The sequence below is a fragment of the Allobosea psychrotolerans genome, from assembly GCF_002917105.1.
Classification (GTDB): domain Bacteria; phylum Pseudomonadota; class Alphaproteobacteria; order Rhizobiales; family Beijerinckiaceae; genus Allobosea; species Allobosea psychrotolerans.
On the sequence record NZ_PQFZ01000029.1, the window covers coordinates 1 to 52,594 of the forward strand.

Consider the following 52,594-nt stretch of genomic DNA (forward strand, 5'->3'; position numbering starts at 1 on the left):
AAGCGGTCCAGAACGCCCATGGCTGCCTCCAAAAGACAGCCTTGAATCACGCCAAATCACTCTTGGGAATCCCAAGAGTCCACGCCACCTAGAGCATGTCCGCGTTTCTCCGAAACGCGAAAGATGCTCTACCTCCTTATTTTATCGCATTTTCTTCACAAGAACCGGGACCACTTCGCTCGAGAATGCTCTGGGCCCGGACCGGCGGGAGAGAGGCTGGAACGCCACCTCTCCCGCCGGTCCGTGGTCCTCATTCAGCGTAGGATTGCGTCGCCCAGGCCGCCCGCAGCCTCGGCCCGACCTTGACGCCGAACGGCCCGAACCATTTGTCGAACAGGGCCTCGGCCTCACCGGATTTGAACATCTTCGCCATGGCGTGATTGGCGATCCACAGGATCGTCGGATTGAGCTTGGGCACCATGAAGCCTTGCGGCGCGTAGCCGTATTCCTCGCCGACAATAGTCAAGGCGTCAGGGTTCTTCGACTGCCGGATCAGGCTGTAGAATGCCCCGTTGTCGCTGAAATAGGCGTCCGCGCGCCGGGTCTCGACCGAGATCAGCGCAGCGGCATGATCATCGACGTTCTGGATGCGGATATTGAGCTTCTTATCGGCGATGAGCTTCTTGAGGTCCGGTTCGCTGCTGCCGCCGGTAGCGACGGCCACGACCTTGCCGTTCAGATCCTCGTATTTGGTGATGCCCGAGGCCTTGAGAACCAGAAGCTGGCTCGTCGAGACATAGGAGACGGAGGAGAAATCGACCTGCTTGTTGCGGCCGAAGGTATTGACCGTGCCGCCGCATTCGAGATCGACCGTGCCGTTGGCGACCAGCGCCTGACGGTTCTGGATGTTGACCGGCACATATTTGACCTGGATTTCCGGCAGCTTCAGCTCGGCCTTGATCTCTTCGATGATGCGCTGGCAGAACTCGACCGCGTAGCCGGCCGGCTTCTTGTCATTGTCGAGATAGCCGTAAGGGTAGAGCGTCTCGCGGATGCCCATGGTGATCGTCTTGGTGTCGCGCAGCTTCTTGACGATCGCATCGACTTCCTGCGCCTGGGCGGAGGCCGCCATGCCGAACGCCAGCAGGGCGCTTGTGATGGTGACAAAGTTCAGTCTCATGGTTCTCTCCCGTTTGCCGTGATCGTTCAGTTCGTCACCCCGCCCGGTCGGACGGAAGGCCTTCAAAACCCGAGGCGCGCCCGTTCCTGCAGTTCCTCGCGCGTCATCTGCGCGAAGTCGAGAGACGGCAGCAGGTCGTTGTCATCGGCGAAATCACGGCCATAGGCGCCCGAAAGCATGGTCAACCCAGCCTCGTGCAGCACCGCCGGGCGGCCCACGAGCCGGCCGAGCAGAACCGTCGGCAACAGGCCGAAGGGCGCATCCTCCAGCACATAGCGGCTCTCCAGCGTCGTCGGGCCGAAGCCGCCGCGCCCCTGGCCATGCAGATTGGCGTTCATCTCCGCGATGCTGGCGAGCGGCAATTGATAGGAGAAGGCATAGTGCTCCTTGATCGTGCGCACCGAAAGCCCGAAGGCTTCGGCGATCGCCAGCCGCTCGGCGTCGAGCGCCTCCATCACGCGGCCGACAGCCGGGGTGACGTTCTCGGCCTGGCCCCAACGCTCACCGCGCTCCATCCGCGTCAGGTTGAACAGCGCAATCGCAAGATGGTTCTGCGGATTGAGGTTGCTGAGCGCGATCGCCAGGAGCCCGTCGCGCTCGACGAAACGCTCGCCGAACAGGGCCGTGCAAAGCGCATGGCCCTCGTCGAGCCCAGCTTCGGGCACGGCTGCGATATCGATCTTGGAGCGCAGCGAGTTGACGCCGACCTCGGTCGGGCTGGTCTTGCGGCCGGTCGTCAGCGTCGTGCCCCAGGCGATGATCGGCGCGCGAACGCCGCGAGCAGCGAGCAGCTTCGAGAGATAGAGCGCACCGAACGAGGCGTGCGAGCTGATGATGACCGGCTGCCCCTCGCGCAAATGCGCGGCCGTGGCTTCCAGCGCCATCTTATGGGCGTTGCCGGGCATCACCAGCATCACCACGTCGGACTCGGTCACCGCCTCCTTGGCGCTGGAGGCGATCCGGGGCTGAAAGCTTGTCTCGATCGCAGTCGTCGCCCGCAACGGAGCGCCGGCCGCCAGTTCGCGGGTGCTCTGGCCTGACGGCGACCACAGCATCGGGTCGTGACCGCCGACAAAGAGCTGGGCGGCGGCGCCATAGGCCGCGCCGCCAGCGCCGAGAATGCTTACGCGCATGGGAAAGATGCCTTTGCTCGATCCTGAGAGGAAGAACGGTCGCAACGAAGCTGCGCCGCGAATGCCTTGGGCAGTGCGCACATCTCGGCGAGCAGAGATGATCCGATATAGCGGAAATGAGTCAAGCTGGCTTGCCCTGCCCGGTTTTGCCGTAGAGCAGCACCATCAGGCCGCGGGCCGGCCGGTGCGAGGCATTGCTGATGGAATGGGGAACGTCGACGGGATAGCGCGCCGTCTCACCCGCCTTGACCGGATAGGTCGATGCGCCGCTGGTGATCAGGAACTGCCCCGACAGCGCCGTGAAGTGCTCGCAGGCGCCCGCTGCATGCGGCGCGCTGTCGAGCCTGCCGCCGCCGGCGATCTCGACATCGTACCATTCGGTCGTGCCCGCCAGGCTCGGGGGGCTCAGAATGCGCAGGCGGCAGGAGCCGTCGCTGCTGCGGATCTCCGGCGTGTGCTCGGACGGGACGATCTCGATCGTCGTCTCGCTTGGCACCGCCTGCCCGCCTTGCAGCAGCGCCGCGAAGTCGATCTTCAGCCCCTGCGTCAGCCCCCACAGCACGGCGAAGGTCGGGTTGGCCTGCCCGCGCTCGATCTGCGACAGCATCGATTTCGAGACGCCCGAGAGCGCTGAAAGCTGCTGCAGCGTCAGTCCGCGCGCCTTGCGCTGGCGCTGGATGATCGGGCCGATCTGCGGTGCGCTGAGCTCGGTCATGGCGATGATCTAATGCGTCAGGACCTTGGTCAGGAACTGCTTGGCGCGCTCCGTCGCAGGGTCGGTGAAGAACTGCGCCTTGGGCGTGTCCTCGAGGATCTCGCCGCCATCCATGAACAGCACGCGGTCCGCCACGCGCTGGGCGAAGCCCATCTCATGCGTCACCACCATCATGGTCATGCCTTCCAGAGCCAGCGCCTGCATCACCTCCAGCACCTCGTTGATCATCTCGGGGTCGAGCGCGGAGGTCGGCTCGTCGAACAGCATCGCCTTGGGGTCCATCGCCAGAGCGCGCGCGATCGAGACGCGCTGCTGCTGGCCGCCCGAGAGCTGGCTCGGGCGGCTCGCCAGCTTGCCGCCGAGCCCGACCCGGGCCAGCAGCTTCTCGGAGCCGGCGTCGGCTTCGGCGCGCGAGCGTTTCAGCACATGGATCTGCGCCAGGCTGACATTCTCGAGCGCGGTCATATGCGGATAGAGCTCGAAATTCTGGAAGACCATGCCGATCCGCGCGCGCAGCATCGGCAGATCGGTCTTCTTGTCCGAGACCGAGACGCCATCGACCGTGATCGAGCCCTGCTCGAACGGCACGAGACCGTTGACGCATTTGATCAGCGTGCTCTTGCCTGAGCCCGACGGGCCGCAGACCACCACGACCTCGCCGAGCTTCACCGAAGCCGAGCAGCCGCGCAGGATCTTCAGCTTGCCATAGGATTTGTGCACGTCCTCGAGAACGATCATCCCGTGCGGCCTTTCCGGTAGAATTCCAGCGCCTTGGTCGATGACAGGCAGATGATCAGATAGACCACGGCGACCAGCGTATACATTTCCGTCGGCCGCCCATCGCGTGCGGCCACGATGCTCGCCGTCGTCAGGAAGTCGTGCAGCGCCACGACATAGACGAGCGAGGTGTCCTGGAAGACGATGATGATCTGGTTCAGCACCAGCGGAGTCATCGCCTTCAGCGCCTGCGGCATGACGATATGGCGCATCACCTGCGAGCGCCGCAGGCCCGTCGCCAGCCCAGCCTCGGTCTGGCCCTGGCGGACATTGTTGATGCCGGCGCGGATGATCTCGCAGTAGAACGCCGCCTCGAACATCACGAAGGCGATCAGCGCCGAAGCGAGCGAGCCGATCGGCCGGCCGATCGCCAGCGGCACCAGGAAATAGAACCAGAACAGCACCAGCACGAGCGGCAGCGAGCGCATCACCGTGACGCAAGCCGCAGCCGGCGACGCGATCAGCCGGTTCGATGACAACCGCATCAGGGCAAGGCCAAAGCCGATGACCAATCCGCCGATGGTCGCGACCGCGACCAGCAAGGCGCTGAGCGCCATGCCTTCGGCCAGGAAGCTCCATGATCTGGCGATGACGCCCCAGTCGAAATCGCTCATGAGCCGGCCCTGCGCAGGGCTGCACCGCCGACCCTGTCGTCGATCAGGCGCATCAGGCCCGTGACGCAGAGCCCGATGACGAGGTAGCCGATGGTGGCCACGGTGAAGGCTTCCAGGCCCTGGAAGGTGTAGTTCTCGATATGGCGGCTCTGCGCCGTCAGTTCGAGCACGCCGATCGTCAGGCTCAGGGACGAGAGTTTGACCGTAACCAGGAACTCCGAGGTCAGCGGGCCGACGATGGCGCGCAGGCCCAGCGGCACCACGACCAGCCGGAACGCCTGCAGCGGACGCAAGCCCGTCGCCAGCGCCGCGGGCATCAGATGATTGCCGACGGCCTCGATGCCGGCACGGACCTGCTCGGCGACACGCGAGCCCGCAAACAGCCCGATCGCGACCACTGCAGTGACGAATTCAGGATAGGGCAGATCCCGCTTGATCCAGAGGCCGATGGTCTCCGGCACGATCTCGGGCAGGACGAAGTACCACAGGAAGAGCTGGACCAGCGGCGGGATGTTGCGGAAGACGTCGATATAGACGCCCGCGATCACCCGAAGAATGCCGCTCGGCAGGCTGCGGACCACGCCGACGACGAGGCCGACCGAGAGCGCAATGGCCCAGCTGACGAGGCTGATCGCAACGGTCCATTGCAAGCCGCTCCAGAGCCACTCCGTATAGGGCTCCTGCAGCAGGATGGACCAGTTCCAGCGGTAGTTCATGCCGTCGCAGCGGCGTGGCGTGGAACCCGGGGCCGGTCTCGGATGTCCATCAAGGGTCCCCACAATTCCGCTATAGTGGAATAGTTCGATTATGGGGATTGTTTGTCAACTGGCTTTCCTGTTTCGGTCGCGCCCGCCGGCGCGGCCATGCAGGCAGCCCCTTCCTGATGGCGGAGCATCGGGCTTATCGCGCCGGATGCTCCGTCATCTTCGGCAGGAACCAGGCCAGCAGGCCGATCGCCGGCAGGAATGCGCAGATCCGGTAGACGGTCTCGATGCCGACACAGTCGGCAAGTTCGCCCAGCATGGCGGCAGCGACGCCGCCAAGACCGAAGGACAGCCCGTAGAACAGTCCGCCGATCAACCCGACGCGGCCAGGCAGGAGCTCCATCGCGTAGATCAGGATCGCAGCGAAGGCGCTCGACATGATCAGGTTGATCACAACCGTCAGCACGCCGGTCCAGAACAGGTTGGCGAAAGGCAGCATCAGCGTGAAGGGCAGCGCCCCCAGGATCGAGAACCAGATGATCTTGTTGCGGCCGATCTTGTCGCCCAGCATGCCGCCGCCGACCGCCCCTGCCGCCGAGGCCACCAGAAAGAGGAACAGCATCATCTGGGAGGTCTGCACGGAAACGCCGAACTTCCCGATCAGGTAGAAGGTGTAGAACGAGCTGAAGCTCTGCGAATAGGCGTTCTTGGAAAACAGCAGGATGACCAGGATCGCGATCGGCAGGACGACGCTCGCGACGCCGCGGATCGGCGGCCCAGCCACCGACGCCAGCTTGACCGCGACCGGAGCGGCTGCCTGCTGGCTCCGCCATTGAGCATGGCGCCTGACGGTCCAGGTCATCAGGATCATCGCGAGGAGCGCCGCGGCCGAGAACCAGGCAAGGCTGGTCTGGCCACGCGGCACGATCACGAACGCCGCCAGCAGCGGCCCGAGCGCGCCGCCCGTCTGCCCGCCGAGCTGGAAGATGCCCTGAGCCAATCCATGCTGCCCGCCGGAGGCGCTGCGTGCCATCCGCGTCGCCTCGGGATGGAAGATCGAGGAGCCGATGCCGACACAGGCCGCCGCCAGCAAGAGCAGCGGATAGCTGCCGGCATAGGCGAGCCCGATCAGCCCGGCGAGCGTGAAGCCCATGCCGACGACCATCGAATAGGGCATCGGGTGGCGGTCGGTATAGGATCCGACGAGCGGCTGCAGCAGCGACGCCGCAATCTGGAAGGTCAGGGTGATCATCCCGATCTGCCCGAAATCCAGCGCATAGGCGCTCTTGATGATCGGGTAGATCGCCGGGATCAGCGACTGCATCATGTCGTTGAGCAGATGGGTCGTGCTGAGCGCGATCAGCACGGGCATGGCGGCGCGCTGTGAGACGCTGACCGGACTATTGAGGTTCATCGCTGTGTTCTCATGTCGTTGCCGAGGCGTTTTGTCGCAACAGCCCGGACCTGTTCGTCATGGTGGATGTCACGACATGAAACAAGCCGGCAAAATCACGGCACCGACCTGCACGGAGCGCGCGGCGCCGAAGCTGTCACGGGAGGCTCCTGCGAGGGCAGTGGAATACCTGACGGCGGTCGATCCAGGGTCACGCCAGTCTCAGCCCTGGACGAAACGCGGCGGCCGTCTCTCGACGAAGGCGGCCTTGCCTTCGATGGCGTCGTCGGAGAGGCCGAGCGGCACGGTGATCTCCTCCTCCATCAGAAGCCCGGCCTGATAGCCGTTGCGCAGGCCGGCCGAGACGCTGCGCCTGGAGGCCGCGACCGCCTTGGGGGACTGGCTGGCGATCAGCCCCGCAACCGCGAGCGCCCGGGCTTCGAGCTCATCATCCCCAACGAGTTCCTCCACCAGCCCGATCCGATATGCCTCTTCCGCCCCGATCGTCTGCCCCGTCAGCATCAGGCGCAGCGCCTGGCCGCGCCCGACCAGCATCGGCAGACGCTGCGTCCCCGTCGCGGTCGCCATCGCGCCGAGCTTGACCTCTGGTACGCCGAAGCTCGCGCTGCGACCGGCGATGCGGAAATCGCAGGCCAGCGCCAGGACCATGCCGCCGCCCAGCGTATGACCGTTGCAGGCGGCGATTACCGGCACCGGGCCGCGCTCGATGGTCTCGTTCAGCCTGGTTTCCACCAGCCGCGCCTCCTCGATCCAAGCGGCCGAGGCTTCGAACTCGCGGATATTGGAGCCGACGGAGAACGCCTGCCCGCTGCCGATCAGCACGACGCAGCGGGCGCCATGATCGCGCTGCACGCTTTCCAGAAAGGCGGTCAACGCCCGCCGCGCCGCGATGGTGAACACGCCGAGCGGCTTGGAGATGATGCGGACCAGGACGACGCCGGGCGAGGCCAGGACCGCCTCGAAAACCTCGTTCTTCAGGAGGCTGTCAGTCATTGTTCCGCTCTCACGCTGCCTGCAGGCCAGTCCGAATGACTGGGGCGGGTTTGCGGGCCAGGCTGAGGCCGATCGGCTCTGGCCGGAACAAGCGCGCCTCCATCAGCTTGAGATCGCTCGCCACCTGCAGCGGCGTGCCTGCCCGGGCGAACACATCGCGCTCCAGATCGACACCCGGCGCGATCTCGACCACGGTCAAACCTTCGCGGCGCAGCTCGAGGACGCAGCGCTCGGTGACATAGGTGATGTCCTGCCCCCGTTCGACGGCGCTGCGGCCGCTGAAGGTGACATGGCCGACCTCAGGCACGAATTTGGAGATCTTGCCGTCCTGGCGGATGCGCAAACCGCCATCCTCGGCCGCCACCTGCAAGCCGCCCGCCGTGAAATAGCCGCTGAAGACGATCTTGCGCGCCCGTGTCGTGATATCGACGAAGCCGCCGCAACCGGCGGTGAGATAGGGCCGTGACGGCAATCGCGACACGTTCACGCTGCCGAAGGCGTCGACCTCCAGGAAGGAGAGCAGCGAGCAGTCGAAGCCGCCGCCTTGGAAATAGGTGAATTGCTGCGGCGTCGGAAAGATCGCCTGCGCATTGGCGGCGCAGCCGAAAGCGAAGCCGGTCAAGGGAATACCGCCGACGGCGCCCTGCTCGATCACCCAGGTCACCGCCTCGGCCTGGCCTTCCTCGATCAGGATCTGCGGCACCAGCGCCGAGATCCCGAAGCCGAGATTGACCGCGCCGTCATCCATCAGCTCCATCGCGGCGCGGCGCGCGATCACCTTGTCGACGCTGAAGGGCTCAGGCCTGAAGCTGCTGATCGGGCGGCGGACTTCGCCGCTGATCGCGGGATCGTAGAGGATCTCCGTCGCCTGGGCCTGGTCGGGGTCGACGACGACGTAATCGACCAGCGTCGACGGGATATGGACCTTGTGGGCGGGAATCGTCCCAGCAGCCGTCGTTCGCTTCACCTGGCAGATGACGATCCCGCCCGAATTGCGGGCGGCAAGCGCGAGATCGACCATGCCGAGCACGGCCCCCTCCTGCTCCATCGAGATGTTGCCGCGCTCATCGGCGGTCGTCCCGCGAATGATCGCGACCTGCGGAAAATGATTGGGAAAATGCAGCCAGGTTTCGCCGGCGAATTCGACGACCTGCACCACCTCGCCACGCTTGCCCGCGGCCGCGTTCATCTTGCCGCCATTGAGACGCGGATCGACGAAGGTGTCGAGGCCGACCTTGGTCAACACGCCCGGGCGCTTGGCCGCGGCGTCGCGAGCCATGTCATACATCACGCCCGAGGGCAGATTATAGGCCGCAACCTCGTCGCGCTCGATCATCTCCCAGATCGCCGGCGAAGGCAGCGAGGACGGCCCGCTCGGAAAGGAGCCGGCGAGGATAACCTCGAGCAGGCCCTTGCGCGCGAGATGGTCGATGCCCTTCACGCCATACATGTCGCCGGCCGCGATCGGCGAGAACACCGTCAGGTTCCGCGGATGCCCTTCCGTGGCGAAGCGTTCGCCGACCGCCTTCAGCATGTGGTCGGGGCAGTTGAGTCCCGCCGACGAGCCGATCGCCAGAACTGCGCCATCGGGAATGAACCGCGCCGCCTCGGCTGCGGAAATGATCTTCTTCATCATGGCGTTCTCATCGGATCGGAACCGGATTTGTCCGCATTTCGCTGCTGCGCGCCGCCGATGAGGGGCACGCGAAGCCAGGGCGGCATCAAGCCGTCCCCGCCGCCGAAGGCGTGGCGCTTCAGCTCGAACCTCATCGTTCCACTCCCGTGGGCGCAGCTTGAAAACCGACTTGATCGTTCTAGTAGATCGATTTACTACCGAGCTCGACAAGGCCGTGCAACTGAAAAATTGAAGCCGGGAAACGCTGGGATGGATCGACCACTGCTCGGAAACGCCCTGGTCACGGGCGCCGGTCGCGGCATCGGCCGCGCCATCGCGCTTGCCCTGTCTGACGCCGGATTCAACATCATCGCCAATGACTTGACCGCATCCGATGATCTGCCCGCCACCATCGCGGCGATCGCGGCGCGCGGCGGCAAGGCCGTGGCGTTGCCAGGCGACATCAGCGACCTCTCCGGCCAGCAAGCCCTGGTCGATGAGGCCTGGGGCGCCTTTGGCGGCCTGCATTGCCTCGTCAACAATGCCGGCATCTCCGTCGCCAGGCGCGATGACATCCTGAAGGTCACCCCCGAAAGCTATGACCGCCTGATGGAGGTCAATCTGCGTGGCCCGTTCTTCCTGACGCAGGCGGTGGCGCGGAAGATGGTGCAAGCGCCTTCCGAGCATTTCCGCAGCATCGTCACGATCTCCTCGATCAATGTCGAGTTCGCCTCGGCCGATCGGGCCGAGTACTGCATTTCCAAGACGGGGCTCGCGATGATGTCGCAGCTCTTCGCGGCGCGCCTGGCCGGGGACGGCATCAATGCCTACGAGATCCGCCCCGGTATCATCCGCACCAACATGACTGCCGTGGCAAAGGAGCGTTACGACGCGCTCTTCGCAGCTGGCCTCACCCCGCTCGCCCGCTGGGGCGAGCCCGAGGATATCGGCAAGGCGGCCGCGATGCTGGCCTGCGGCTCCCTGCCCTATTCGACCGGCGAGGTGGTGCGGGTCGATGGCGGCCTCGCGGTTCGCAGGCTGTGACGTTCATGAGCGGCAGAGAGCTTCCCCCGGGCGAATACTGGTTCGAGGACCTCGAGGAGGGCGATCGCTACCAGACCGGCTTCCTGGTCGTGACCGAAGCTCATATCGTCTCCTTCGCCGGCCTCTCCGGCGACTTCTTCGACATCCATATGGATGACGACTTCGCCCGCTCGCAGGGCTTTCCGGCTCGGGTCGCCCATGGCCTGCTCGGCCTGGCGCTGACGGACGGCCTGAAGAACCGGGCCTCGGTGCGCATCATGGCGATCGCCTCGCTCGGCTGGAACTGGCGCTTCAGGGCCCCGATCTTCGCGGGCGACCGCATCGGCGCGCAGATCCGCGTCGCCGGTAAGCGCCTGTCCGGCAAGGGGCAAGGCATCGTCACGCTGGCTTTCGAAGTCATGAAACGCGGCGGCGAGATCGCCCAGGAGGGCGAAACCACGCTCCTTACCCGCTTGCGCCCTCAAGCCCCGGAACGGACGCCCGCATGATCACGCTCGCTCTTCCCCGCGCAGACCGCTCGCTGGAACGCTTCGCCCTGCCCGATCCCGTCCATTGGGACACCGCCCGCCCCGGCGAAACGCTGGCGCGCGCCGTCTTGTCGGCCGCTCATGTCGTCGCCGATCCGCTGGCCGATATCGCGCCGATGCGCGAGATCGCGATCGATTTCGACGCGACCCAGCGCTTCCGCGAGCATCTCTGGGATCTCGGCCTCGGCGTCGCCGAGGCGATGGATACCGCCCAGCGCGGCATGGGGCTGGATTGGCCTTCCGCGAAGATCCTGATCCGCAACACCCTCGCCAGCGCCCGCCAGCGGCCCGGCGCTGTGGTCTTCTCAGGCGTCGGCACCGAGCAGCTCGCCCCTGAGGACGCGACGATCGAAAGCGTCATCGCCGCCTATCTCGAGCAGTTGTCTTATGTCCAGGGCCTCGGCGGGCGCGTCATCCTGATGGCGAGCCGGGCGCTGGCGCGGGCAGCACGATCCCCCGCCGATTATGCCCGCGTCTATGCCCGCGTCCTCTCCGAGGCCGACCAGCCGGTGATCCTGCACTGGCTCGGCGAGATGTTCGATCCGGCGCTTGCCGGCTATTGGGGCGGGCGCGACATCGACGCCGCGATGGATTCCTGCCTCGGCATGATCGCCGACAATGCCGGCAGGATCGCCGGCATCAAGATCTCGCTCCTCGACAAGGAGCTCGAAATCGCGATGCGCCGCCGCCTTCCCGAGGGCGTCGCGATGTATACCGGCGACGATTTCAACTATCCCGAACTGATCGCCGGCGATGCCGAGGGCTTCAGCCACGCCTTGCTCGGCATCTTCGATCCGATCGCGCCCATCGCCTCGGCCGCCCTCAAGGCCTTGGCGCAAGACGGCGCCGCGCCCTTCCGGGACATCCTCGACCCGACCGTGGAACTCTCGCGCGAATTGTTCCAGGCGCCGACGCAGTACTACAAGACCGGCGTCGTCCTGCTCGCCTATCTCGGCGGCCATCAGGAGCATTTCACCATGCTGGGCGCCCAGCAGGGCGCCCGCTCGGTGCTGCATCTCGCTCGCGTCTTCCGTCACGCCGCGACGCTTGGCCTGTTTCAGGACCCCGACCGCGCGGCTCGGCGGATGGGGCATATCCTCGCCCTCCATGGCGTCACCTGATGCCGCCGGCTTGACGGGTCGGTCCACCGCGATCAGATCATCCACCCAGAGGCAGAAACAGACGAATCCGTGGCAGATTTCGAGCATCGCAAGGCGCAATCGCAAGTGAACCCGCGGCCCACTCTGGTGGATATCGCGAATGCGACCGGCGTCTCGAAGGCCACCGTCTCGCTCGTGCTGCGCAACAGCCCGACCATCCCCAAGCGCACTCATGAGCGCGTGCTCGAAGCGGCGAAAAACCTCGGCTATGTCTATAATCGCGGCGCTGCGGGCCTGCGCTCGACAGAGTCCCGCCTGATCGCCATGGCGGTCAATGATCTGATCAACCCTTATTTCGCCGAAATCGTTGCGGCGATGGAAGACGCGCTGACGGAGCAGAACCGCATCGTCTTGATGTCGAACACCGCCGAATCCGTCGCGCGCCAGAGCGCCTTCGTCGCGGCCGTGCGCGAATACAATGTGGCGGGCCTGCTTGTCGTGCCCGCCATGGGCACGGATGCGGCCTTCGTCGACCTGCTCAGATCCTGGCGTTTGCCTTGCGTGATGGTCTCGCGCTCGGTTCCGGGAGCGGAGGTCGATCTCGTCCAGGCCAATCACTGCGCCGGCATGATCGCGGCCACAAGACACCTGATCGAGCTCGGCCATCGCCGGATCGGCATGATCGGCCTCAACGAGAACATCTCGACTGGCCGCGAACGGTTCGAGGGCTATCGGCAGGCCCTGTTCGGTGCCGGGATAGCACTCGAACCGCGCCTCGTGCTCTCCGGCCCGGCGACGCGCGACACCGGCATGGCGCATGTTCTGGCCCTGCTCGACCTGCCCGAGCCACCGACGGCGGTCGTCTGCTTCAACGATGTCGTCGCTTTCGGCGCCATGCTCGGCCTGCGCTCGCGCGAATTGACGCCGGGGCGGGATGTCTCCGTCATCGGCTTCGACGACATCGCGGAGGCGACCTTGTGGCGCCCAGCCCTCTCCACCGTCGCCGTGGCGCGGCAGACCGTGGGCCGGACAGCCGCCCAGTTGCTGCTGCGCCGGATCGAGGCTTTCGACGCACCGGTCGAAACCGTCCTGCTGCCTACCGAGCTCGTGATCCGCGACACGACCGGCGTGCCGCCCGCCAGGCTGCGCTAAAACCCACCTCACTCGAGACCCACATTCCGAAGGTATGTCTCCAGCGCGCCGATCTCGCTGGACGAGATGATCGCCCCGACATAGCCGTCGGGACGCACGAGCAACCAATCGCCGGGCGTCAATGCATAGGCGTCGCGCAGGTGGCCGCCCTCGTCGAGGATATCGCCGCGCAAACCGAGCGTATGGATGCTGAGCCCGGGGCGCGACGACACCGCATCGCGCTCGACCTCATAGCCCAACAGCGTCCAGTCCGCGCCCTTGAACAGTTCGAACAGACGCGTCGCTTGTCCGGCGGCGCCGCGTACAGGTGCATCGGGCGCGCGGTCTCCTGCGAGCAGGCGGCCATCGCGCTCCGGCTTTTCCAGCGCGAGCGATGACCCCGCATAGCCAAGGTCGAGCTGGTGGACTTCGCGGCCACGCCGCATCTCGCCGCGCCTGGCCGCATCGAGCAGTCTGGTGGCAAGGCCGAGCATGCCCGCTGCGATCGGGCGGCGCTCTTCCTCATAGCTGTCGAGCAAGGCGTCAGGAGCACCGGCAACAACCGCCGCCAGTTTCCAGCCGAGATTATAGGCGTCCTGGACGCTGGTATTGAGCCCCTGACCACCCGTCGGCGGATGAATATGAGCGGCGTCGCCGACCAGGAACACGCGACCGACACGGTAGCGATCGGCCAGCCGCGCATTCATGGTGAAGGCCGATGCCCAGGACACGGATTGGATACGAATATCGTCTCGGCCAGTCCGCCCAGCCACCATTGCGGAGAGGCCCTCAGCGGAAAGGTCGACATCGCCTTCAAGCGGGATCGGTGCCTGCAGCTGGAACAGCTCTGTCCCGGCGAGCGGGCATAGCGACATCTGCCGCTCCATCGACCCCTCGCTGAAGCGGTGCCAGGCATCGCGTCCCAGGCCTGTCAGGACGACATCGGCGACAACCGCGCGGACGCCGAGCGTCTTGCCGGGAAAGCCGATGCCAAGCGCGTGGCGCACGAAGCTGCGGCCGCCATCCGCGCCGACGAGATAGCGCACGCGGATGACCTCCTCGCCGGCTCCGGAGACGAGCCGTGCCGTCACGCCATCCTCGTCCTGCTCGAATCCGACCAGCTCGCAGCCGAACTCCGGCCGGTGTCCGAGCTCGACGAGGCGCTCGCGCATCACGCCCTCGGTCAGGAATTGCGGCACCATGAGCGGGAGCTGATAGGGCTCGGCAGGCGTGGGCGCCTCATGCGCCGTGACACAGGATTCTGCGTAGCTGCCGTCGTCGCGATATTCCCGCTGTGGCGGATAGAGGCCTCCGGCTGCGACGACGCGGTCGAGAATGCCGAGCTTCTCGAAGACCTCCTGTGTTCGCGGCTGGATGCCCTTGCCGCGCGAGCCACGGAAAGGCCCGTCCATCTTCTCGATCAGGCGGAAGGACAGACCCCGGCGTGCAAGCTCTATCGCGAGTGTGAGGCCGGCCGCACCCGCACCGCAAATCAGCACGTCGCAAGTCGATCCTTGGGCTGTGAAATCCTCTGTCATCGCCATCCCTCTATGTGTAATATGCACATATTTGGAGGGCCGGCATGCCGTCAAGAAAAAATGTGCAAAATACACATATGTCTGAGCAGCTCAGGATTCTGCACGGGGCGCTGATCGACATCGTCAGCATCATGAACCGCCCCCAGCGCGACGAGATGATGGTTCGGGAAGCCGGCATCTCGCTAGACCGCGCGCTGTTCCCGCTGCTTGTCGGCATCGAGCGGCGCGGGCCGATCGGGGTCGTCGATCTCGCCGACCGCGTCGGGCGCGACTACACCACCGTCAGCCGGCAGGTCGCCAAACTGGAAAGCCTCGGCCTCGTCGAGCGCCAGGCCGGAGCCGCTGATCGTCGGGTTCGCGAAGCGATCGTGACATCCAAGGGCAAGGCCATGACCGACGCCGTCGATGAGGCGCGCGACCGGATCGGCCGCGCCATTTTCGCCAGCTGGGACGAGCATGATGTCGCGGAGCTGGTGCGGCTCATGCGCAAATTCGCCGACGCCGTGAACGGTGACGCACCGAGCCATCCGGCATCCCAACAGACCGGCCAGTGACCCAGCTCCGCGAATCCTGCTATCCCGCCTCCCTCCCTCACAGCTTGAGATCTTGACCGCCATGCCGCAGGCCACACTCTCGATCGGGATCATCGGCGCCGGAATCATGGGCGAGCGCCTGCTGCGCGCGATCCTCGAACAGGCGCCCGACAGCCTGCGGGTCAGCGGCATCTGGGACCCCGCGCCCGCCGCCATGGCACGCATCGCCGCCACCTTCCCCACCGTTCCACAGTTGGACGACGCCGCCGCGGTCATCGCAGCCAGCGACTGCGTCTACATCGCCTCGCCGCCGGCCTCGCATCTCGACCATGCCCGCGCCGCGCTGGCTGCGGGAAAAAGCGTCGTCGCGGAGAAGCCGCTTGCGGTCGATGTCACGGATGCGCGCACCTTCGTCGCCAGCGCCGGCGAGCGTGGCGCGGTCAACTTCCCCTTCGCCTCCTCGCTCGCCGTAGCAACACTGCAGGACTGGGTCGCGCAAGGCGAGATCGGCACGGTCTCGCGCATCACGATCGAGGTCGCTTTCGCGACCTGGCCGCGCTCCTGGCAGGCCGACGCCGCAGCCTGGCTCGACAAGCCGGCGCAGGGTGGCTTCACCCGCGAGGTCGTGTCGCATTTCCTGTTCCTCAGCCGCCGGCTGGTCGGCCCGCTGCATGGGCTTTCGGCCAGCGTGAGCTTCCCGGAAGCCGGCAAGGCGGAACGCGCGATCGAGGCCCGGCTCTTCGCCGGCGAGGTGCCGGTCGTGCTCAAGGGCGGCGTCGGCACGACCACGAAGGACGATCACAACATCTGGATGCTGGAAGGCGACAAAGGCGCGGTGCGGCTCTGCGACTGGTCGATCGCCGAACGCCGCCTGCCCGATGGCAGCTGGCAGCGCGCCCCGGGCGCGATGTCGAACGAGCAGGCCCGCCCGCTCGCCCTGAAGCGCCAGCTCGAAGGCGTCGTGCGCCTGACCCGGGGCCAGCCGCATCACCTGGCGACGCTGGCCGAGGCGCTGAACGTCCAGGAGATCGTCGAGGGTATTTTGGCGAGCTAGGAAGCGACGCCAGAGCAGGATGCGAAAAAGTGGGCACCGGCTTTTTTTGCGTTGATCCTGCTCTACTCTTTTGATGACAGCGCTTTCGAGCGAAGTGGGGACCCGTTCGCGTGAAGAAAGCGCGTTAAAGCAAAGCGCTTTAGCCGCAAGGCAGCCCTTCGCGCAGGGCATGGAACGCTCCCCTGAGATCGCGCGTTTGCCACGCGGGGCGTGGTCTTGCGGAGGTTCATGCCATGATCATCGCTGGTTTCGTCGCAATGTCGCTCTCCTCCGGCATGGTGCAGCCGATCGCCGACGGCCCGCCCCGCTTCAGCATCGAACAGGCCTGCCGCCACGCCGGCGAGCCCGTCACCGGCGTCGGCCGCGCCAATCAGGCCTGTCGCGACGATGAGAGCAAGGCGGCGGCCGATCTGCAGCAGCGATGGGCAAAATACCCGGCCGCACAACGTGCCACCTGCGTCGAGGGCGCGGGGCTGGGCGGCCCGCCGAGCTATGTCCAGGTGCTGACCTGCCTGGAGATGGCCACGCATAAGTGAAGCGGCCCGCCGGTCACGGGATGCGCCGCCTCGGGGACAAGATCGCCGCCCTCAGCAGCAGATAGAGCACGCCCGCATTGAGCAGGTGCCAGAGCCAGTGCGTGCCCATGCTCCAGCCACCGCAGAGGGCTCCATCCAGCGTGCGAAAAGCCAGCGACACCGCGAAGACTAGCCCCGCCGAACCGACCAATCGCGCCGTCTCCCGGCCGTCCGGCCGGTGCACCAAGGCGCCAGTGACGCCGACGAGCCCCGGCAGGAAGGCGGCATAGCCGGCCGAGCCGCGCGCCGGCTGCGGCAGCAAGGGACCGAGTCCGCTGGAGAGCAACAGCGCGAAGGCGAAGAAGGCGAGCGTGCCCAGCACTGTAGTCGGCAAGGACAAGCCGAAGAAGCGCGCCAGCGCCAGTCCGAAATAGCAGAAGGCGAAGAGCTGGATCGGCACGACATCCGCAGCGAGCGTCCAGCCCTGCGGCATGGTGTGGTAGAGGAAGGAGCCGATGCCGATCGCAAGGACCAGCAGGGTGAGCGCCAGCGCCGGCCGATCCGGACTGCCGCTGCGCCGCCAGAGCTGAAAAGCCGCGACAGCCGCCAGCAGGAAGGCTCCGTTCGTCAGAGCATTCCAGGGCTCGGCCCAGAACGCACCGCTCAGCCGCTCGCAATAGCCGTAGCTGGGCACCGTTCGATCCTCCCGAGCGCCCCTCTTGCCAGTGCGCCACGACATTGGTGTTGCGCCCCCCACGTGGGTCGCCGCAAGCCTTCCCAAGGCCGTCCCGCTGGGGTCCGATCGCGCCGGATTTGGCGCGTATCATGAGGAAACCTTAAACCGAAGCCGACAAATCCACCGCATGTCCAAACGGAGTTTTAGATAGTCGGCGGCATGGTCGCGCCCATGCACGCCCCGGGACCGGTCATCGACGCCGCCGCAATAGCTGCGCCGACTCCGGCGCAGGCTGGCCTCTATTCGGAGCAGCGGAGGAAGGGCTTCGGGTGGCTGCGCTTCTCGCCGTCCTTGGAGCGCGAATATCGCCGACATATGCGCCAGGATCAGCGCATCAGCGCGCTGATCTGCTCGGCAACCGCGCTGGCCATCTGGCTCGGCTTCATGGCGCTCGATCTCTGGCGGCTCGACCTGCCTCATGAGCTCGCCGAGCGGCATTACGACGTCTGGATCACGGTGAGCCTGCGTCTGATCGTGGTCGCGCTCCTGCTGCTGCTGGTCCAGCGCCTGGCAAGCCGGGGCCTTGCAGCGGACAAAGGTCCTCCGCGCGGCTATCACTGGCTGTCGTTCCTGGCCCTGGTCCTGATCGGCACCTCCAGCGCCTTCAGCGCAAATGTCATGAAGCTGCGCGACCTCGCCCATGCCGATATGGCGCAGTTCGTCATCATCATCGCGGTCTTCCTGCCTGTCGGAATGACCTTCCGCCAAAGCCTCGGCGCCGCGACGCTGATCGCCGTCGCGACCGCCCTGCTCGGCTGCGTGATGCTCGATCCCAGCCATATGCGCGAGCATATCCGGCTCTCGACCCTGGTGTTCTTCGCCGTCTTCGTCGGCGCCGTCGGAGCCTATCTGCGCGAGTACGCCCAACGCGACCAGTTCCTGCTGCGCCGCCTGCTGCATCACTACGCCATGTTCGACGCGCTGACCGGCATCGGCAATCGCCGCTTCTTCGAGCAGCACGCCGCGACCGCGCTGCTGCAGGCGCAGCGCGAGGGCGCCGGCGTGGTGCTCGCCATCCTCGATGTCGATCACTTCAAGAAGTTCAACGACCGCTACGGTCATCAGACCGGAGATCTTGCCCTCAGCCTGGTCGCACGCAGCCTCAAGACCGGCCTGCGCCGGCCCATGGACCTCGCCGCCCGGCTCGGCGGAGAGGAATTCGGCCTGCTGCTCTACGGAACCGGACCGGAACAGGCGCAGGTTCTGCTCGACGGCATCGTCGCCGCCATCGTTGCGCTCGCCATTCCCCATGATGCCTCGGCGACGGCGCCGCACCTCACCGTCAGCATCGGCGCGGCCTGTTTCGACGGGCACGAGACGCTGGAGAGCCTATACCGGCGGGCCGACGCGGTTCTGTACGAAAGCAAGGCCGCCGGCAGGAACCGGGCCAGGCTGGATTGGCCGAGATCAGTTGTTGCCCTGGCCAGCCGCAGGCCGCAAACTCGGCGGCGCAGATGAAACGAGGGAGCGGGCGATGCCGCGCCAGATGCTGACGATGCTGGGCCTGCTGGGCTTCAGCCTGATGGCCGCCTCCACCGCTCCCGCCCGCGCCGAGACCTGCGACGATCTCTGGTATGCCCGCAACGAGATCTACAAGGCGCAGGGCTATTGCTTCCGCACCGCGCGCGGCATCAGCGCCTTCGGCAACGCCGGCTGTCAATACGATGCCGTCGAGGACGTGCCGCTCTCCAGCAGCCAGCGCCGCACCATCGCCGATATCGCCCGCGAGGAGCGGGCCCGGCGCTGCCCGCGCTGAGCGATCGATGAACCACCTTTGCTGTGGAAGGCGCGCTGCGCCGCAGCGAGCCTGGCGCTGCACCGTGCTAAAGGCACCGGTCCGACAGGCATAATCAAGGCGACGCAACCACGGCATGACGACGGCCATCGACATGGGGACCGCCCGGAGCGGCGAGCCGGCCTTGCTCGATCTCGCCGAATTGCTGGCGACGCGTCTGCTTGTCCAGGGCAATTCCGGGTCGGGCAAATCGCATCTGCTGCGCCGCCTGCTCGAACAGAGCGCGCCACTCGTCCAGCAGGCGGTGATCGATCCCGAGGGCGATTTCGTCTCGCTCGCCGACCAGTTCGGCCATGTCGTGGTCGATGCGCAATGCGGCGAGGCCGAGCTCCAGCGCGTCGCGCTCAGGGTCCGGCAGCATCGCGTCTCGGTGGTGCTGAACCTGGAGAACCTCGAGGCCGACGAGCAGTTGCGCGCGGTCGCCGCCTTTCTCGGCGGCCTGTTCGACGTCGACCGCAGCCTCTGGTTCCCGATGCTGATCGTCGTCGACGAGGCGCAGCTCTTCGCGCCGGTGATGGCCGGCGAGGCCTCCGACGAGGCGCGCCGGCTCTCGCTCGGCGCCATGACCAACCTGATGTGCCGGGGCCGCAAACGCGGGCTGGCCGGCGTCATCGCGACCCAGCGCCTCGCAAAACTCGCCAAGAACGTCGCGGCGGAAGCCTCGAACTTCCTGATGGGCCGCACCTTCCTCGACATCGACATGGCCCGCGCCGCCGATCTCCTCGGCATGGACCGCAAGCAGGCCGAGATGTTCCGCGATCTCGAACGCGGCCAGTTCGTTGCGCTCGGCCCCGCACTGTCGAAGCGCCCGCTGCCGCTGCGGATCGGGCCGGCGACCTCGCAGGATCGCGGCGGCGCGCCCGGCCTGATGCCTTTGCCGGAACAGGGGCCCGAGGAGGCGGGAAAGTTGATCTTCACCGCCGGCGCCGACGAGGCCCCGATCACCAATTGGCCGCCGCGCCCCACGCCACGGCCGCGCCCGCCCGCCAATGACGTGCTGCGCCAGATCGAGACCTATCGGCCCTCGCCCGCCCCCGAGCCCGAACCGGATATTCCAATGGAGCCGGAAGAGCGCGAGGCGATCATGGCCGAGATCCTGCGCGAATTGATGGTCGATCCCGAGACGCGCACGCGCCAGATCGCCGTGCTCTACCAGGATTTCACCGTGCGCTGCCGCATGCGCCGGCTCGGCCGCCAGAGCCTGAGCCTCGATGAATTCCGCCGCAGGCTCGCCGTGGCGCGCGCCGGCGCGAGCGAGGAAGTCACGGCGTCCGAACCCTGGCAGGCCGCGATCGAGGCCTCGGCCGCGCTGCCCGACGATCTCCAGAGCCTGTTCCTGTTCATCGCGCGGGCCGGCATCGAGCGCGCGCCCTGCCCGACCGATGCAGAGCTCGCCGCCGTCTATGGCAGCCATTCGCCGAGCCGGGCGCGCCGTCTGATCGGCTATATCGAGGAGCGCGGGCTCCTCGTGAGCCATGTCGACTTTCGCGGCCAGCGTACGCTGGCCCTGCCGACGCTCGGGCTGGAAACCGCGCCGGGCCTCGCCCAGCCACGCAGCGCGGGCCTGCCGCGCGGAGCGCGGAGCTAGAGGCCGGTGCGCCGAGCCTTGCTCGTCGACGTCGACGGCGTGCTGGTCCGAGGCAGGCCTGGCGATGGCCGTCCTTGGACGAGTGAGCTAAGGCAGGATCTGGGCCTCGACCCGGATTTGCTGCATCAGCACTTCTTCGCAAAGCACTGGCCAGACATAGTCATCGGCCGTGCCGCTCTGGAAGAGAAGCTCGCTCCTGTGCTGGCCGAGATCGCGCCGCATCTGACGTATCAGGACTTCACGGCTTACTGGTTCGCCAACGACGCTCGGCTTGATGTCGAACTGCTCGCCGCGCTCGACCTGCTGCGTTCTTCGGGCATCACCATCGCTCTCGCGACGAACCAAGAGCATGTGCGCGCCCGGCACCTGATCGGTTCGCTCGGGCTGTCCCGGCACATCGACGACATCTTCTATTCGGCAGCGATCGGAGCCCGGAAACCCGAACCCGCTTTCTTCCGGGCCGTACAGGACAAGCTCGGCCTCAAGGGGCAGGCCTTGCTGCTGCTCGACGACAGCTTCGAGAATGTCGAGGCGGCGCGCCGTCTCGGCTGGCAGGCGATCCACTGGGCGTATGGCAGCCGGCTGGACCGGGAGATGGCCCGGCTGATCGGAGCCGGCAATCTGCGCTAGGCTTTCAGTGCGCCTTGCCCGCGGGCATCGTCATCCTATCGACCCAGGCGATTCCGATCGCCGACAGGATGAAGACGGTGTGGATCGCCGTCTGCAGGATGACGCCGGTCGCGGTGTAGTTCGTCGCGGTCGCACTGCCGATATTGCCGGCCTCGATGAAGGTCCGCAGCAGGTGGATCGACGAGATGCCGATGATCGCCATGGCGAGCTTGATCTTGAGCACGCTGGCATTGACGTGGCTCAGCCATTCCGGCTGGTCGGGATGGTCCTGCAGGCCCAGCCGCGAGACGAAGGTCTCGTAGCCGCCGACGATGACCATGATCAGCAGGTTCGAGATCATCACCACGTCGATCAGGCCCAGCACCACCAGCATGATCTGCTGCTCGCCGAACTCGGTCGCATGGGTGACGAGGTGCCAAAGCTCCTTCAGGAACAGGAAGACGTAGACGCACTGCGCCACGATCAAACCGAGATAGAGCGGCAATTGCAGCCAGCGCGAGCTGAAGATGATCGTCGGCAGGAGCTTCACGGCCACGGGGATGCGCGGGAGTTCGCCAGAATGCGACATGAAGGAGTTTCCAGGCTTTCTCGAACGGATGCTGCAATGCAAAAGAGTGCTGTCGCTAGATGGTGCAAGAGCACCGACCGTGCAAGCGGCCTGCGCCGGACCACGGCAAAAGTTCCCGCAAGCAGTGAGAACGATGAAATTTCTGACTTCCTTACGATCGGTGCTTCCATGACGACACGGCAATGACTAAGTTTGGCGGCAATCGGGGGAACAGATGACGTTCCTCTCGCGTTGGAGAGGAAAGGAGTTTTCTCATGATCAAGACCTTGACCATCGCGGCCGCGCTCGTCGGAGGCGCCCTCATCGCCGCTCCGGCCTCCGCCGCCCCGCTCAGCGCGACGACCGGATCGGCCCTGCAGCTCGCCGATAGCGGCAAGGGCCTTGTCGAGACCGTGCAGTATCGCCGTTATGGCTACGGTCGCGGTTACGGCCCGCGCTATGGCTACCGTGGCGGCTATTACCGCGGCGGACGCGGCGCGGCCGTTGGCGCTGGCATTGCGGCGGGTGCCATCGGCGCGCTGGCCGCCGGCGCCCTGCTCGCACCCGGCCCGGTTTATGCCGAGCCGGCTCCGGTCTACGGCGCCCCGGTCTACGCGGGCCCGGGTCCCGACGCGGTCGCCTATTGCTCGCGTCGCTTCCGCAGCTACGACCCGGAGACCGGCACCTATATCGGCACGGGCGGCGTCGTCCGCTCCTGCCCCTGATAGCGCTTGCCCCTGACATCGCCTGACGGGCGAACATGACAGCCTCCGCGCAGCAATGCGCGGAGGTTTTTCATGTCCGGAGCCACCAAGGCGATTTGCGCCGTCAGACTGAACGGGCTTGCCAGCGCGGCGCGCCTGCCGCTTATCCTCACGCTCTTCTGAGTCGGAGTTCGGTTCGTGCGCATCGCCACCTGGAACGTCAATTCGGTCCGCCAGCGGCTGGGCCATCTGCTCGACTTCCTGAAGGAAGCTGAGCCCGATGCGCTCTGCCTGCAGGAGATCAAATGTCTCGATGCCGATTTCCCGCGCGCCGAGATCGAGGAGGCCGGCTGGCAGGTCGAGACCCATGGCCAGAAGACCTTCAACGGCGTCGCCATCATCAGCCGCAGCAAGCTCGAGGATGTCCGGCGCGGCCTGCCGGGCGATGAGGCCGACGAGCAGGCGCGCTATCTCGAAGGCGTCCTGCCCATGGGCAGTGGGGTGGTGCGCCTGGCCACCATCTACCTGCCCAACGGCAATCCGCCCAATACCGAGAAATACCCCTACAAGCTCAACTGGATGAAGCGCCTCACCGCCCATGCGCGGATGCTGCTGGAGCAGGAAGAGCCGCTGGTCTTCGCCGGCGACTACAACGTCATCCCCGAGCCGCGCGACGCCCGCGAGCCCGCCGCCTGGGTCAATGACGCGCTGTTCCTGCCGCCGACCCGAGCGGCCTTTCGCAGCCTGGTCAATCTCGGCCTGACCGAGGCGCTGCGCGCGACCACGGATGCGCCGGGCCTCTACACCTTCTGGGATTATCAGGCCGGCGCCTGGCAGCGGAACAACGGCATCCGCATCGACCATCTCCTGCTCTCGCCGCAGGCGGCGGATAGGCTCGCGAGCGTGTCGATCGCCAAGCATGTCCGCGGCTGGGAGAAGCCGTCCGATCACGTGCCGGTGATGCTGGAGTTGCGCGCCGCCTGAAGGTCATTGCGAGCGCCGCGCCAGGGTTCACTCCGCCGAACCCCGCTTCACGCCGTCCTTGATGAACACCCGGAACGGCGTCGTGCCGGTCGCGCTCCCATCAAGCGAGCGCCAGCTGCCGTTGGTGCAGAGCACGCCGCCTTGCGTCGCCACCGCCTCAAAGACGATGGCATTGCGATAGACCGTGCCATCGGGCTCGATCGCCCGGAAATTCGTGGTGCATTTGCCGTGCGCGACGACCGGATCGTAATCATGGATCATAGTGCCGCCGCCGCCTGTGCTCGGGAACGGGTCCTTGAGCGGAGCCCAGCGCTCGAAATCATCCTGCGCGGCAACACCGGCAGTCATGAACATGATGGCGATGAGGTTGAAGGACACGGCATGACGCATGGCGCAGGCTCCCTATGGGTCTGCTCCAATTACGCTCGGATCGTGATGTCAGATGCAGTGGCGCGCTCAGCGCTGCGACGCGCTGCGGCTGGCGAATTGCTGGCGCTCGACCATGGCAAGCGCCGCGCTGCGGTCCGCAGGCGAAGCGGCAGCAAAGGCGGCTTCGCAGCGCTCGATGATCCAGGCTTCTCGCACCGCATCGGCGCTGTCGCGCGCCAGCGAGAGCCACATCAGCCCCACCACCGGCGCGCGCGGCACGCCGTCACCGCCGCGGATCAGCATGTCGCCGAAGACGGCGCGGGCCGGAGCGTGGCCCTTCTCGGCGGCGAGCTTCATCCAGCGTGCAGCCTGGCGCGCATCGCGATTGGTGCCCTGCCCGTTCATGTAGAGCCGGGCGAGATTGTACTGGCCTTCCGGGTCGCCGAAATAAGAGGCGGCGTAGTGGAACATGTCGAAGGCCCGGTCGGCATTGGGCTTCACATAGCTGCCCTTGATGCCGTCGACAAAATAACCACCGAGCGCGACGAAGGCGCCGCTGACGATACGGCCATCGGCCGTGCCGGGAATCGCATCCGCATTCTCGTCCGCGATCTTCGAGAAATACTCGAACGCCTTGAGATCATTGGCAGGCACACCGTCGCCACCGGCATACATCCGGCCCAGCTTGAACTGTGCCGTGAGATGGCCCTGCGAGGCGGCGTATTCGAGCGCACGCACCGCACCGACCTTGTCGCCCGCGGTCGAGTCGCGCATCCAGGCCCGGATCGCGTCGCGGGCGTTGCTGAACGGGGCGATCGGCAGGGCCGTATGCGCGGCCGGGCCGCTCGGCGCGGGAGCGATCGGCCGCACGCTGGGAGCAGGCGGCGCGGGCGGAGCAAGATCGGGCTCGGGCAGCATCACGCCCGGAATCGGACGCGGCGGAATCGGCCCGCGCATCGGCGCGAGATCCTGCGCCCAGGCGGCTTGTTGGCCGCCCAGGATCAGGAACAATGCTGCAAATGTCGCGTCAAATATCCGCATAGCAATGGGTCTCGGCCGCCCCTCCCGGGTGGGTGACGGCCCCTCCCTTCGCAGAGCCGACCGTCTGGGCGTATTTCCACAGCGCACCCGATGCGTAGTCGGTCTTGCGCGGTGTCCAGGCCTTACGTCGCGACTCAAGTTCGGCATCAGAAAGGCGGCAAGCGAGCTTTCCTGTGACTGCGTCGAGCTCGATGATGTCGCCATCGCGGATGAGCGCGATCGGGCCGCCGACTGCCGCTTCCGGACCGACATGGCCGACGCAGAAACCGCGCGTCGCGCCAGAGAAACGGCCATCCGTGATCAGCGCGACCTTGTCGCCCATGCCCTGGCCGTAGAGCGCCGCCGTGGTCGCCAGCATCTCGCGCATGCCGGGCCCGCCCTTGGGCCCCTCATAGCGGATGACCAGCACGTCGCCGATGTTGTAGTCGCGGCTGGTGACGGCGGCGAAGGCGTCTTCCTCGCAATCGAAGCAGCGCGCCGGGCCCGTGAAGGTCAGCTGCTCGGTCGTCATGCCGGCGATCTTCACGATCGCGCCTTCGGGAGCGAGGTTGCCCTGGAGGCCGACGACGCCGCCATTGGGCGAAAGCGGCTTGTCCGCGGCGCGCACGACGTCCTGCTCGTCATTCCATTTCACTGAGGCGAGGTTCTCGGCGATGGTGCGGCCGGTCACGGTCATGCAGTCGCCATGCAGATAGCCATGGTCGAGCAAGGTCTTCATCAGGAGCGGGATGCCGCCGACCTCGAACATGTCCTTGGCGACATATTTTCCGCCGGGCTTCAGATCGGCGATATAGGGCGTCTTCTTGAAGATCTCGGCCACGGCGAAGAGATCGAAATCGATGCCGCATTCATGCGCGATCGCCGGCAGGTGGAGCGCGCCATTGGTCGAGCCGCCCGAGGCCGCAACGACGGTCGCGGCGTTCTCCAGCGCCTTGCGGGTGACGATGTCGCGGGGGCGGATGTTGCGGGCGATCAGCTCCATCACCATCTCGCCGGCGGTGTAGCAGAAGCTGTCGCGCATGTCGTAGGGCGCCGGCGCGCCGCAGGAATAGGGCAGCGCCAGGCCGATCGCCTCGGCGACGGTCGCCATGGTGTTGGCGGTGAACTGCGCGCCACAGGAGCCCGAGGACGGACAGGCGACCTCCTCCAGCTCCTTCAGATCCTCGTCGGACATCGCGCCGACCGAGTGCTTGCCGACGGCCTCGAACACGTCCTGCACCGTGACGGGCTTGCCCTTGAAGACGCCGGGCATGATCGAGCCGCCATAGATAAAGATCGAGGGCACGTTCAGGCGCACCATCGCCATCATCATGCCCGGCAGCGACTTGTCGCAGCCGGCGAGGCCGACGAGCGCGTCATAGCAATGGCCGCGCATGGTCAGTTCGACGGAGTCGGCGATGCATTCGCGGGAGGCCAGCGAGGACTTCATGCCCTGGTGGCCCATGGCGATGCCGTCGGTGACGCTGATGGTGCAGAATTCGCGCGGCGTGCCATTGGCCGAGGCGACGCCCTTCTTGACCGCCTGGGCCTGGCGCATCAGCGAGATGTTGCAGGGCGCGGCCTCGTTCCAGCAGGAGGCCACGCCGACGAAAGGCTGGGCAATCTGGCGGGCCGTCATGCCCATGGCGTAGTAGTAGGAGCGATGCGGCGCGCGAGCCGGCCCGACGCTGACGTGCCGGCTGGGGAGTTTCGATTTATCGAACACACGCACGTCCATGGTCTTTTTTCCTCGTTCCACCCTGCGCTTGAGGCGCGTGGCAGATGTGCCACGCAGCCCGAGCCGGACGCAACGTTATCCCGCCTGCCGACCACAAGGGCGAATGCCTCTTCTGGCAGCGCGGCTCACACTCTAATTCTTCTATATCTCAGTGGCTTATCGGAACCCTCTGCTGGGCGTGCTTTGTGGCGGCTTCGCGGCAATTGGGCCCGTCCGAGGCCATCGCCGCGCGATGTGGAAGCAGTGTTGCGCCGGCGCCACAAATTCGCGGCCGACTCGCCCAGCCGGGAACCTTTTGCGCTGTCACGATTCATGTCCGGCGGCGGCGACGCCGCCTCAGAGCACCAGCGGCAGAACGAAGAAACCGCCGACCACGACGACGAGCAGCGCCAGCGCCACCAGCGGCAGGTGCTTCTCGATGAAGATGCGGATGTCGTCGCCATAGAAGCGCAGCGCCAGCGCGATCATCATGAAGAAGGTGACGCGCGAGACCACCATGCCGACGGTGAACTTCCAGATGTCGAAATGCAGGAAGCCCGACATGATCGTGACGATCTTGAACGGGATCGGCGTCAGCCCCTTGGTGACCAGAACCCAGAACCAATAGTCCTGCGAGGTCGAGATCAATTGGGCGGCCTTGTCCTGCAGGCCGTAGATGCCGATCAGCCAGGAACCGACCGAATCGTAGAGCAGCGCGCCGATGGCGTAGCCGAGATAGCCGCCCAGCACCGCGCCGAGCGAACAGACGCCGGCATAGAACCAGGCGCGGTCGGGCCTGGCGATGCACATCGGCAGCAAGAGCGGGATCGGCGGCAGCGGGCTGACGGAACTTTCGACGAAGGTCAGCGCGAAGAGGAGCCAGGGGGCGGCGGGGTGGGACGCATAGGAAACGCACCAGTCATAGGCTCGTTTGAGCATGGCGTAAGAGCAACCGGTCCTGGGTTAACGACGGCATCGAGCGCATGGCTGGCTTGCGCCCGGCGCGCATCTAAGCCTGTCAGCGGAAGATTGCCAGAGTTGTCTTACGGTAACGTCAATTTGAAGACGGCTTCGTGACCGAGTGGGGGCGCAAGGGCCCTTTCGGGAAGCTGTGTCCATGCCCAATCCGCAGCGTCATCCTGGACAAGCCGCGAAGCGGCGCAGATCCGGGATCCGTCATAGAGCGCCGGAGCCCTTCGATGGATCCCGGGACGCCCTCCGGGCGCCCAGGATGACGGCGCGGTTGTCTCCCGCCGCTCACGCCAGCCGCGTCAGCGCCTCGGCGATCTTGAGCTTGCGTGCTTCGGCTGCTGCCTTGCGATCGCGATTCTCCTCGACGACCTCCTCGGGCGCGCGCGCCATAAAATCGGGATTGCCGAGCTTCTTGTCGACCACCGCGATGTCCTGGTCGAGCTTGGCCATCTCTTTGGTCAAACGCACGCGCTCGATATCGAGATCGATGATGCCGGCAAGCGGCAGCGCCGCCACCTCGCCGCGCACGATGATCTGCGCCGATTGCGCCGGCGCGGTCTCCGCGAAGGCGATCTCGGAAACGCGCGCCAAACGCTCGATCATCGGCCGCCAGCTCTCGATCGTCGCCCGCGTCGCGGCCGAGGCTTTGACCAGCACGAGCGGCGCCTGCGTGCCCGCCGGCACATTGACCTCCGAGCGCACCGAGCGGATGTCGGAGATCAGATCGACGACGAAGCCGATCTCGGCCTCGGCCGCGGCGTCGCGCAGCGCCGCGAGATCGGGCCAATGCGTAAGACACACCAGCGCGTCATCGCCCGAGGCGAGTTTGCGTGGAGCCCCCTCGCCGGCCTTCTGCGCCCAGAGCTCCTCGGTGAGGAAGGGCATGAAGGGGTGCAGGAGCTGGCAGATCAGGTCAATGACATGCGCGACGGTGGCTTGCGTCTCGGCTTTCTCGGCGGGATCGACGCCCTCGCCCTGCAACACGGGCTTGGCGAGCTCGAGGTACCAGTCGCAGAACTGGCCCCAGGTGAAGCGATAGGCCGCAGCCGCCGCCTCGTTGAACCTGAAGCTCGGGATGCCGGCGGCGATCTCCTCGGCCGCACGCGCCGCCTCGCTCAGGATCCAGCGGTTGAGCGGCTGCATCACCTTGGCCGGGTCGAAACCCTCCGCCCGGGCGCAGCCGTTCAATTCGGCGAAGCGCGCCGCGTTCCAGATCTTCGTCGCGAAATTGCGGTAGCCCTCGACGCGCGCGGTCGAGAGCTTGATGTCGCGCCCCTGCGCCGCCATCGCGGCCAAGGTGAAGCGCAAGGCATCGGCCCCGTACTGATCGACGATCGTCAGCGGGTCGATGACGTTGCCCTTCGACTTCGACATCTTCGCGCCCTTCTCATCGCGAACGATGGCGTGGATGTAGACGTCCTTGAACGGCACCTCGTCCATGAAGTTGAGGCCCATCATCATCATCCGGGCGACCCAGAAGAAGATGATGTCGAAGGCGGTGACGAGCGTCGCGGTCGGATAGTAGCGCTTGAGCTCGGCGGTATCCTCGGGCCAGCCCAGGGTCGAGAATGGCCATAGCGCCGAGGAGAACCAGGTGTCGAGCACGTCCTCGTCGCGGGTGAGTTCGACCGTGCCGCCGTAATGGCCGAGCGCCAGCGCTTGCGCCTCGACCTCCGACTCCGCCACGAACACTTCGCCGTCGGGCCCGTACCAGACCGGGATCTGATGGCCCCACCAGAGCTGGCGCGAGACGCACCAGGGCTCGATGTTCTCCAGCCAGTCGTAATAGACCTTGGTCCAGCTTTCCGGCGTGAACTTGGTGCGCCCATCGCGGACCGCCTTCAGCGAGCGCTGCGCCAGTGGCTTGACGTCGACATACCACTGGTCGGTCAGCCAGGGCTCGATCACGACATCCGAGCGGTCGCCATGCGGTACGGTGTGGCCATGCGGCTCGATCTTGGCGAGGAAGCCGCGCTCGGCCATCAGCGCGACGACGCGCTTGCGCGCGGCGAAGCGGTCGAGGCCGTGCAGCGCCAGCGTCTCGGCCTCGGGCACTGAGCCAGCAAGGAAATCGGCATTGTCGGCAAGCAGAATCCTGGCCTCGCCGTCGAGGATGTTGACGACGTCGAGCTTGTGGCGCTTGCCGACCTCGAAATCGTTGAAGTCGTGCGCCGGGGTGATCTTGACCGCGCCCGTGCCCTTCTCCGGATCGGCATAGTCATCGCCGAAGATCGGGATGACGCGCCCGACCAGCGGCAGCACCACGTTCCGGCCGATCAGATGGCCGAGCTTTTCGTTCTCGGGATGAACTGCGACGCCCGTATCGCCCAGCATGGTCTCGGGCCGCGTCGTCGCCACCGTGATGAAGCTCGAGGCGTCATCGGCGTCGTAAGTCACGCCTTCGAGCGGGTAGTTGAAGTAGTAGAGATGCCCGCCCGGATCGCGGTTCAGCACCTTCTCGAGCTTGGCGGAATCGAAGGCCTCCTCCCCACCCCGCTCCCATTTGAACGAGCCGGATTTCTCGACCTGGACGACCTCGAGATCGGAGATCGCGGTCTGGAACTTCGGATCCCAGTTCACCAGGCGCTTGGCGCGATAAATCAGCCCCTGCTTGTGCAAGGCGACGAAGACCTTCAGCACGGCCTGGCTCAGGCCCTCATCCATGGTGAACCGCTCGCGCGACCAGTCGCAGGAGGCGCCGAGGCGCTTCAGCTGGTTGACGATCGTGCCACCGGATTCGGCCTTCCAGGCCCAGACCTCCTTCAGGAAGTCCTCGCGGCTCATGTCCCGGCGGGAGATGTTGCGCTCGGCCGACAGCTTGCGCTCGACCACCATTTGCGTGGCGATGCCGGCATGGTCGGTACCCGGCTGCCAGAGCACGTCCTTGCCGCGCATGCGCTCGAAACGGCAGAGTGCGTCCTGCAGCGTGTTGTTGAGCGCGTGGCCCATGTGCAGGGAGCCGGTGACGTTGGGCGGCGGGATCACGATGCAATAGGGCTCGGCGCCGGGCACGGCCCCGCGCCCGGCCTTGAAGGCGTCGGCCTTCTCCCATGCCGCGCTGACGCGCGCCTCGACGGTCGCCGGCTCGAATGTCTTGTCCATCATCGCTTCGCTCGAACGCAAAAAGGCCGGGGAGCACGCCCCGGCCGTGAAAATCAAAGGCCAAAAAGGTCGAAGGTCTTAAGAGCCCAAGCAAGGCCTACGCGTCAAGCAAGGCCTGCACGTCAGGGAAAGGCCTGCGCGTCGACGTCTTCGAGCAATCACGGTGCCGCATCAGGCCGCGGCACTGGATTGCAGGAACCATAAAGCCTTGTCGAGCATGCGCGAATAGGCCGTCAGCAGATCGGCGGTTCCGGCGTCGCCCGCCTCATCGGTCTTGTCGATCGCCGCGCGCACCAGATTGGCGGTCGCGGCATAGCGTTCGATCAGCGCGGCGAGATGATCGCCGACCGCGATGATGTCGGTCGGATAGGCTTTAAGCGTGGTGGTCGAGGCGGTCGTCTGCGTGGTGCCCAATGCAACGCCGCCGAGCTGGGCGATGCGCTCGGCGACCGTATCGACATGTTCGTCGAGATCCTTGCGGAAACCGTCGAGCATCAAATGGATGCCGATGAAACCCGGCCCTTTCAGGTTCCAATGCGCCTGCTTGGTAACGAGCGCGAGGTCGATTCCATCGGCAAGACGCTCATTCAGCAGGCTGATCACCTCGGCCTTGGTGTTCGAGGTCAGGTCAATCTTGGAGACGGGCTTCTTCATGGCGATATCCTCGATGGGGTCATCCGCGGAAGCTCGGCCAGGGGAAAGATCTGGCAGAGGAAACGATCTGGTCGGGCCTTGGCTCAAGATACGCGCGAGAGCGCTTCGCGTTCCCACGGAAGGAGACGGCAGGACATCGCGGGAAGGGGCGGAAGGAACTGTTGCGGCGTCCACCCGTTGAGAACCTGAACGACAGGAGAATGTCCCATGACCCATCACACCGACCAGGATCGCGCCTGGACGCTGATCCACGATATCGGGCTGTGCATGCTGGTGACGCATAACGGTTCGAGCGACGAATTGCGCTCCCGGCCGATGAGTGCCCATGCCGCTCGCGACGAGGATGCGATCTACTTTCTGACCGACGCCCGCGATCACAAGGACGACGAGGTCGAGATCAACGACAATGTCTGCCTGACCTTTGCCGACAATGGCGGTTATCGCTATGTCTCCGTGACCGGCACGGCCAACATCCTCGACGACCGCCGCAAGATCGGCGAGCTTTGGTCAACCGCTGCGAGGGCGTTCTGGGAGAGCAAGGACGATCCCAATATCCGCGTCCTGCGCGTCAGGCCCGCCATGGCCGAGTTCTGGGACAGTCCCGGCAAGATCGTCACGACAGTGAAGATGGCGGCTGCCGCGATCACGGGCTCGAAGCCCAATCTCGGCGACAACCGCAAAGTGATGCTCTGACCGTTTCAGCAAGGGAATGATTGCGATGAAGTTTTTCGTCCACGCGCTCGGCGCCTGGTTCGCGGCCGAAGCGGCGTCAGGCCGCTATTCCCGCCCCGTCACCATGGGCATCGCGATGCTGGTGGCGCGGCTCGGCACGCCGACGCTGGCCCTGATGCTCGGCAGCCTCATCTATAAGAAGCTGCGCTCGGAAGGTGCTTTCGGGCAACTTCAGACCGTGCCCGCCAGGAAGCCCCGCGCCACGCGGGGCTGACCAGAGGGTAAAGACAACCACGGACTGTGGCCGGTCGTGCCGACAGGCGCGGCCGGCTTAGAGCATTTTCAAGCGAAGTGGACACCGGCTCGCGTGAAGAAAATGCGATGCAACAAGGAGCTAGAGCATCTCCGCGCTTCGGAGAAACGTCGGAATCCGCTAATTGCGGCCGCCGCGCGCCACACGTTCGATCTCGGCGCGCACCAGCCTCTCGACCATGGTCGGCAGGTTGTCGTCGAGCCAGCTCTTCAGCATCGGCTTCAACATGTCCTTCACCAGATCCTCCAACGTACGCGCGTTGTTGGACAAGACCGTATGGGCAAGCTGGCCGAAGGCGCTGGTGACCGCCGAACTGGTCTGGTCGGAGAGAAGCTGAGCCATATCGAAGGACGGCGCGGACGCAGCAGGCGGCGGAGCCGGCGCGGGAGCAGCCGGAGGCGGAGCCGGCACGGGAGCCTGCGGCAAGACGGGTTCCGGCGCGGTTGCCGCGGCTGGTTCCGCAGCCTCGAGGAAGTCGATATCGCTGGACTCCGCGACCGCCTCTGCGGGCGGCTCCGGTTCGGGTGCGGCGATCAGGCTGGCTTCGGCCCCGAGATCGAGCACGTCGTCATCTGCGGCCGACGCGGCGCTCGCGCCAGCGAGCAGCGCCTTCAGCTCGTCGTCCCCGTCGGTTACGGCAGCAGGCGGCGCCTCGGCAGGCTTGGCCTCGTCATCCGAGATGATCCGACGAATGGAGGCAAGGATTTCCTCCATCGACGGTTCGCTGGGCTTCGGTTGCGCGCTCATCTTGGGTCCGGACCACTCGACACCAGGCGCGTCGATAGAATCAACGCCGCTCCTGCCTTGAGTATTTCACGGGGAGCAGCCCGGGCAAGGCGGCTTTTCAGCCGCCCACAAGAGAAATGCCCGCTGTTGCGCGAATGTTATTCTTCTTCAGCGCCCGTCAGGCGTCTGGGTGCCCCAGAGCAACCCCTTGACCTGGTCATAATGCTTGCGCGCATCATAGGTCTCGGTCTTGAGCTTCAGCGTCTCGGCCGAAAGCCGGCCGACCGCGGAAAGCACCGAATAGGAGGCGACGACACGGTCGCGCTGCGCCGTGACCAGGGTCGAGCGGGCGCTGACGAGTTCCTGCTGCGCGTTGAGCACGTCGAGCGTGGTGCGCTGGCCGACCTTGGCCTCCTCGCGCACGCCAGACAGCGCGGTCTCGGCCGCCTGCACCTGCGCCTGGGCCGCGATGATCTGCGCCTTGGCCGCCTCGAGGCTTCCCCAGGCAGAGACCACCGCCGCACGCACCGTGTCGCGCTGCGTATCGACTTCGATCCGGCGCTGACCGGCCGTCTCCTTGGCCTGTCGTGTCCGCGAATAGACCTGACCGCCCTCATAGATCGGCACGGTGAGCGTTCCGATGACGCTGGCGCTGGTCCGGTTGTCGCCGAAATAGGTCGAGTCATAGCGCTGCTGGACAATGCCGCGCACGCCGAAGGTCGGGTAGAGATCGGCTTCCGTGACCTTGACCTGCAATTCGGCGGCATCGACGCCATGCAGCGAGGCGATGATCGAGGGATGCCCGGTCAGCGCGGTGTTGAGTGCGGCGGGCAGCGATTTCGGCAGCAGATTCTCGATCGGCCGACCCGGCGCAAGCTGCTTGGGCTCGGTGCCGACATTCTGCCGGAAGCGCGCGATCGAGGTCTTGAGGTTCGATTCGGCCAGAATCGCTTGCGACTGCGCCGCCGACAGGCGCGCCTCGGCTTGCGCGACGTCGGTCCGCGTCACCTCGCCGACCTGAAAGCGGTCGCGGGTCTGGCGCAGCTGCTCCTCCAGAACCTCGACGTTGTTGCGGTTGAGATTCAGGATCGCGGTGTCGCGCAGCACGTTCATATAGGAGGTCGCGGCATCGAGCAGGACGTTCTGCTCGGTGTTGCGCAGCGTCGCGCGTGCGCCCAGCACCAGCGATTCGGCCTGGCTGACAGAGCTGCGCGTCTTGCCGCTGTCGAAGATGTTCTGGTCGATCTGCACGCCGCCGCCACGTGAGCCGAGCCGGCTGAGCGTGCTGTTGTGAATCCCCCGCGTCGTGTTCTTGGCGGGGGTGTCGGCCTCGGAAATGCTCGCGCCGATATCGGCCGAGGCCGTGATCTTTGGCCGATAGCCGGAGAGCGCCTGAGGCACGTTCTCGTTCGTCGCCCGCAACGAAGCACGCTGCGAATTCAGCGTTGGATTGCCCGAATAGGCCCGCGACAACGCCGCGTCCATGGTTTGAGCGCTGGCGGCGGCAGTGCCCCCGAACAGCAGCGCAACGGCGATCAATGCCGCGGCACCGAACTCAACCGACTTCTTATCGAACTTCTGTCTCGTCACCGGACGCCTCATGTGCGGACTGCTGTCACGCCCAGGCATCGCCCCAGCCTCGGCATAAATGTAAGAATCCTTCATACCTGCAACCGGGGCAAGCGCCAACGCCGGCTTGGCCAGAGATCGGGTTTCCGTGTCGCACTGCCGCAAAAATGCGACACTCGCCGTTCAGAAAACAAAGGCCGGCGCTTTGCGGAATTCCGCCAGAACCGGCGCCGCAGCGTCGAAAACCGGCCGCCCCGAGACGGTTTTTCCCGATTTCTGATAGAGCTTTACCCGTGCGGCGCGCCCGATCCCCTCGACAACGACGAGCCGGCCGCCATCGCGCAACAAGGAGAAAAGTTCGTCAGGCCCGGTTTCGCAGGCGCCGCCGACCAGAATCACGTCGAAGCTGTAGTCGGCGGGGCGCTTGGCCGCCACCTTGACAGCGCCGGCATCGGCCCGCGTCAGGGCGGGGCCGGCCAATGCGGCAGCCTCGGCATCCGGCTCCCAGAGCGTCGCAACAGCGCCCATATTCGCCATCACGGCTGCACCATAGCCAGTGCCGCCGCCATATTCGAGCGCGTTCTCGCCGGGTTGGACGGCGAGCGCCTGGATCATGCGGATCACGACCATAGGCGTCATCAGCGCCCTCCCCGTGCCAGGCAACGGCACGGACTGGTCGAGATAGGCCAGATGCGACAGCGTATCGGGCAGGAAGGCCTCGCGTGGCACCGTATCGGCCGCCGCCAGGACGGACCGGTCGGTGATATCATAGGTCCGCAATTGGCAATCGACCATCATGCGGCGCAGCGCGGCGAAACTGTCCATGTCCCGAAATCTCCGTCTGCGACACCAGGCCGGCGGCTCGCGGCCGGCGCCACCAAAAGCGCGCCGATACGCCATCGCCCGGGGTCCGAGCCAAGCCTATCGACCGATCCGACAGCTTTTGTTCGAGGCTGCGTCAAAAGGCAAGACGCGAGGGAGGAGTAGCCCCACCCGGGCATGACGCGGTGAGAAGATGACCAGACGAAGACATGGCGCGACGAAGACACAGCGCACCGCCGGAGCGATTCCGGAATCTCGTCCTGACCATGATCAGAAACTGGGTCTGGAAAATTGGAGGCCTCGCCCGGAATCGAACCGGGGTGCAAGGATTTGCAGTCCTCTGCGTAACCACTCCGCCACGAGGCCTTCCCGATGTCCGCGCTGGCGTGACATCTTGCACGGCGTATAACCACATGCCGGGCCGGGCCGCAACCCATCCTCGCCACGCCGCGCGGCATGTCCCATGGACAAATTGGTGAGCCGACGTTTTCCCACCTGCTTTGTCGCAAAGGGCTTGCGCGGCTCCGGTGGCATGGGTATACGGCGGCCACTGATCCCGGATAGCTCAGCGGTAGAGCAATCGACTGTTAATCGATTGGTCGCAGGTTCGAATCCTGCTCCGGGAGCCAGCAAATTCAAGGGCCAGGCGCAAATCGCCTAGGCCCTTTTTGCTGTCGCGCTGCACGATGGGCGCATTGCAGTGCGCAGTTCCGGGCACCATCAATGTGACGCCTTCACCACGACATCGTCACGAAATGGTCAGCCGCCATTCAGCCTCTGACCGCATTTGCGGTGTGAGCTAGGCCGTTCATCCGCAACTGATGGAGGAACGTCCATGCGCATGATCACAACCTTGGCCACCGGAGCCGCGCTCGCATTGTCCGTGGCTGCGAATGCACAGACCCCTTCGCCCTCGCCCGCCCGCCCACCGACATCTGCACCGCAAGCCCCATCGGCCCCGCCGACGATTCAATCGGTCAACGTGGTCGATATCAGTGAATTACCGGCCGCGACTCAATCCCAGGTCACAGAGATCGTCGCCCAACGCGGAGATGGCGAGCTTCAAAAGCTCCGCAGCTCGGTCGACTCCACGCCGACCGTCAAATCGGCTCTGGAAGCCAAGGGACTGTCGTCGACCCATGTTCTTTTCGCGCAGATGAGCGAGAGCGGGCTGCTCACGATCGTCACCAAGAAGGCGGGCTAAGCCTGTGGACGGCCCGGCGCTCGCTTGCGCCGGGCTTGTGATTCCCTGGCGCCGCGCGCGAGCAGGCGTCCAGGGGACTCGCCCGATCGTCGTGAGAGTCCCGTTTGAAACTCCAGCCCTCATCCTGAGGAGCCGCGCAGCGGCGTCTCGAAGGATGCTCCAGATGGTTCGGGAGCCTCCTGGAGCATCCTTCGAGACGCGCTCCCGCGGAGCGCTCCTCAGGATGAGGGCTCGGGAGGTCCGCATCCTCTCTCGTCCCTGAACGCAGCTGAACTTTTCCGTTCATCGGCAGTTCCGTGGCGCCGGCTTAGATCGGAGCCATGCCGATTCATCGGAAGGAGACTTCAATGCGTAAACTGATCCTCGCCGCGAGCCTGGCGCTTGGTGCCGCGGCGTTCCTGCCCGCAATCGCCGAGGCCGCGCCTGCCTTTGCCTCGGGCCGGGAGGTCCAAGTTCCAGCAGGCGAAGCTTCGGCCGGCGACATCCAGCAGGTCCAGTATCGCGACTGGCGCGATGATGGCCGCCGCTTCGACGGGCGCCGGGAGTTCCGCCACGGCCCGCGCCGTTATGGTCCTCCGGCCTATGGACGTCGTTATGGCGGCCCGCCGCCCTATTATGCGCGTCACCACCACCGCCGCTATTACGGCCGGCCCTATTACCGCTGATTGTCCAGGTCGCTGATCGTCCAGGTCAGCGATCGTCCAAGCCAGGCCGCGCCGCAGCACCACGCTGCGGCGCGGTTTTCACATGCGACATGCAAGGGCAGAATCAGAGACGAATCAGGCGGCGGCGACTGTCGCGCCGAGCTCGCCGACCAGGGCGCGCAGCGTCTCCGCGCTTCTGGCGAGGCCGAGAGCCGTCGTCTCCACCCTGTCGATCGCCGCGATGGTTTCCGTCATGGCCTGGCTCGAGCGCCGCGCGCCGCTGACCACATCGGAGGACTGCGCCGAGATCAGGCGCGCAGCCTCCGAAATCCGGCCGGCCAGGCCGAATTGCGAGGCGAAGGTAACGACCGCCTCGTTGCTGAGACGCGAAATCGTCTCGACGCTGTCGGTAATGGCGTCGACGCTGCCGACGCAGCGCCGCGTCGCGGTCTCGATCTTCTCGATCTGTCCAGCGACGGCCTGCGTTGCGGTCCCGGTCTGCGCGGCCAGGTTCTTGACCTCATGGGCGACGACCGCAAAGCCCCTGCCGGCATCCCCGGCGCGCGCGGCCTCGATCGTGGCGTTCAGCGCCAGCAGATTGGTCTGGTCGGAGATCTGCTTGATGACGGCCACGATCGAGCCGACCTGTTCGATGACCCCGGCCAGATCGGCCATCGAATCCTTGATGTCGGAGGCATGCGCCACGCTGGTCGCCGTCGCCTCGGCCGCGCCGGACAGGCGCGCGCCCATATCGCTGGTGAGCTGGTGCAGTTGGCTGGTGGTATCGGCGCTTTCGGCCGCCAGGCGATAGGCCTTGGTCGAAGCGACCTCGGCCTCGCTCGACTGCTCCAGCGTCGCTTGCGCCTTCTCCAGCATCTGCCGCGCCGCCGTGGTCAATTCGCGGGCGCTGCTTTCGAATGTCGTGCCGAGCGCTTCCGTCCTCTGGCTGAAGGCCTTGAGCGCCCCATCGAGAGAGACATGCCGCTCGACGACGGCGCGGCGCGTCTCATGCTGCTCGACGGCGATGGCGCAGACCAGGTCGAAATAAAGCAGCCGCATCAGCAGGTCGACATCGCGCGGCGACACGGCCTGTCCGAGCAGGCGCCGCATGCCACGACCGGCGCGCGCCTGCAGCAGCGGAAGCACCAGTTTCTGGCCGACCTGCAATCGCGCCCTGGCGCCGATCATCGAGTCGAACTCGACTTTCAGCATCTGTTCGAGGGAGGCCAGATAGCTCTCGTCGAAACGCGCCTGAAACAGCACGTTGAAATGCGACACGACCGCACGCGTCAGCGCCTCTCCATGGATATCGAGCGAAGCCCGGCTCGACTTCAGATGGTCCTTGGTGATGCTGATATTGTGCCGGATGACGCGCTCGATGATACGAGCGACTTCGGGCGCGAGCTGACGCGCCAGTTCGCGACACTCATCGTCGATTCCGTAGAGCCGCAGGCGCGGCTCGATTTCGTCGACCGTCGGAATCTGGATGTTACGCGAATCGAGGCGCATTCAGTGCAGATCTCTCCGGAGCGCAGGAGAAAAAACGAGCTTTCAAAGCGCGCCATATCAGCGTCACACTGGTTAAAATGCGATGAAATCGCCAACCGCACGGCGTTTCCCAGCCATGGCCGGCAGCGGATCCGAACCCAATCCCGCACGAGGGTCAGGTTCCGTCGCGCCTCATTGCCTTGCCCCGGGGCATCAATCGCGCCACGAGCCAGAAATAGACGGGATAGGGCAGACAATTCACCGCCTTGGCGAACCAGGCCAGGCGCCGCGGAAAGGCGATCTCGAAACCGCCGCGCGCGAAACCGTCGACGATGCGCCGGGCCGCGCCCTCGATCGGCATCAGCAAGGGCATCGGATATCCGTTCCTGCGGGTCAGCGGCGTGTCGACGAAGCCCGGATTGACCAGTTGCAGCCGGATGCCGAGCCTGTCGCAGTCGAATTTCAGCGCCTCGCAGAGATGGATCACGGCTGCCTTGGAGGCTCCATAGGCTGCTCCGCGCGGCATGCCGCCATAGCCCGCGATCGAGGCGTTGACGGCGATCTGCCCCCGGCCGCGCCGTGTCATGCGCTCCAGCACGGCGGCCAGCCCCTTGGCCACGCCGAACAGGTTGACGGCGAAAGCTTGCTCGAAGGCTGCAAGATCGAACGCGCCGGAATGGACATGAGGGGCGATGCCGGCATTGAGGAAGGCGAGCGCGATCGGGCCGTGCACGCTCTCGATTCCGTCCACCACCGCCTGCATCGCGAGGGTCTCGGTCACGTCGCCGACGTGGGCGACGATGCGGCCGGGCAATCCTTCCGCGCGCCGGGCGATATCCTCGAGCAGATCGAGCCGGCGCGCGGTGATCGCGACGGTCCAGCCCCGCCGCGCCAGTTCGAGCGAAACCGCCTCGCCGATGCCCGAACTCGCACCCGTGACCCAGGCGACGCCGTCCTTCGGCTGCATGCGCGGCAATGACATCGAGGCTCCCGGGAGCAGCCGACGGATCATCGTGCTACTCATCGCGCTATCTAGTCCCTGCGGTCGGGAGACGGAAGGGCCAGGCGCAGTAGCGGCGCGCTAACCCCAGGAAAGCTGCTTTATCCCCAGAGAATGCATTCTGGCGCGGCCAGCCCAATCCGTGCAATCTCCGCACCCCGCGCCGCCGAAGCGCGCCCCAGGGATACTGCGACCATGCCGACCGAATTGCTGTTTCGCCAGGATGCCTATCTGAAGGAGACGCCGGCACGCATCGAAGCCGTGAACGAGCGCGGCGGCGTCATCCTCGACAGGACGGTGTTCTACGCGACCGGTGGCGGGCAGCCGGGCGACGCCGGCAAGCTCATTCGCGCAGACGGTAGCGAGATTGCGATCGGCACGGCGATCTACGATCCCGAGGACAAGAGCCGCGTGATCCATGTTCCCCTTGCAGGACAGCTTGAAGGACAGGCCGCTCCGCAACCCGGCGAGACCGTGACAGCCGTGCTCGACTGGGAGCGCCGGCTTAAGCGCATGCGAATCCACACGGCGCTGCATCTGCTCAGCGTCGTCTTGTCCTATCCGGTGACGGGCGGGGCGATCGGCGAGGGCGACGGGCGGCTCGATTTCGACATTCCCGAAGGCGGCCTCGACAAGGCCGAGATCTCCGAGACCCTCAACGCCCTGATCGCCCGCAACGCCGAAGTCACCGAAAGCTGGATCACGGATGAGGAGCTCGACGCCAATCCGGGCCTGGTCAAGACGATGTCGGCGAAGCCGCCGCGCGGCTCGGGCCGTGTCCGCTTGGTGGCCATCGGCGACATCGATCTGCAGCCCTGCGGCGGCACCCATGTCCGCAACACCGCCGAGATCGGCCTTGTCGCGGTCACGGATATCGAGAAGAAGGGCAAGCAGAACCGGCGTGTCCGCATCGCGCTCGCCTAGAGCATTTTCGAGCGAAGTGGGCACCGGTTCGCGTGAAGAAAATGCGATAAAACAAAGAGGTAGAGTATTTCCGCGATTCGGAGAAACGCGGAAATACTCTAGATCCAAAAGTTGAGAGCATTGCTCTGAAGCCAGGTCCAGCCGCCGATAAGCGGCCGCAACGTCAAGGAAATGCCGATCATGGCCAGCGACAACGTCTTCGTCTCCACGGAATGGCTCGCCGAGCGCCTGAACGCGCCCGATGTCGTCGTGGTCGACGGCTCCTGGTACCTGCCCGTCCATGGCCGCGACCCGCATGCCGAATATGCGCAGCGCCGCATCCCGGGCGCGCTGCGCTTCGACATCGACACCGTCAAGGATACCGGCTCCGACCTGCCCCATATGCTGCCGCGGCCGGAGGCTTTCGCGGCCGCCGTCGGCGCGATGGGCATCGGCGACGGCATGCGCATCGTCGTCTATGACGGGCTTGGCCTGTTCTCGGCGCCGCGCGTGCGCTGGACCTTCAAGACCTTCGGCGCCAAGGACGTGGTCATCCTCGAAGGCGGCTTCCCGAAATGGCAGGCGGAAGGCCGCCCGATCGAGGAAGGCCCGCCGCGCTCCCGCTCGGCCCGCACCTTCACCGCACGCCTCGACCATTCCGCCATCGCCGACGCCGACGACGTCGAGCGCGCGCTCGGCAGCGGCGCCGTCCAGGTCGTCGATGCCCGTCCCGCCGACCGCTTCCGCGGCGAGGCGCCCGAGCCACGCCCTGGTGTGCGGTCGGGCCATATGCCGGGCGCGCTCAACCTGCCCTTTCCCGCCATCATGCAGGACGGCAAGCTGAAATCGCCCGACGCGATCGCGGCCGCCTTCACGGAAGCCGGCGTCGATCTCGACAAGCCCCTGATCACGAGCTGCGGCTCGGGCGTCTCGGCGGCGATCCTCTCGGCCGCGCTGGAGACGATCGGTAAGCCGGCGCGCGCCCTCTATGACGGTTCCTGGGCGGAATGGGGCTCGAGCGAGCGCCCGATCGCCACCGGCCCGGCGAAGAAGGGCTGAGATCATGTCCGGACACGACCATTCCGACCACGACCATCCGCACGATCACTCCCATGACGAGCCGCGCTGGAAGCATGACGGCGTGCGCGTCATCACCGGTGATAAGCTCGACCCGAACACGGCGCAGACGCCCGGCATGTTCCGGCAGGCGGCGATCAACCATGCCCGCGTCGGCGCCCAGAAGATCTGGGCCGGCACGGTCTCGATCCAGCCCAACGCCAAGACCGGCGTGCATCACCATGGCGAGCTGGAGAGCGTGATCTATGTCGTGCGCGGCAAGGCCCGCATGCGCTGGGGCGAACGGCTCGAATTCGTCGCCGAGGCCGGGCCGGGCGACTTCATCTATGTGCCGCCCTTCGTGCCGCATCAGGAGATCAACGCCAATCCCGACGAGCCGCTGGAATGCGTGCTGGTGCGCTCGGACAACGAAGCCGTGGTCGTCAACATCACCGATGTCGATCCGGTCGAGGCGCCGGAGACGGTCTACTGGGTCGATCCGATCCACAAGCATCCGTGACGATCCACCGGCCTTCGCAGAGCGTCATTCTCGGGCTCGGCCCGAGAACCTCATGACCAGCTAGCCGAAATCGGAGATGGTCGGGTCAAGCCCGACCATGACGCGTCAAACCCGATCCCGACACGATGACGTTGCGTCGGCTGGCATCGGCCATGCTTCCAGCAACTGGACGGGCGGCAGCCGCCCGGCTCATATATCGCGACCCCATCAAGGCGAAAACGATCATGGACAACCGAAACGATCTCTGGCGGCATGTGGATGCGAGCAAGCAGCGCTTCATCGAACTCAGCGACCGCGTCTGGGGCATGCCCGAGGTCTGCTACACCGAGCAGCGCTCGGTTGCCGAGCATGTCGCCGAGCTGAAGCACCAGGGCTTCAAGATCACCGAGAACATCGCCGAGATCCCGACCGCGGTGATGGGCGAGGCCGGCGAAGGCGGCCCCGTCATCGCGTTCCTGGGTGAATATGATGCCCTGCCCGGCCTGAGCCAGGAAGCCGGCATCGCCGAGCATCGCGAAGTCGAGGCGGCCGGTCATGGCCATGGCTGCGGCCACAACCTGCTCGGCTCGGCCGCGCTGCTCGCCGCGACCGCGATGAAGAACTGGCTCGCCGAGAACAAGATCCCCGGCCGCGTGCGCTATTATGGCTGCCCGGCCGAGGAAGGCGGCGCTGCCAAGGCCTTCATGGTCCGCGCCGGCGCCTTTGACGACGCCGATGTCGCCATCACCTGGCACCCGTCGAGCTGGTGGGAGGTCGCCCCGCCGCTGGCGCTCGCCAACACCCGCGCCGATTTCATCTTCACCGGCCGCGCGGCGCATGCCGCGGCCAGCCCGCATCTGGGGCGCAGCGCGCTCGACGCCGTCGAGCTGATGAATGTCGGCGTCAACTACATGCGCGAGCACATGCCCAGCGATGCGCGTGTGCATTACGCCCTGCTCGACACCGGCGGCATCGCGCCGAACGTCGTCCAGGCCCATGCCCGCGTGCGCTATTCGATCCGCGCGCGCGATCTGCGCGGCATGCTCGAGCTCGTCCAGCGCGTGAAGAAGATCGCCGAAGGCGCGGCGCTGATGACGGAAACCAAGATGGAGATGCGCATCATCAGCGCCGTTTCCGACCTGTTCCCCAATCCGCCGCTCGAACAGGCGCTGCACGGGATCATGGAAGAGCTCGGCCCGCCGCATTTCGATGATGCCGACAAGGCCTTCGCCGAGGAGATTCGCAAAACGCTGTCGCCACAGGAGATCGCCTCGATCTGGCGCACCATCGGCATGGAGGATTCGGGCGTGCCGCTGGCCGATTTCCTCGTTCCTATGGACGCCAAGCGCAACCCCGCCATCGGCTCGACCGATGTCGGCGATGTCAGCTGGGCCGTGCCGACCGTCCAGGCGCATGCGCCGACCGTCGCTGTCGGCACGCCGTTCCACACCTGGCAGGTGGTCTCGCAGGGCAAGCAGCCGGCAGCCCACAAGGCGATGGTCCATGTCGCCAAGGCGATGGCGGCAACGGGTGCTGCCGTGCTCTCCGACCCCGCCCTGATGGCGGCCGCCAAGGCCGACCACAAGAAGCGCCTGGGCAAGGAAGGCTACACCTCGCCGCTGCCGGCCGAGGTCAAGCCGCCGCTGAAGATGTCGCTCGGCGGCTAAACGCCGCCTCCTTCAACCGTGCGTCATCCCGGATCCCTGCTTCCCAGCATCCGGGATGACCAACAAGACCGAGACGACCGGCAGAACATGGTGCCGGGCCGGTTGGGTCTCTTCAATCTCAGCCCTGCCGTAGCGCCTTTGAGCGCCCAGCGATGGCCGCGATTGCCACTACGACAATGAAACGCCCGCTTCTACAGGCTGGTGACCCAGAGCACCCGCGTCTCGCCCTCCGCCGCATTGGCGAAGCAATGCGGGCGCGAGGACAGGAAGCGGAAGCTGTCGCCCTCCTGCAGGGTCCAGCTCTCGCTTTCGACCTTGAGCAGCATGGCGCCATGCATGACGAGCCCGGCTTCCTCGCCCTGATGCGTATAGAGCTCGTCGCCGGTGCTCGCGCCCGGCTCCAGCTCGACCATGTAGAGGTTGAGCTTCGAGCTCTCCGAAAGCGGGGTCAGCAAATGCTTGCGGATGCCCGAGCGCCAGAGCTGCAATTCGCTCCGGTCGGCGCCGCGGACGATGGTCGCGGGCCGGTCCTGCGGCGGCGCGCCATTGGGAAAGAGATCGGCGAGCCCGACGCCGAACGCATCCGCCATGCCGACGAGCACGCGCAGGGTCGGCGAGGACAGGCCGCGCTCGATCTGGCTCAGGAACCCGATCGACAGACTGGTGCGGGCGGCGAGATCGACCAGTGAAAGCCCGCGCGCACGACGCAATCTGCGCAGGCCCGCGCCGATCTCCTGGTCGACCGGCTGGCTGGCTCCGCTGGCGGCTGGGGCGCTCATGAACTCTCCATCTCCGCCTCTATTTCATGCACATGAAATCGCTTGCGGGCAAGTTTGTCCTATGCTCGTATCTTCACGCACGTGAAAATCATGGCCGGACGCGCAGCAAGCGCGCCGTAAGCGAGGGGATATCGCGATGGAACGTCGGACCTTCCTGTCCATGCTGGCCGGCAGCGCCGTGGCCGCGGGCATTCTGCCTGCCCGGGCGCAGTCCGTGCTCAAGGTCGGCTCGACCCCGACGGGCAGCCCCTTCACCTTCCTCGACACCAAGACCAACACCATCGAGGGCGTGATGGTCGATTTGGTCAAGGCGATCGCCGCAGTCTCCGATTTCAAGGTCGAGGTCGAGGGCATGCAGTTCTCGACGCTGATCGCCTCGCTGACCAGCAACAAGATCGATATCGTTGCGGCCGCGATGTACATCACCCCGGTGCGCAAGGAAGTCATCGATTTCTCCGACCCGATCTACACCTATGGCGAAGGCCTGATCGTACCGGCCTCCGACACCAAGGATTACGTCACCCTCGAGGACCTGAAGGGCATCACGATCGGCGCGCAGATCGGCACGGCCTATGTCGACGTGCTGCAGAAATCCGGCCTGTTCTCCGAGGTCAAGCTCTACAAGACGCTGCCCGACATCCTCGCCGATGTGAACGCGGCGCGCGTCCAGGCCGCCGTCTTCGACCTGCCGATCATCGCCTATAACCTGTCGCAGGGGCAGTTCCCGAAAATCCGCATCGTCAAGTCCTACAAACCGGTGATCTCCGGCTCCGTCGGCATCGGCGTGCGCAAGAGCGACGGCGAATTGCTCAAGAAGATCAACACCGGCCTCGCCAAGCTCAAGGCCGACGGCACCGTCGACAAGATTTTGGCGAAGTGGGGCCTGGTCTGAACGGCCTCGCCATTTCCAACTCGGAACGACGCCGTCATTCCGGGTGCAGCGAAGCGCACCCCCGGAATCCATCATAGAGTTCAGCGCCCGACGATGGATCCCGGATCGGCGCCGCTTCGCGGCTTGTCCGGGATGACGCGCTGAGGTTCCAAACGTCGTCCTGACCAATTCCTCCGACCACCAGAACCCCATGCAGACCTTCCTGCGGGATGCCGCCCAGTTCCTGCCTCTCCTGCTCCAGGGCGTTAAATTCACGCTGCTCGTCACGGCGGGCTCGCTGATCCTGTCGACGCTGCTCGGCCTGGTCTGGGCCCTGATGCGGGTCTCAGGCATCGGCTGGCTTGCCCTGATCGCCAAGATCGTCGTCAACGGACTGCGCGGGATCCCCATCCTGGTGCAGCTCTTCTATATCTACTTCGTGCTGCCCGAACTCGGCATCGCGCTCTCGGCGCTGCAGGCCTCGATCCTGGGGCTCGGCATCGCCTATTCCGCCTATCAGTCGGAGAATTTCCGCGCCGGCATCGAGGCGGTCGACCACGGCCAGATCGAGGCCGCGCAATCGATCGGCATGGGCTGGGGCATGATGATGCGGCGCGTGATTCTGCCGCAAGCCGTCAGGATCGTTCTGCCGCCCTACGGCAACATCATGGTGATGATGCTGAAGGATTCGTCCCAGGCCTCGACGATCACGGTGGCGGAACTGACGCTGCAAGGCTCGCTGATCGCCTCCTCGACCTTCAAGAACATGACGGTCTACTCGCTGGTCGCCCTGCTCTATCTCTGCATGAGCCTGCCGCTGATCGGCTTCGTCGGCTGGCTGGAGCGGCGCTTCGGCAAGGAGACGCGGCGATGAGCACTTCGATGATCGAGATCACCGGCGTCACCAAGAGTTTTGGTGCCTTTCCCGTCCTGAAGGGCATCACCGCCAATGTGAACAAGGGCGAGGTGGTCTGCCTGATCGGCCCGTCCGGCTCCGGCAAATCGACCATCCTGCGCTGCATCAACGGGCTCGAATCCTATGATGGCGGCGCGATCACCATCGACGGCGTCCGCGTCGATCGCAGCCAGCCCTCGATCACCGGCATCCGCACGGCGATGGCGATGGTGTTCCAGCGCTTCAACCTGTTCCCGCACCGCACGGCGCTGGAAAACGTCGTCGAGGGGCCGATCTTCGTGAAGAAGGAGCCAGCCGCGCAAGCTATGGCGCGCGGACGCGAGCTGCTCGGCCGCGTCGGCCTCGGCGACAAGGTCGACGCTTATCCCGGCCAGCTCTCGGGCGGGCAGATGCAGCGCGTCGCAATCGCACGCGCGCTCTGCATGCAGCCCAAGGCGATCCTGTTCGACGAGCCGACCTCGGCGCTCGATCCCGAGCTCGTCGGCGAGGTGCTCAGCGTGATGAAGAGCCTCGCCGAGGACGGCATGACCATGCTCGTCGTCACCCATGAGATGGGCTTTGCCAGCGAGGTCGCCGACCGCGTGCTCTTCCTCGACGGCGGCGTCATCGTCGAGCAGGGCCCGGCCCGTGACGTTCTGGGCGCGCCGAGCCATCCGCGCACCCAGGATTTCCTGCGTCGCGTGCTCAAACCGATCTGAAGCATGGCGCGAAAAACTGGGTATCGGTTTTTCGCATGAGCCATGCTTTCAACGCCTAAGGAGGCCGTCATGGCCGAACCGTTCCCGCTCGCCCCTTCGCTCTGGCATGCGACAGCGCCCAGTGCGGCGCCGACGCCGCCGCTTGCCGCTGATGCCAGCGCCGATGTCTGCGTGATCGGCGCCGGCTATGCCGGGCTCTCGACCGCGCTTCATCTCGCGGAGGCCGGTGTCTCCGTCATCGTGCTGGAGGCGCATGAGCCGGGCTGGGGCGGCTCGGGCCGCAATGGCGGGCAGGTCATTCCCGGCATCAAATATGATCCCAGCGAGATCGCCGCGAAATTCGGCCCCACTGCGGGCGAGGCGCTGACGCGCTTCGTCGGCTCGACCGCCGATCTGGTCTTCGACCTGATCGCCAGGCACGGCATGGACGTGCCGCATAAGCGCACGGGCTGGATCCAGGGCGCGCATACACCAGCCATGCTCGAGACGGTGAAGCGCCGCGCCGCCGAGTGGCGGGCGCGTGGCGTCGATGCGGAGTATCTCGACAGCGACAGCGTCGCGCGCCTGCTCGGCACGGAACGCTATCTCGGCGGCTGGATCGACCGGCGCGCCGGCGGCGTGCAGCCGCTCGCCTATGCGCGCGGGCTGGCCAAAGCCGCGCTCAAGGCCGGCGCCACGATCCATGGCAAGAGCCCCGTCGTCTCGCTGAAACGCCAGGGCGCGAGCTGGATCATCCACACCGCCCAGGGCGCAAGCGTCACCGCGCCGCGCGTCGTCGTCGCAACCAATGGCTATACCGGCGACCTGATCCCGAAACTGCGCCAGACCGTGATCCGGCCGAACACCTTCATCGTCGCAACCGAGCCGCTCTCGGACAATATCGCCTGCACGATCCTGCCCGAGGGCCAGGTCACCTCGGATACGCGGCAATTGCTGCTCTACTTCCGCAAGGACCACACCAACCGCCTCCTGATGGGCGGCCGCGGCCCGTTCCGCGAGCCGAAGGGCGCCTCCGACTGGGCCCATCTCGAACGCGTCATCGGCAAGATGTATCCGCAGGCCAAGGGGATCGGCTTCGACCATCGCTGGTGCGGCCGGGTCGCGCTGACGCGCGATTTCCTGCCGCATCTGCACGAGCCCGAGCCCGGGCTGCTGGTCGATATCGGCTGCATGGGCCGCGGCGTCGGCCTGCAGAGCGCGATGGGCAAGGCGATGGCGGAGTATCTCGCCAGCGGCGACAGGAGCCGCCTGCCCTTCCCCCTGGTGCCGATCAAGCCGCTGCCGCTGCACGCGCTGAACGAGCTCTACGTCTCGGCCATCATCAGCTGGTACCGGCTGACCGATGGCGGGATGAAAGCCGCCTAGAGGCCGTTTGGAACCTCCAGCCCTCATCCTGAGGAGCCGCGTAAGCGGCGTCTCGAAGGATGCTCCAGCTTGCAAGGGAGCCTCCTGGCGATACTGCGTTGGCTCGGAACTACGCTGTCATCCCGGACAAGCGGCCCCCGGGTTCGGCCTTCGGCCGGCCCAAGGACAGGCTCCGCCGCGCCGATCCGGGATCCATTCCTGAACCTAACCAGGCAGCACTCCGGCATGGATCCCGGCTCTGCGCTTCGCTACGCCCGGGATGACGGCGCATAGGTGATCGAGAGCCTTTAGCGAACGAGGATGAGTAAACCTCAGCGCAGCCCGTCCTCACCCTTGATCTCGTGCTTCTGCAGGCCGCCGATGCGCGGCAGCGGACGACCGGAATCGGTGATCGCGATCGCCACCAGAATCTCGCCGGCGCGCGGCGCGTCGGTGATCCGGACCTCGACCGCATCGAAATGCGAGCGCACGAAGGCTGCGTCCTTGTGGCCGAGCGGCACGTCGATCGGCGTACCGAGCCCGCCGCGCTTCTTGGCCGAGGGGATCAGCGCCGGCCCCTTGCCGAGCGCCGCACGCACGGGGGTGCCCAGCTTGGGATGGAGGATCGCGGCTGCATGCTCGATCTCGCCGCCCTCGCCGACGATCGCCGCCTTGCCGAAGCTCTCGGCCTGATCGGGCGCGATGTTCAGCGCCGCAAGGCAGCGCTTGGTCAGGAGATCGCCGAGCTCGACGCCGATCTCGGAGAGCTCCGAGAGGTCCTCCTGATAGCGCCCGGCGAACGGGTTGGCGATCACGGCGCAGGCCACGGCGCGCCGCGTCGGCGGGCTGACCGTCTTGCCCATTTCGAGATGGATTTCATCGACTTGCGTGAGAATTTTGCGGATATCTGCGGGCATGAAAGGCTCCGACACTAGACGGAAGGGCGCGGGGAACCCCTCTCCTGCATCGAAGTCGGGTATACCCGACTTCGACACTTTGACTGCTGATCTCGGGCAAGCCCGAGATCAGTGAGAGGGGCAGGGGTGAGGTGTAGGCCATTCGACGAGGAAGGCGCGGGCTGAAGATAGGCGTGCCAAATTGGTTTCCTGGCCTGCCCTCACCCCTGCCCCTCTCCCACTCGGGAGAGGGGTTCCCCGCGCCTCTTTTGGCAAGAAAGGGAGAGCGGCCCATCACCGCTGCCCGTCGCCAACGCTGATCTGGTCGGCGCGCAGGCCGCCGACGCGCTCATGGATGCGCGCGCCCGTCGTCATCACCAGGATGAAGACCAGTTCGTCCGCTTGCGGCGAGCCCGGCACGCCGATCTCGACCGCGCCGAAATGGCTGCGGACATAAGACGCGTTGATATGGGTGACGGGAATGTCGATGCGCGCGCCCGGCCCCGCCACCTTCTTGGTCGAGGGTACGATCGCTTTCGCATTGCCGAGGATCTCGCGCATGGCGTAGCCGCCGGGCACATGCCAGAGCGCGCCATGCTCCAGTTCCCCGGCGGAGCCGACGATGGCGCCCTTGCCATAGCCCTCGACGGTCCCGGGATCGCCGCCGAGCGCGTTGAGGCAACGCGTCGCCATGTCGAGGCCGGCAGCCTTCAGCGCCTCCATCATCGGCAGGATGTCGGGCTCGTAGCGCCCGGCATAGGGATTGGTCAGCACGGCGCAGACCGAGGCGATGCGCTCTGTGCGGCCGGGACGTGGGCCGAATTCGTGGAAGATCTCCTCCACGCTGGTCTGGATCCGACGGATATCGATGAGATCGGTCATGATGCGCCTCAATGCCCGACCAGAACGGGCGCGGTGTGCGATGGCGGCGTGTTGCGCGAGCGGCCGGTGCGGATGATGCCGTCGATCACCACCATGCCGATACCGGGAATGTCGCCGAGCGAGACGGCGTCGAGCAGATGCCTTCCGGCCGAATGCTGCGGCTTGTCCAAGAAGACGAGATCGGCCGGCATGCCGACCGCGATGAAGCCGGCATCGAGCTTGCGTACCCGCGCCGTGTTGCCCGTCGCCATGCAGAAGGCGACTTCGGGCGGCACATCGCCCAGGCTCGACAGGAAGGCGATCATCCTGAGGATGCCGAGCGGCTGCACGCCGGAGCCCGCCGGCGCATCCGTGCCGAGGATGACCTTGTAGGTCAGGTTGAGTTCGGTGGCGGTCTTGATGGCTTCGAGCGCGGCGCGCTCATTGCCGTTATGGACGATCTCGATGGCGCCCCTCGCCTGCTCGCAGAGCCGGCAGATGCCGGAAAAGCGGATCGAGGTATGGCCGCCATTGATGTGGCTGATCACATCGGGCTGGGCTTCCAGCACGATATCCTCGCTGATCAGGCTCGAACCGGCGATCGAGGGCCCGCCGGTATGGATGATCGTCTCCAACCCGTATTTGCGGGCCCAATCGACATGCTTCTTCGCCTCGGGGCCGGTGTTGACTGTGCCGAGCCCGATCTCGCCGATCATCTTGACCCCGGCGCGGGCCATCTCGGCATAATCCTCCTCGACCATGCTGGTCTCGGCGATCGGCGCTCCCGCATGGATCTTCGCCCCCGTCGGCCGGAAATTCGCGAAGGTGCGTTGCGCCGTGATGGCGAGCGCCTTGACGCCGATGGGATCCTTCGGCCGGCCGGGCAGATGCACTTCGCCGGCGGAAACGAAGGTGGTGACGCCGCCATTGACGCAGGAATCGATCCAGCCCATCTGCCCCTGCCGCGGCGTCCAGTCGCCGAAGACCGGGTGGCAATGGCTGTCGATCAGCCCCGGCGCAACGGGCGAGCCCTGCGCATCGATGATGCTGTCGGCCCGGTCGCAATCGAGATCGGCAGCCCGGCCGATGGCCGTGATGCGGCCGTCGACCGCGATGATCGTATCGGCATCGAGGATCGGCTGGTTGAGATCGCCCGAGAGCACCAGGCCGAGATTGCGGATGACGAGCTTGCCTTTGGCAGGGCCTGCCGCGACGTCGTGAGCCATCTGGTCCTCCGCTGCGAATATGGAGCGCAATCATGCCTGCGAGACAGGCGATGTTTGAATGTGTAATAACAATCATGGACAGCGTTTCGGCGGCTGGCAAGAGGCGATGCGACAGGACCGGAGGCGCGGTCCGCGCGGTGGCGATCAGGGGATGAGGGATGAGCAGGCAGGACAGCGTGGCGGACACAGCCGCCAAGCCGATCGCAAGGCAGCGCAAGCCATCCTCGGCCGGCACGGCCGCGCCAATGGACTATGTCCTCGACGAGCAGGTCGGCTTCCTGATGCGCCGCGCCCAGCAGCGCCATATCGCGATCTTCCAGCGCATCATGGGCGATGACGGCCCGACGCCGACGCAATTCGCCGCCATGTCGAAACTGAGTGCGGGCGAGGAGATTTCGCAGAATCTGCTCGGCCGCATGACGGCAATGGACCCCGCCACCATCAAGGGCGTGATCGCGCGGCTGGAAGAGCGCGGGCTTGTCGAGCGCCTGCCCGACCCCGACGACCAGCGCCGCGTTCGCGTCAGGCTCAGCGCCAAGGGGCACGAGGCGATTCCCGGCCTGCTCGAGAAGGCGAAGGCGATCAGCGCCGCGACCCTGGCGCCGCTCTCGCGCGAAGAGGCCGAGCGCCTGCTCGCCCTGCTGGCGCGCCTCGATTGAGCAAGGCGTGCCTGCAAAATCCGCTTGCGCATTTTCATTTGTATACTAACAATAATTGACGTTGGATTTGATGAGGCCCGCGCCAGCTCACCGGCGCCTGGGCGCGGTGCGATGGAAGGCATGGCGATGACCCAAGGTATGGCGATGACCAACGACAACATCATCACCACGGATGTCGTGATAGTCGGCGCGGGTCCGTGCGGGTTGTTTGCAGTGTTCGAGCTGGGGTTGCTCGACATCAGGGCGCATCTGGTCGACATCCTGCCCAAGGTCGGCGGGCAATGCGCCGAGCTCTATCCGGAGAAGCCGATCTACGACATTCCCGGCTTCCCGATCATCAGCGGCCAGGGCCTGGTCGACAACCTGGTCGAGCAGATCAAGCCCTTCGGCCCGACCTTCCACTTGAACCAGATGATCGAGGCGCTCGAGCCGATCG

54 protein-coding genes and 2 tRNA genes are annotated in these 52,594 nt (G+C 65.9%); 28 read left to right on the forward strand and 28 right to left on the reverse strand.

What is annotated here, in order from left to right; genetic code table 11:
• Positions 1-250: 250 nt before the first annotated feature.
• From CYD53_RS27695 to CYD53_RS27735, 9 genes are all read right to left on the reverse strand, one after another.
• Complete coding sequence (locus tag CYD53_RS27695; RefSeq protein WP_103721313.1) at positions 251-1,120, reverse strand: amino acid ABC transporter substrate-binding protein; 870 nt, start codon at positions 1,118-1,120, stop codon at positions 251-253.
• A 62-nt stretch (positions 1,121-1,182) separates the two neighbouring features.
• Positions 1,183-2,253 carry an NAD/NADP octopine/nopaline dehydrogenase family protein gene (locus tag CYD53_RS27700; RefSeq protein ID WP_103721314.1) on the reverse strand — a complete coding sequence of 357 codons (1,071 nt, stop codon included), beginning with the start codon at positions 2,251-2,253 and terminating at the stop codon, positions 1,183-1,185.
• 121 nt (positions 2,254-2,374) lie between these two features.
• On the reverse strand, positions 2,375-2,968 hold the full coding sequence (locus CYD53_RS27705) for a helix-turn-helix domain-containing protein (protein WP_103721315.1): 594 nt from the start codon (positions 2,966-2,968) through the stop codon (positions 2,375-2,377).
• 9 nt (positions 2,969-2,977) lie between these two features.
• Positions 2,978-3,706, reverse strand: coding sequence for an amino acid ABC transporter ATP-binding protein (locus tag CYD53_RS27710; protein ID WP_103721316.1), 729 nt, complete (start codon positions 3,704-3,706; stop codon positions 2,978-2,980).
• Positions 3,703-4,359, reverse strand: a complete 657-nt coding sequence (locus CYD53_RS27715; protein ID WP_103721317.1) for an amino acid ABC transporter permease — start codon at positions 4,357-4,359, stop codon at positions 3,703-3,705. The genes CYD53_RS27710 and CYD53_RS27715 overlap by 4 nt, the downstream gene beginning before the upstream one ends.
• Positions 4,356-5,075 (reverse strand): amino acid ABC transporter permease, encoded by a 720-nt coding sequence (locus CYD53_RS27720; RefSeq protein ID WP_103721318.1) that lies wholly within the window; start codon positions 5,073-5,075, stop codon positions 4,356-4,358. Before CYD53_RS27720 ends, CYD53_RS27715 begins: the two co-directional genes overlap by 4 nt.
• Before the next feature lie 184 nt (positions 5,076-5,259).
• Complete coding sequence (locus tag CYD53_RS27725) at positions 5,260-6,477, reverse strand: MFS transporter (RefSeq protein WP_103721319.1); 1,218 nt, start codon at positions 6,475-6,477, stop codon at positions 5,260-5,262.
• A 201-nt stretch (positions 6,478-6,678) separates the two neighbouring features.
• Positions 6,679-7,470, reverse strand: a complete 792-nt coding sequence (locus tag CYD53_RS27730) for an enoyl-CoA hydratase/isomerase family protein (RefSeq protein ID WP_103721320.1) — start codon at positions 7,468-7,470, stop codon at positions 6,679-6,681.
• Positions 7,471-7,480: 10 nt separating this feature from the next.
• A complete protein-coding gene (locus tag CYD53_RS27735) occupies positions 7,481-9,103 on the reverse strand; it encodes an acyl CoA:acetate/3-ketoacid CoA transferase (RefSeq protein WP_181012055.1) in 1,623 nt (540 codons plus the stop codon).
• Positions 9,104-9,355: 252 nt separating this feature from the next.
• Between CYD53_RS27735 and CYD53_RS27740 the strand changes: the two genes are divergently transcribed.
• From CYD53_RS27740 to CYD53_RS27755, 4 genes are all read left to right on the forward strand, one after another.
• Positions 9,356-10,129 carry a 3-ketoacyl-ACP reductase gene (locus tag CYD53_RS27740; protein WP_103721322.1) on the forward strand — a complete coding sequence of 258 codons (774 nt, stop codon included), beginning with the start codon at positions 9,356-9,358 and terminating at the stop codon, positions 10,127-10,129.
• Between the two features lie 5 nt (positions 10,130-10,134).
• The gene (locus CYD53_RS27745) at positions 10,135-10,617 is read left to right on the forward strand and encodes a MaoC family dehydratase (protein WP_103721323.1); all 483 of its coding nucleotides are present in this window, start codon (positions 10,135-10,137) and stop codon (positions 10,615-10,617) included.
• Positions 10,614-11,777 carry a dihydrodipicolinate synthase family protein gene (locus CYD53_RS27750; RefSeq protein ID WP_103721324.1) on the forward strand — a complete coding sequence of 388 codons (1,164 nt, stop codon included), beginning with the start codon at positions 10,614-10,616 and terminating at the stop codon, positions 11,775-11,777. The genes CYD53_RS27745 and CYD53_RS27750 overlap by 4 nt, the downstream gene beginning before the upstream one ends.
• A gap of 69 nt (positions 11,778-11,846) precedes the next feature.
• On the forward strand, positions 11,847-12,908 hold the full coding sequence (locus CYD53_RS27755; RefSeq protein ID WP_103721325.1) for a LacI family DNA-binding transcriptional regulator: 1,062 nt from the start codon (positions 11,847-11,849) through the stop codon (positions 12,906-12,908).
• A gap of 8 nt (positions 12,909-12,916) precedes the next feature.
• Here CYD53_RS27755 and CYD53_RS27760 read toward each other — a convergent pair whose 3' ends face one another.
• Positions 12,917-14,425, reverse strand: coding sequence for an FAD-dependent oxidoreductase (locus CYD53_RS27760; protein ID WP_103721359.1), 1,509 nt, complete (start codon positions 14,423-14,425; stop codon positions 12,917-12,919).
• A gap of 44 nt (positions 14,426-14,469) precedes the next feature.
• On the opposite strand from CYD53_RS27760, the gene CYD53_RS27765 reads away from it, so the two are divergent.
• The 3 genes from CYD53_RS27765 to CYD53_RS27775 all read left to right on the forward strand — a co-directional run bounded on the left by CYD53_RS27765 (position 14,470) and on the right by CYD53_RS27775 (position 16,548).
• Positions 14,470-14,979, forward strand: a complete 510-nt coding sequence (locus CYD53_RS27765; RefSeq protein ID WP_103721326.1) for a MarR family winged helix-turn-helix transcriptional regulator — start codon at positions 14,470-14,472, stop codon at positions 14,977-14,979.
• Positions 14,980-15,040: 61 nt separating this feature from the next.
• Positions 15,041-16,012 carry a Gfo/Idh/MocA family protein gene (locus CYD53_RS27770; protein WP_103721327.1) on the forward strand — a complete coding sequence of 324 codons (972 nt, stop codon included), beginning with the start codon at positions 15,041-15,043 and terminating at the stop codon, positions 16,010-16,012.
• Positions 16,013-16,245: 233 nt separating this feature from the next.
• Positions 16,246-16,548, forward strand: coding sequence for a hypothetical protein (locus CYD53_RS27775; protein ID WP_103721328.1), 303 nt, complete (start codon positions 16,246-16,248; stop codon positions 16,546-16,548).
• Positions 16,549-16,561: 13 nt separating this feature from the next.
• Here CYD53_RS27775 and CYD53_RS27780 read toward each other — a convergent pair whose 3' ends face one another.
• Positions 16,562-17,221, reverse strand: a complete 660-nt coding sequence (locus CYD53_RS27780) for a ceramidase domain-containing protein (RefSeq protein WP_245928461.1) — start codon at positions 17,219-17,221, stop codon at positions 16,562-16,564.
• Between the two features lie 201 nt (positions 17,222-17,422).
• Here CYD53_RS27780 and CYD53_RS27785 point away from each other — a divergent pair, with 201 nt between their 5' ends.
• From CYD53_RS27785 to CYD53_RS27800, 4 genes are all read left to right on the forward strand, one after another.
• On the forward strand, positions 17,423-18,721 hold the full coding sequence (locus tag CYD53_RS27785) for a GGDEF domain-containing protein (protein ID WP_103721330.1): 1,299 nt from the start codon (positions 17,423-17,425) through the stop codon (positions 18,719-18,721).
• Positions 18,722-18,737: 16 nt separating this feature from the next.
• Positions 18,738-19,019, forward strand: a complete 282-nt coding sequence (locus CYD53_RS27790; protein WP_425428354.1) for a YARHG domain-containing protein — start codon at positions 18,738-18,740, stop codon at positions 19,017-19,019.
• Positions 19,020-19,134: 115 nt separating this feature from the next.
• Positions 19,135-20,646: a helicase HerA domain-containing protein gene (locus CYD53_RS27795; protein WP_103721331.1), complete on the forward strand. Its 1,512-nt coding sequence runs from the start codon at positions 19,135-19,137 to the stop codon at positions 20,644-20,646.
• A gap of 18 nt (positions 20,647-20,664) precedes the next feature.
• Positions 20,665-21,276: an HAD family hydrolase gene (locus CYD53_RS27800; RefSeq protein ID WP_245928462.1), complete on the forward strand. Its 612-nt coding sequence runs from the start codon at positions 20,665-20,667 to the stop codon at positions 21,274-21,276.
• Positions 21,277-21,280: 4 nt separating this feature from the next.
• On the opposite strand, the gene CYD53_RS27805 is transcribed toward CYD53_RS27800, so the two are convergent.
• Positions 21,281-21,844, reverse strand: a complete 564-nt coding sequence (locus tag CYD53_RS27805) for a TIGR00645 family protein (protein ID WP_103721333.1) — start codon at positions 21,842-21,844, stop codon at positions 21,281-21,283.
• 254 nt (positions 21,845-22,098) lie between these two features.
• Here CYD53_RS27805 and CYD53_RS27810 point away from each other — a divergent pair, with 254 nt between their 5' ends.
• On the forward strand, positions 22,099-22,548 hold the full coding sequence (locus CYD53_RS27810; protein WP_103721334.1) for a BA14K family protein: 450 nt from the start codon (positions 22,099-22,101) through the stop codon (positions 22,546-22,548).
• A 177-nt stretch (positions 22,549-22,725) separates the two neighbouring features.
• The gene (gene xth, locus CYD53_RS27815) at positions 22,726-23,511 is read left to right on the forward strand and encodes an exodeoxyribonuclease III (RefSeq protein WP_103721335.1); all 786 of its coding nucleotides are present in this window, start codon (positions 22,726-22,728) and stop codon (positions 23,509-23,511) included.
• A 27-nt stretch (positions 23,512-23,538) separates the two neighbouring features.
• Here xth and CYD53_RS27820 read toward each other — a convergent pair whose 3' ends face one another.
• The 6 genes from CYD53_RS27820 to dps form a co-directional block, all read right to left on the reverse strand.
• Complete coding sequence (locus CYD53_RS27820) at positions 23,539-23,901, reverse strand: hypothetical protein (protein ID WP_103721336.1); 363 nt, start codon at positions 23,899-23,901, stop codon at positions 23,539-23,541.
• 66 nt (positions 23,902-23,967) lie between these two features.
• Positions 23,968-24,921, reverse strand: coding sequence for a tetratricopeptide repeat protein (locus CYD53_RS27825; protein WP_245928463.1), 954 nt, complete (start codon positions 24,919-24,921; stop codon positions 23,968-23,970).
• Positions 24,908-26,638 (reverse strand): dihydroxy-acid dehydratase, encoded by a 1,731-nt coding sequence (gene ilvD, locus CYD53_RS27830; protein ID WP_103721337.1) that lies wholly within the window; start codon positions 26,636-26,638, stop codon positions 24,908-24,910. Before ilvD ends, CYD53_RS27825 begins: the two co-directional genes overlap by 14 nt.
• Positions 26,639-26,974: 336 nt before the next feature.
• Positions 26,975-27,556 (reverse strand): YqaA family protein, encoded by a 582-nt coding sequence (locus tag CYD53_RS27835; RefSeq protein ID WP_103721338.1) that lies wholly within the window; start codon positions 27,554-27,556, stop codon positions 26,975-26,977.
• A 318-nt stretch (positions 27,557-27,874) separates the two neighbouring features.
• Positions 27,875-30,694, reverse strand: a complete 2,820-nt coding sequence (locus tag CYD53_RS27840; RefSeq protein WP_103721339.1) for a valine--tRNA ligase — start codon at positions 30,692-30,694, stop codon at positions 27,875-27,877.
• 168 nt (positions 30,695-30,862) lie between these two features.
• Entirely contained in the window at positions 30,863-31,345 is a 483-nt protein-coding gene (dps, locus tag CYD53_RS27845) for a DNA starvation/stationary phase protection protein Dps (protein WP_103721340.1), read from the reverse strand.
• 207 nt (positions 31,346-31,552) lie between these two features.
• Here dps and CYD53_RS27850 point away from each other — a divergent pair, with 207 nt between their 5' ends.
• Together CYD53_RS27850 and CYD53_RS27855 are read left to right on the forward strand one after the other, a co-directional pair.
• A complete protein-coding gene (locus tag CYD53_RS27850) occupies positions 31,553-32,038 on the forward strand; it encodes a pyridoxamine 5'-phosphate oxidase family protein (RefSeq protein WP_103721341.1) in 486 nt (161 codons plus the stop codon).
• Between the two features lie 25 nt (positions 32,039-32,063).
• Positions 32,064-32,291, forward strand: coding sequence for a hypothetical protein (locus CYD53_RS27855; RefSeq protein ID WP_146056023.1), 228 nt, complete (start codon positions 32,064-32,066; stop codon positions 32,289-32,291).
• Positions 32,292-32,450: 159 nt separating this feature from the next.
• On the opposite strand, the gene CYD53_RS27860 is transcribed toward CYD53_RS27855, so the two are convergent.
• The 4 genes from CYD53_RS27860 to CYD53_RS27875 form a co-directional block, all read right to left on the reverse strand.
• Positions 32,451-33,077, reverse strand: coding sequence for a PopZ family protein (locus CYD53_RS27860; RefSeq protein WP_103721343.1), 627 nt, complete (start codon positions 33,075-33,077; stop codon positions 32,451-32,453).
• Positions 33,078-33,224: 147 nt separating this feature from the next.
• Positions 33,225-34,658, reverse strand: coding sequence for a TolC family outer membrane protein (locus CYD53_RS27865; RefSeq protein WP_103721344.1), 1,434 nt, complete (start codon positions 34,656-34,658; stop codon positions 33,225-33,227).
• Between the two features lie 150 nt (positions 34,659-34,808).
• Positions 34,809-35,450 (reverse strand): protein-L-isoaspartate O-methyltransferase family protein, encoded by a 642-nt coding sequence (locus CYD53_RS27870; RefSeq protein WP_103721345.1) that lies wholly within the window; start codon positions 35,448-35,450, stop codon positions 34,809-34,811.
• 289 nt (positions 35,451-35,739) lie between these two features.
• A tRNA-Cys gene (locus CYD53_RS27875) sits at positions 35,740-35,813 on the reverse strand.
• A gap of 188 nt (positions 35,814-36,001) precedes the next feature.
• Between CYD53_RS27875 and CYD53_RS27880 the strand changes: the two genes are divergently transcribed.
• From CYD53_RS27880 to CYD53_RS27890, 3 genes are all read left to right on the forward strand, one after another.
• Positions 36,002-36,076 (forward strand) — tRNA-Asn (locus CYD53_RS27880).
• A gap of 206 nt (positions 36,077-36,282) precedes the next feature.
• Positions 36,283-36,651 (forward strand): hypothetical protein, encoded by a 369-nt coding sequence (locus tag CYD53_RS27885; RefSeq protein ID WP_103721346.1) that lies wholly within the window; start codon positions 36,283-36,285, stop codon positions 36,649-36,651.
• A gap of 347 nt (positions 36,652-36,998) precedes the next feature.
• Complete coding sequence (locus CYD53_RS27890; RefSeq protein WP_103721347.1) at positions 36,999-37,316, forward strand: hypothetical protein; 318 nt, start codon at positions 36,999-37,001, stop codon at positions 37,314-37,316.
• Positions 37,317-37,430: 114 nt separating this feature from the next.
• Here the strand turns inward: CYD53_RS27890 and CYD53_RS27895 are convergent, their stop codons facing one another.
• Entirely contained in the window at positions 37,431-38,804 is a 1,374-nt protein-coding gene (locus CYD53_RS27895; RefSeq protein ID WP_103721348.1) for a methyl-accepting chemotaxis protein, read from the reverse strand.
• A 154-nt stretch (positions 38,805-38,958) separates the two neighbouring features.
• Entirely contained in the window at positions 38,959-39,765 is an 807-nt protein-coding gene (locus CYD53_RS27900) for an SDR family NAD(P)-dependent oxidoreductase (protein ID WP_103721362.1), read from the reverse strand.
• Positions 39,766-39,978: 213 nt separating this feature from the next.
• On the opposite strand from CYD53_RS27900, the gene CYD53_RS27905 reads away from it, so the two are divergent.
• The 4 genes from CYD53_RS27905 to CYD53_RS27920 all read left to right on the forward strand — a co-directional run bounded on the left by CYD53_RS27905 (position 39,979) and on the right by CYD53_RS27920 (position 43,908).
• Complete coding sequence (locus tag CYD53_RS27905; protein ID WP_103721349.1) at positions 39,979-40,707, forward strand: alanyl-tRNA editing protein; 729 nt, start codon at positions 39,979-39,981, stop codon at positions 40,705-40,707.
• A gap of 180 nt (positions 40,708-40,887) precedes the next feature.
• Positions 40,888-41,745, forward strand: a complete 858-nt coding sequence (sseA, locus tag CYD53_RS27910; RefSeq protein WP_103721363.1) for a 3-mercaptopyruvate sulfurtransferase — start codon at positions 40,888-40,890, stop codon at positions 41,743-41,745.
• Between the two features lie 4 nt (positions 41,746-41,749).
• A complete protein-coding gene (locus CYD53_RS27915) occupies positions 41,750-42,262 on the forward strand; it encodes a cupin domain-containing protein (RefSeq protein WP_103721350.1) in 513 nt (170 codons plus the stop codon).
• Positions 42,263-42,486: 224 nt separating this feature from the next.
• Positions 42,487-43,908 (forward strand): M20 family metallopeptidase, encoded by a 1,422-nt coding sequence (locus tag CYD53_RS27920; RefSeq protein ID WP_103721351.1) that lies wholly within the window; start codon positions 42,487-42,489, stop codon positions 43,906-43,908.
• A gap of 191 nt (positions 43,909-44,099) precedes the next feature.
• Here CYD53_RS27920 and CYD53_RS27925 read toward each other — a convergent pair whose 3' ends face one another.
• Positions 44,100-44,687 carry a helix-turn-helix domain-containing protein gene (locus tag CYD53_RS27925; protein WP_103721352.1) on the reverse strand — a complete coding sequence of 196 codons (588 nt, stop codon included), beginning with the start codon at positions 44,685-44,687 and terminating at the stop codon, positions 44,100-44,102.
• Positions 44,688-44,823: 136 nt separating this feature from the next.
• On the opposite strand from CYD53_RS27925, the gene CYD53_RS27930 reads away from it, so the two are divergent.
• The 4 genes from CYD53_RS27930 to CYD53_RS27945 all read left to right on the forward strand — a co-directional run bounded on the left by CYD53_RS27930 (position 44,824) and on the right by CYD53_RS27945 (position 48,537).
• Positions 44,824-45,579, forward strand: coding sequence for an ABC transporter substrate-binding protein (locus CYD53_RS27930; protein ID WP_103721353.1), 756 nt, complete (start codon positions 44,824-44,826; stop codon positions 45,577-45,579).
• Between the two features lie 190 nt (positions 45,580-45,769).
• On the forward strand, positions 45,770-46,432 hold the full coding sequence (locus CYD53_RS27935; protein ID WP_103721354.1) for an amino acid ABC transporter permease: 663 nt from the start codon (positions 45,770-45,772) through the stop codon (positions 46,430-46,432).
• A gap of 8 nt (positions 46,433-46,440) precedes the next feature.
• Complete coding sequence (locus tag CYD53_RS27940; protein ID WP_103721364.1) at positions 46,441-47,172, forward strand: amino acid ABC transporter ATP-binding protein; 732 nt, start codon at positions 46,441-46,443, stop codon at positions 47,170-47,172.
• Between the two features lie 69 nt (positions 47,173-47,241).
• Positions 47,242-48,537 carry an NAD(P)/FAD-dependent oxidoreductase gene (locus CYD53_RS27945; RefSeq protein WP_103721355.1) on the forward strand — a complete coding sequence of 432 codons (1,296 nt, stop codon included), beginning with the start codon at positions 47,242-47,244 and terminating at the stop codon, positions 48,535-48,537.
• Positions 48,538-48,848: 311 nt separating this feature from the next.
• Here CYD53_RS27945 and CYD53_RS27950 read toward each other — a convergent pair whose 3' ends face one another.
• From CYD53_RS27950 to CYD53_RS27960, 3 genes are all read right to left on the reverse strand, one after another.
• Positions 48,849-49,433, reverse strand: a complete 585-nt coding sequence (locus CYD53_RS27950) for an amino acid synthesis family protein (RefSeq protein WP_103721356.1) — start codon at positions 49,431-49,433, stop codon at positions 48,849-48,851.
• Positions 49,434-49,706: 273 nt separating this feature from the next.
• A complete protein-coding gene (locus CYD53_RS27955) occupies positions 49,707-50,294 on the reverse strand; it encodes an amino acid synthesis family protein (RefSeq protein ID WP_103721357.1) in 588 nt (195 codons plus the stop codon).
• A gap of 8 nt (positions 50,295-50,302) precedes the next feature.
• Positions 50,303-51,499, reverse strand: a complete 1,197-nt coding sequence (locus tag CYD53_RS27960) for an amidohydrolase family protein (protein WP_103721358.1) — start codon at positions 51,497-51,499, stop codon at positions 50,303-50,305.
• Between the two features lie 176 nt (positions 51,500-51,675).
• On the opposite strand from CYD53_RS27960, the gene CYD53_RS27965 reads away from it, so the two are divergent.
• A complete protein-coding gene (locus CYD53_RS27965; protein WP_245928465.1) occupies positions 51,676-52,158 on the forward strand; it encodes a MarR family winged helix-turn-helix transcriptional regulator in 483 nt (160 codons plus the stop codon).
• 144 nt (positions 52,159-52,302) lie between these two features.
• Positions 52,303-52,594, forward strand: a 292-nt coding sequence (locus tag CYD53_RS27970) for an NAD(P)/FAD-dependent oxidoreductase (protein ID WP_146056024.1), incomplete at its 3' end; no start/stop codon positions are given.

Bases quoted from the DNA above. Each gene is read 5' to 3' on its own strand.
- CYD53_RS27915 (WP_103721350.1), top strand. From the start codon at position 41,750: ATGTCCGGACACGACCATTCCGACCACGACCATCCGCACGATCACTCC.
- CYD53_RS27895 (WP_103721348.1), bottom strand. From the start codon at position 38,804: ATGCGCCTCGATTCGCGTAACATCCAGATTCCGACGGTCGACGAAATC.
- CYD53_RS27810 (WP_103721334.1), top strand. From the start codon at position 22,099: ATGATCAAGACCTTGACCATCGCGGCCGCGCTCGTCGGAGGCGCCCTC.
- CYD53_RS27695 (WP_103721313.1), bottom strand. From the start codon at position 1,120: ATGAGACTGAACTTTGTCACCATCACAAGCGCCCTGCTGGCGTTCGGC.
- CYD53_RS27725 (WP_103721319.1), bottom strand. From the start codon at position 6,477: ATGAACCTCAATAGTCCGGTCAGCGTCTCACAGCGCGCCGCCATGCCC.
- CYD53_RS27925 (WP_103721352.1), bottom strand. From the start codon at position 44,687: ATGAGCGCCCCAGCCGCCAGCGGAGCCAGCCAGCCGGTCGACCAGGAG.
- CYD53_RS27715 (WP_103721317.1), bottom strand. From the start codon at position 4,359: ATGAGCGATTTCGACTGGGGCGTCATCGCCAGATCATGGAGCTTCCTG.
- CYD53_RS27785 (WP_103721330.1), top strand. From the start codon at position 17,423: ATGGTCGCGCCCATGCACGCCCCGGGACCGGTCATCGACGCCGCCGCA.
- CYD53_RS27795 (WP_103721331.1), top strand. From the start codon at position 19,135: ATGACGACGGCCATCGACATGGGGACCGCCCGGAGCGGCGAGCCGGCC.
- CYD53_RS27945 (WP_103721355.1), top strand. From the start codon at position 47,242: ATGGCCGAACCGTTCCCGCTCGCCCCTTCGCTCTGGCATGCGACAGCG.
- ilvD (WP_103721337.1), bottom strand. From the start codon at position 26,638: ATGGACGTGCGTGTGTTCGATAAATCGAAACTCCCCAGCCGGCACGTC.
- CYD53_RS27760 (WP_103721359.1), bottom strand. From the start codon at position 14,425: ATGACAGAGGATTTCACAGCCCAAGGATCGACTTGCGACGTGCTGATT.
- CYD53_RS27865 (WP_103721344.1), bottom strand. From the start codon at position 34,658: ATGAGGCGTCCGGTGACGAGACAGAAGTTCGATAAGAAGTCGGTTGAG.
- CYD53_RS27705 (WP_103721315.1), bottom strand. From the start codon at position 2,968: ATGACCGAGCTCAGCGCACCGCAGATCGGCCCGATCATCCAGCGCCAG.
- CYD53_RS27790 (WP_425428354.1), top strand. From the start codon at position 18,738: ATGCCGCGCCAGATGCTGACGATGCTGGGCCTGCTGGGCTTCAGCCTG.
- CYD53_RS27740 (WP_103721322.1), top strand. From the start codon at position 9,356: ATGGATCGACCACTGCTCGGAAACGCCCTGGTCACGGGCGCCGGTCGC.
- CYD53_RS27765 (WP_103721326.1), top strand. From the start codon at position 14,470: ATGCCGTCAAGAAAAAATGTGCAAAATACACATATGTCTGAGCAGCTC.
- CYD53_RS27750 (WP_103721324.1), top strand. From the start codon at position 10,614: ATGATCACGCTCGCTCTTCCCCGCGCAGACCGCTCGCTGGAACGCTTC.
- CYD53_RS27930 (WP_103721353.1), top strand. From the start codon at position 44,824: ATGGAACGTCGGACCTTCCTGTCCATGCTGGCCGGCAGCGCCGTGGCC.
- CYD53_RS27745 (WP_103721323.1), top strand. From the start codon at position 10,135: ATGAGCGGCAGAGAGCTTCCCCCGGGCGAATACTGGTTCGAGGACCTC.
- CYD53_RS27835 (WP_103721338.1), bottom strand. From the start codon at position 27,556: ATGCTCAAACGAGCCTATGACTGGTGCGTTTCCTATGCGTCCCACCCC.
- CYD53_RS27735 (WP_181012055.1), bottom strand. From the start codon at position 9,103: ATGAAGAAGATCATTTCCGCAGCCGAGGCGGCGCGGTTCATTCCCGAT.
- CYD53_RS27730 (WP_103721320.1), bottom strand. From the start codon at position 7,470: ATGACTGACAGCCTCCTGAAGAACGAGGTTTTCGAGGCGGTCCTGGCC.
- CYD53_RS27700 (WP_103721314.1), bottom strand. From the start codon at position 2,253: ATGCGCGTAAGCATTCTCGGCGCTGGCGGCGCGGCCTATGGCGCCGCC.
- CYD53_RS27720 (WP_103721318.1), bottom strand. From the start codon at position 5,075: ATGAACTACCGCTGGAACTGGTCCATCCTGCTGCAGGAGCCCTATACG.
- CYD53_RS27850 (WP_103721341.1), top strand. From the start codon at position 31,553: ATGACCCATCACACCGACCAGGATCGCGCCTGGACGCTGATCCACGAT.
- CYD53_RS27825 (WP_245928463.1), bottom strand. From the start codon at position 24,921: ATGCGGATATTTGACGCGACATTTGCAGCATTGTTCCTGATCCTGGGC.
- CYD53_RS27855 (WP_146056023.1), top strand. From the start codon at position 32,064: ATGAAGTTTTTCGTCCACGCGCTCGGCGCCTGGTTCGCGGCCGAAGCG.
- CYD53_RS27940 (WP_103721364.1), top strand. From the start codon at position 46,441: ATGATCGAGATCACCGGCGTCACCAAGAGTTTTGGTGCCTTTCCCGTC.
- CYD53_RS27905 (WP_103721349.1), top strand. From the start codon at position 39,979: ATGCCGACCGAATTGCTGTTTCGCCAGGATGCCTATCTGAAGGAGACG.
- CYD53_RS27955 (WP_103721357.1), bottom strand. From the start codon at position 50,294: ATGACCGATCTCATCGATATCCGTCGGATCCAGACCAGCGTGGAGGAG.
- CYD53_RS27840 (WP_103721339.1), bottom strand. From the start codon at position 30,694: ATGATGGACAAGACATTCGAGCCGGCGACCGTCGAGGCGCGCGTCAGC.
- CYD53_RS27885 (WP_103721346.1), top strand. From the start codon at position 36,283: ATGCGCATGATCACAACCTTGGCCACCGGAGCCGCGCTCGCATTGTCC.
- CYD53_RS27935 (WP_103721354.1), top strand. From the start codon at position 45,770: ATGCAGACCTTCCTGCGGGATGCCGCCCAGTTCCTGCCTCTCCTGCTC.
- CYD53_RS27860 (WP_103721343.1), bottom strand. From the start codon at position 33,077: ATGAGCGCGCAACCGAAGCCCAGCGAACCGTCGATGGAGGAAATCCTT.
- CYD53_RS27920 (WP_103721351.1), top strand. From the start codon at position 42,487: ATGGACAACCGAAACGATCTCTGGCGGCATGTGGATGCGAGCAAGCAG.
- dps (WP_103721340.1), bottom strand. From the start codon at position 31,345: ATGAAGAAGCCCGTCTCCAAGATTGACCTGACCTCGAACACCAAGGCC.
- CYD53_RS27710 (WP_103721316.1), bottom strand. From the start codon at position 3,706: ATGATCGTTCTCGAGGACGTGCACAAATCCTATGGCAAGCTGAAGATC.
- sseA (WP_103721363.1), top strand. From the start codon at position 40,888: ATGGCCAGCGACAACGTCTTCGTCTCCACGGAATGGCTCGCCGAGCGC.
- CYD53_RS27960 (WP_103721358.1), bottom strand. From the start codon at position 51,499: ATGGCTCACGACGTCGCGGCAGGCCCTGCCAAAGGCAAGCTCGTCATC.
- CYD53_RS27890 (WP_103721347.1), top strand. From the start codon at position 36,999: ATGCGTAAACTGATCCTCGCCGCGAGCCTGGCGCTTGGTGCCGCGGCG.
- CYD53_RS27870 (WP_103721345.1), bottom strand. From the start codon at position 35,450: ATGGACAGTTTCGCCGCGCTGCGCCGCATGATGGTCGATTGCCAATTG.
- CYD53_RS27770 (WP_103721327.1), top strand. From the start codon at position 15,041: ATGCCGCAGGCCACACTCTCGATCGGGATCATCGGCGCCGGAATCATG.
- CYD53_RS27775 (WP_103721328.1), top strand. From the start codon at position 16,246: ATGATCATCGCTGGTTTCGTCGCAATGTCGCTCTCCTCCGGCATGGTG.
- CYD53_RS27820 (WP_103721336.1), bottom strand. From the start codon at position 23,901: ATGCGTCATGCCGTGTCCTTCAACCTCATCGCCATCATGTTCATGACT.
- CYD53_RS27805 (WP_103721333.1), bottom strand. From the start codon at position 21,844: ATGTCGCATTCTGGCGAACTCCCGCGCATCCCCGTGGCCGTGAAGCTC.
- CYD53_RS27950 (WP_103721356.1), bottom strand. From the start codon at position 49,433: ATGCCCGCAGATATCCGCAAAATTCTCACGCAAGTCGATGAAATCCAT.
- CYD53_RS27900 (WP_103721362.1), bottom strand. From the start codon at position 39,765: ATGTCATTGCCGCGCATGCAGCCGAAGGACGGCGTCGCCTGGGTCACG.